Origin of the sequence: Azohydromonas caseinilytica (assembly GCF_012927045.1) — a bacterium.
Classification (GTDB): domain Bacteria; phylum Pseudomonadota; class Gammaproteobacteria; order Burkholderiales; family Burkholderiaceae_C; genus Azohydromonas; species Azohydromonas caseinilytica.
The window spans coordinates 278,212-325,402 of record NZ_JABBFW010000005.1; the positions used below are offsets into that span (position 1 = coordinate 278,212).

Below are 47,191 nucleotides of genomic sequence, written 5' to 3' on the forward strand. Positions count from 1 at the left end.
CACGGCCGCCAACCAGGGCCAGCCCATCGCCCCCAACAGCCCCGTGGTGCGCGCGCTCGACGAGCTTGCGGCGCAGCGCCTGGCACCGCCAGACGCCGCACCGCGCAAGGAAGGCTGGTTCGCGCAGTGGTTCGCACGCGCCTGAAGGAGAGTTTCGCCATGAACCTGCGCCAGCAACTCGTGACCCAGCCCGGTGCCACAGGCAACGGTGCCGGCAGCACGCCGCTTCCCGAAGCCGCAGCAGAGCGAGACCTGCAGGCCTACCAGCGCATGAAGTCACAGGTGCACCAGCGACTGCTGGAGCGCCTGGACCTGCACGCGCTGGAAGGCATGCCCCCGGAGCATCTGCGCCAGGAGCTGGGCAGCCTGGTGGAGCGGCTGCTGGCCGAAGAGAACCTGGTGCTCAACGCGGCCGAGCGCCGCACCCTGGTGCGCGACATCCAGCATGAAATGGTGGGCCTGGGCCCGCTGGAGCCGCTGCTGGCCGACCCCACCGTCTCCGACATTCTGGTCAACGGCCCACATCAGGTCTGGGTGGAGCGCCGTGGCAGGCTGAGCCTCACCGACGTGGTGTTCGCCGACGACGAGCACCTGATGAAGATCGTGGACAAGATCGTCTCGCGCGTGGGGCGGCGCGTGGACGAGTCCTGCCCGATGGCCGATGCCCGGCTGCCCGACGGCTCGCGCGTGAACGTCATCATTCCACCGCTGGCGCTGGACGGCGCACAGATGTCGATCCGGCGCTTTGCGGTGGTGCCGCTGACCATGGATGACCTGGTGGAAAACAGGTCGTTGACGCCGTCGATGGCGCAACTGCTGCAGGCGTTCACGCGGGCCGAGGTCAACCTGCTGATTTCCGGCGGCACGGGCAGCGGCAAGACCACGCTGCTCAACATCCTGTCGAGCTACGTCGACGCGGGCGAGCGCATCGTCACCATCGAGGATGCCGCCGAGCTGCAGCTGCGCCAGCCGCATGTGGTGCGGCTGGAGACGCGCCCGCCCAACATCGAGGGTCGCGGCGAAATCACGCAGCGCGACCTGCTGCGCAACGCGCTGCGCATGCGTCCGGACCGCATCATCCTGGGCGAGACGCGCGGGGCGGAGGCGCTGGACATGCTGCAGGCGATGAACACGGGCCACGAAGGCTCGATGACCACCGTCCACGCCAACACGCCGCGCGACGCGCTCTCGCGCCTGGAGAACATGCTCGCCATGGCCGGACTCAACGTGCCCCCGCGCGTGGCGCGGACGCAGATCGCCTCGGCCATCGGCGTGGTGGTGCAGGCCGGCCGCCTCAGCGACGGACGGCGCAAGGTCACCAGCATCGCCGAGGTCACGGGCATGGAAGGCGACGTGATCACGATGCAGGAGATCTTTGTCTTCAAGCAGACGGGCGTGAGCGAGGACGGCAGCGTGCGAGGCCATTTCCAGGCCACCGGCGTGCGCCCGCGCCTGATGGACCGGCTCAAGTCCCGGGGGCTGTCGTTGGCAGACAACCTGTTCGACCCCAGCGTGCGCTGGGAGTGAGGCGGCAATGGACCTGTCCTACCTGCTCTTCGGCGTGCTGCTGTTTGTCGCCGTGGTACTCGGGCTCGAAGGCCTGTACCAGGTGTGGAACTCGCGCCACAGCGCCGAAGCCAAGCGGCTGGCGGCGCGCCTGCGCTACCTGGAAGGCACCCCGGAAAGCCCGACCTCGTTGGAGGCGGACCGCAACGCCGAGCAGCGCTGGAAATGGATCGAAACCGAGCTACTGGCACCGCTGGCCCTGGGGCAGCGGCTGCTGGGCTACGTGCGCAGCGCGGACACCGATCGCAGTGCCGGCGAGCTGGTGCTGCTGAGCACGCTGCTGGGCTGCCTCGGCGTGCTGCCGGTGCTGCTGCTGCAGTGGAACGGGTTGCAAGGGGCCGCCGCGGGCGTCGCGGGTGCGGCACTGCCGTGGCTGTGGCTTTCGCGCCGGCGCACGCAGCGGCTGCGTCGCCTGGAGCAGCAGCTGCCACTGGCCCTGGACCTGATCGGCCGTGCGCTGCGCGCGGGGCACGCACTGCCCACGGCCATCAAGATGGTGGGCGAGGAGACATCGGACCCGATCGCGCGCGAGTTCCGCCAGCTTTCCGAAGAAACCAACTTCGGCATGGGCCTGCCCGAGGCGCTGACGCGGCTGGCGCAGCGGGTGCCGCTGGACGATGTGCGCTTTTTCGTGATTGCCGTGCTGATCCAGCGCGAGACCGGCGGCAACCTCGCCGAGCTGCTGGACAACATTGCCAGCATCGTGCGCGCACGGCTCAAGCTCCTCGGGCAGGTGCGCACGCTCTCGGCCGAAGGGCGGCTCTCGTCGTGGATCCTGAGCGCACTGCCCTTCGTGATGGCCGCCGCGTTGAACGTGGTCAATCCGGAGTTCATGCAGGTGCTGTGGACCGACCCCACAGGCCGCAAGCTGGTCGGCGGCGCGCTGGTCGCCATGGCGCTGGGCATGCTGTGGATGCGCAAGATCATCCGCATCCGGATTTGAGAGGCCTGAGATGAGTGCAGCCGAGCTGGGATTCGTGGTACTGGTCTTCGTCGCCTCGGCGGCGCTGGTGTTGCTGGTGGGCCAGCTCACCGGCGGCAACGCCACCAAGGAGCGCGCGCGGCGCCTGGCTGCGGGCGACACGCAGCCCCGCAAGCAGCGGCCCTGGATCGAGATGCTGGCGCGCGGTACGCGGCCGTTGGCGCGCTTTTCCGAATCCGAAACCGGCGCCCAGCTTTCGGCGCTGCGGCGGCGGCTGATGCACGCGGGCCTGCGTCATCCGCAGGCCCCCACCGCCTACTACGGCACGAAGACGCTGCTGGCCCTGGTGCTGCCGCTGCTGGCCTTCAGCGCGCAGCTGCTGCTGTCCACGCCCCTGGAAGGCAGCGCGCTGCTGCTGGTGCTGTTGTCCACGGCAGCGCTGGGCTACTACTTCCCCAACGTGGTACTGGCGCGCCTGGTGTTCCTGCGCCAGCGCGAGATCTTTGAAAGCTTCCCCGACGCGCTGGACCTCATCACCGTGTGTGTCGAGGCCGGCCTGGGCATCGAAGCCGCGCTGGCGCGCGTGTCGGAGGAGATGCAGTACCGCAGCCAGGTGCTGAGCACGGAGCTGCAGCTCGTGGGGCTGGAGCTGCGTGCGGGCGCGCCGCGCGAGCATGCGCTGCACAACCTGGCTATGCGCACCGGAGTGGATGAGGTGGACAGCTTCGTGTCCATGCTCGTTCAGGCCGAGCGCTTCGGCACCAGCATCGCGCAGGCACTGCGCGTGCATGCCGACATGCTGCGCACGCGGCGGCGCCAGCGGGCGGAAGAGGCGGCAGCCAAGATCGCGATCAAGCTGCTGCTGCCCCTGATCTTCTGCATCTTCCCGGCCTTGCTGCTGGTCCTGCTGGGGCCCGCCATGATCAACATCTACCGCGTACTGATGCCGACGCTCAGTGCGGGCTGAAAGCCATGTCGAGCCTGCAACCATCCCCGCTTCTGTCCTTGTGCGCGGCCCTGATGCTCACGTTGGGTGGCTGTGCCACGAAGTCCGACCGGCTGCCCTGGCGCATCGAGCCCGTGCAGTCGGTCACGCATGGCCTGGGCCAGGGCTCGGCCGACAGCTACTACGTGGTCGGCCGTCAGATCGAGCGTTCGCGCGACTGGCTGCGCGCCGCGGAGGCCTACCGCCAGGCGCTGCAAAGTGACCCCGGCCACATCGATGCGCGCAATGCGCTGGCGGTGGTGCTGGCCCGGCTGGGGCTGCTGCAGGAGGCCGAGGCGCAGTTGCGCCTGGCGCTGCAGGCGGCGCCGCAGCGCGCCGATCTGCACAGCAATCTCGGCTACTTGCTGGTGCTGGCACGCCGCCTGCCAGAAGCCCAGGCAACTCTGCACGCCGCGCTGGCGCTGAATCCGCAGGACCGCGTGGCACAGGCCAACCTCTTACTCGCCCAGGGACGCGCTCCGGCGTCCGCCACGCCCATGGCGTTGGCGCAGGCCGGAACGTCTGCCATGACGGCAGCGGCGACGACAACGCCAGCGGCGGCGGTCCCGGCCGCCGCGGCGCCACGTCCCGGTGCAGCGCTGCAGGTGCTCGATGCCGCCACGCTGCCGCCTCTGACACAGGCCGTCCCGGGCCACTCGCCGTCCGCACTCTCGCCTGCAGCGGCGGACGTGCCAGCCCTGGTTTCGACAGCAACGACACCGGCTGCCTCATTGCCGTCCAAAGCGGCGCCGGACGTGATGGCCGCTCCGTTCACGCTGGAAGTGACCAACGGCATGGGACGGCGCGGCGCGGCGCAGCAGTTGCGGGAGCAGCTGGAAAGCCGCGGCTTCGACGTGGAGCGCACCAGCAACCTGCCACCCTATCGGCAAGCGCGCACCATGGTGCTGTACCGGCCCGGCCATGAGGCGGCCGCACGCCAAGTGGCCCGAGCGCTGCCGTTGCCGGTGGCGCTGCGCCCCGAAGCCACCCAGGAGGCCCATGTGCGCGTGCTCCTTGGCCGGGATTGGCCCTCCGCCCTACGCGTGGCTGCCGCCCGCATGAACCGGGAATAAAGCAGCTCCGTACCGCGTACACGTCCTGTCCCGATCAATAAAGGAGAGGACGATGAGGAAGAAGCTGCTGGCCGCGCTGTCGCTGGCCGCGTTGCTGCAGGCCTGTGCCACGCCGGGAGGCGGCGCACCGGCCCAGGTATCCGATGGCGTCCTGGTGGGCGCCGGCGGCATGACGCTCTACACCTTCGACCGAGACCCTGCCGAGGGCAGCAAGAGCGCGTGCAACGGTCCCTGCGCCGTCAACTGGCCGCCGCTGGCAGCCGCGGCTGACGCCCGGGCCCAGGGCGACTGGAGCGTGCTCACGCGCGACGATGGCACGCGCCAGTGGGCCTACAAGGGCAAGCCGCTGTACTACTGGGCCAAGGACACCAGGCCCGGCGACCGCACGGGCGACGGCGTCAACCAGGTCTGGCACACGGCCAAGCCCTGACATGGCGCGGCCCGGCCGCGAGGGCGGGCCGCGCCTTTTCTCCAGTTCTCAATTTCCGCAGGACGCGGGCCGGTCCAGCTGCCAACGGCCGGCACCCACCTGGTACAGACGCACGCTGGACCAGCTGTCGTAGGCGAAGCCGATGTCGCGCTGGTCCGCGGTGGCCAGCGCCCGCAGGTTGAACAGCCCGCCCTGCACCGCGCGCGTGGCCGAGACATGGGCCGAGGGCGAGGCCGCCGTGCCGGTGCAGTCCACGTCCGGCGGCGGTGGCGGGGGATTGCCGCCATCGGCGCGGGGATGGCGGGCAAAGAAGTTCCACACGATGTCCGGGTAGCTCGGCCCCTGGCGCAGCGACCAGTTGCCATCCAGTCCCTGCTCGCCGCCGATCCAGTAGTGGCCGTGGTCGGTGTCGCCGGTACTGGGCGTGGCGATGGGACCGCTGTAGAAGATGGTTTCCACGAGCGAGCGGCTGCCCGGCTTCGCGTCGGCCGTGTAGCGGCTGTGCTTGCAGCCGTAGTCGGGGCCGAACACGGGGCTGCAGGCCTTTTCCTCGGCCAGCGCCTCGGCCGGTGTGTCGTGCGCCGCGTCGCCGAAGCTTTTCAGCTGCGCGTCGCGCAGCAGCTCGCCGGCGCGCGCCAGCACGGTGCAGTCCTGCCGGTTCTGCAACACCATGAGCGGGATCGGGTAGCTGCTGTCACGCTCGGCGCGCATGTCGCTCGCCAGACGGTCCACCGAATGGAAGGTGGCCGAGCCCGGGCAGCCGGAGAAGGACACCGAGGCCGCGTCCTCGCCGTAGCCCAGGCCCGAGGCGCTGGCCGCGGCGGCCCAATACTCGTTGTGCGCCACCGAGGCCACCACCGTCATGGCCCCGCCCGAGGACAGCCCGGTGATGTAGCGCCGCCTCGGATCGATGCTCCAGCGCCGCTCCACTTCCTGAGCGATGCGGTGCAGGTCCTCCACCTCGCCGCGGCCCTGGTGGCGGTGCTGGTCCAGCCAGAAGCCCCAGCAGTTGGCGTTGCGCAGGCCGTCGTAGCGCGTGATGAAGGGCGTCACCAGCACGAAGCCGTAGCGGTCGGCCGCCGCGCGCAACCCCCAGTCCTGCAGCACGTTCTGCTCGGTCTGCTGGCAGCCGTGCAAGGCCATGACCATGGGCGCCGGGCCGCTGAGGCCGTCAGGCAGGTACACCTGCACGCGGCGCAGCTGGGAACCGGCGTAGCTCTGCGGACCAAAGTCGAAGCTGCTGCTCGTCCCGGCCGCAGCCCAGCCGCTGGCCAGCGCCAGGACCGCAGCGGCGACGCAGCGCCGGCCATTCATGTATCGCATGGGTTTATCTCCTTGCCACCGATAAGGCGGCGCATCGTAGGAACGGCAAGCCCGGCAACGCCAGTGACACAGGTCAGGCCGCTGATGGGGCTGGACTGCAAGCCTCGGCCGCCTGCGCTAACGTAGTCGGGATGTCCGGCACGCTGCCGGGCATGGGCCGTGCCGGCCAGCGGCAGGGCGATAGGCAAAGCCAATCGGCCTCATTTGATTAACTTTTCCAACCGAGTGACCGATGGCTATAGTATTCAACCCATCCCTTCACCAACCCACAGGAAACACGCAATGTCCCTGATCAACACCGAAGTCAAGCCCTTCAAGGCCACCGCCTACCACAACGGCAAGTTCGTGCCGGTGAGCAACGAGGACCTGAAGGGCAAGTGGTCCGTGGTGGTGTTCTATCCGGCGGACTTCACCTTCGTGTGCCCCACGGAGCTGGAAGACCTGGCCGACAACTACGCCGAGTTCCAGAAGCTGGGCGTCGAGGTCTACGGCGTGTCCACCGACACCCACTTCTCGCACAAGGCCTGGCACGACACCTCGGAAGCCATCAAGAAGGTGAACTACCCGCTGGTGGGCGACCCGACGGGCACGATCACCCGCAATTTCGAGGTGATGATCGAAGAGGAAGGCTTGGCGCTGCGCGGCACCTTCGTCATCAACCCCGAAGGCCAGATCAAGCTGTGCGAGATCCACGACAACGGCATCGGCCGTGACGCCAAGGAACTGCTGCGCAAGGTGAAGGCTGCGCAGTACGTGGCCTCGCACCCGGGCGAAGTCTGCCCCGCCAAGTGGACCGAAGGCCAGCAGACGCTGAAGCCCTCGCTGGACCTGGTCGGAAAAATTTAAGTTGGAGTAGCGGGCGGCTTTTTGCCGCCCTTTCCGACGGCGCGGCGGCTGCAGCCGCCGCAAGTGCCGCCTCAGCCGCGGCACGTTCCCTGCCCGGGCCTCCCGGAAAGCGCCCGCAGCGCACGACGCCCGCCGGGCGCTTTCCATGCGGCCACGAGCCCGCATCCGAACCCCAATCAAACGTTTTTCGACCCGAAGGACACCGCCATGTTGGACGCCGACCTCAAGGCCCAGTTGAAGGGCTACCTGCAGCGCCTCACGCAGCCCATCGAGCTCATCGCTTCGCTCGACGATTCCAAGGGCTCGCAGGACATGCTGGAGCTGCTGCGCGACGTGGCCGAGCAGTCGGAGAAGGTGTCGCTGGTCGAGAGCCGCGACGACGCCGAGCGCAAGCCCTCGTTCCTGATCCGCCGCGTGGGCACGGACATCGGCGTGCGCTTCGCCGGCCTGCCCATGGGCCACGAGTTCACCTCGCTGGTGCTGGCGCTGCTGCAGGTCGGCGGCTACCCGCCCAAGGTCGAGCGCGAAGTGATCGAGCAGATCGCCGCGCTGGAGGGCGACCTCCACTTCGAGACCTACATGTCGCTGTCCTGCCACAACTGCCCGGACGTGGTGCAGGCGCTGAACCTGATGGCGGCGATCAACCCGCGCATCAAGCACACCGCCATCGACGGCGGCCTGTTCCAGAAGGAAGTGGAAGAGCGCCAGATCATGGCTGTGCCCATGGTCTTCCTCAACGGCCAGCTCTTCGGGCAGGGCCGCATGGGCATCGAGGAGATCCTGGCCAAGGTGGACACCGGCGCCGCCGCCCGCGACGCCGTCAAGTTCAACGCCAAGGCGCCCTACGACGTGCTCATCGTCGGCGGCGGCCCCGCCGGCGCGGCCGCGGCCGTGTACGCCGCGCGCAAGGGCATCCGCACCGGCGTGGTGGCCGAGCGCTTCGGCGGCCAGACGCTCGACACCCTGGGCATCGAGAACTACATCTCCATCGTCGCCACCGAGGGCCCGAAGTTCGCCCTGGCGCTGGAGGAGCACGTCAAGGACTACGACGTGGACATCATGAGCGCGCAGCGCGCCGAGGCGCTCGTCCCGGCCGACGGCTCGGGCCTGGTGCAGGTGCGGCTGGCCAACGGCGCGGTGCTCAAGGGCCGCTCGGTGATCCTGGCCACCGGCGCGCGCTGGCGCAATGTCAACGTGCCCGGCGAGCAGGAGTACCGCAACAAGGGCGTGGCCTACTGCCCGCACTGCGACGGTCCGCTGTTCAAGGGCAAGCGCGTCTCGGTGATCGGCGGCGGCAACTCCGGCGTGGAAGCGGCCATCGACCTCGCGGGCATCGTCGAGCATGTGACGCTCGTCGAGTTCGCCGACCAGCTCAAGGCCGACGCGGTGCTGGTGAACAAGGCCAGGAGCCTGCCCAACGTCACCATCATCACCAGCGCCCAGACCACCGAGATCACCGGCGACGGCAGCAAGGTCAACGGCCTGCGCTACAAGGACCGCACCACGGGCGAGGAGCACCACGTGCCGCTGGAAGGCGTGTTCGTGCAGATCGGCCTGGTGCCCAACACCGAGTGGCTCAAGGGCACGGTGGAGCTCAGCCGCTACGGCGAGATCGTGATCGACGCCAAGGGCCAGACCAACGTGCCCGGCGTGATGGCCGCCGGCGACTGCACCACGGTGCCGTACAAGCAGATCATCATCGCCGCGGGCGCCGGCGCGGCGGCGGCGCTCAGCGCCTTCGACCACCTGATCCGCTCCCCGGCGCCGGCCGCCGCAGCCACCACGGCCTGACACGCCGGCCCCGCACCCGCCACGCAAAGGCCCGCCCACGCGGGCCTTTTTTCCTAGATGGTTGCGCCGCTGACCACGCGGTCCTGCCCCAGCAGCGCGCGCAGCTTCACGAAGGCCAGCGCCGTCATCACGGCGTCGTTGGTCGCGTCGTGCGCCTCGTACAGCGGCAGCTCCAGGTCGGCCATCATGGTGGCGAAGCTCAGGTCGATGTTGCGGTTGCCCCGCTCGTGCGCGGGCAGCTGGCGGTTCTTCCAGTCGTAGTACAGGGCCGAGACCTCGATCTTGGGCTGCGGCAGCCGCAGGCCCAGCATCGGCCAGATGACGCGATTGAGCATGGCCACGTCGAACTCCAGGTAGTAGCCCACCAGCGGGCGGCTGCCGATGAAGCGCATGAGCTGCGCCATCGCCGCCTCCGGCGCGATGCCCTGCGCCACGTCCTGCTCACGCAGCCGGTGCACCTTCACCGCCTCGGCCGACAGCGCGCGCTTTTCCGGCCGCACCAGCAGTTCCAGCCGCTCGCTGGTGAGCACGCGGCTGCCGACGATGCGCACCGCGCCGACGGAGACGATCTCGTCGCGCCGCCGGTCCAGCCCCGTCGTTTCGCAGTCCAGGCACACCCACTCGTCGGGCGGCGGCGGCTCGAACATGAAGCGGTAGTTGTCGTTGGCCAGGTGGTAGAGCAGCCAGCCCTTCTTGAGCTTTGCCCAGGGCCCGGCCAGCGGCCCCAGGAGGTTGACGGTGGACCTCACTGCAGCGCGTCCAGGTGATAGCGCAAGCGCAGCGTGGCCTTGAAGCGCTTGACCACGCCCAGCGTGTCCTTGAGCAGGTCGCGGTCAAGGCTGTTGAGCTGGTTGGTGTGCACGCCGCCGCTGACGCCGCGGCCCAGCTCCAGCTCCTGCAGCCCGACCTTGAGCTTGAGGTCCATGAAGAAGTGCAGGCTCTGCACCACGTCGGAGCCGATCTCGGGCGCCATGTGGCCCGCGGCCACCAGCGCCTGCACGCGCTCGACGGTGCCGCACTCGCGGATGCGCTTGTCCATGGCCAGGCTGCGCACGCCGTGCACCAGCGGGAAGATGCCCGCCTTCTTCAGGTCCAGGCGCTCCGGGTCGTTGTCGCCCAGCGTCAGCAGCCGGTTCCACCAGCCGGTGTGCTCGTCGAAGAGCGTGATGGCCGAGGCGAAGCGCGCCTTGAACGCGTCGGAGTCGGCCGCCAGCGAGAACACCTCGTCGCGCAGCGCCTCCAGCAGCGCCGCGTCGCCGCACACGGCATGGGCATCGAGGAAGATGGCCAGCGACATCAGGCTCTCGGCGCTGGGCATGAGAATCCAGCGCCGCACGGTTTCGGCGAAGGCCGTCTGCGGCTGGCGCCAAGCCGGGTTGCTGACCATGATGCCGCCCGGGCACGGCGGGTAGCCGAAATCGACCAGCGCCTGCGAGAAGCGCGCGCAGATGTCCTCCAGGTCCGCCGGCGGCGTGTAGCCGTCGCGCAGCACCAGGCCGTTGTCCTGGTCGGTCTTGAGCAGCTGTTCGCCGCGGCCCTCGCTGCCCATCACGAACAGGCAGCTGTTCTTCAGCAGCTCCCGCGGTGCGATGAGCTGCCAGGTGCGCTCGAACAGCTTGGCGTTGAGCTCGCTCACCAGCCGGGCGATCATGCCCACGCGCGTGCCGCCGCGGTGCAGGATGGCGATGAGCCGCGTGATCTGCTGCGCCGCGTCGGCCAGGCCCTTCAGGTCCCGTGCCTGCGCGATCTGCAGTCCCACCAGGTAGGAGTGGTTGGAGAGGAAACTGAACAGCTCCAGCGCCTCCAGCACGCCGTGCACCAGCCCCTCCTCGTCGCGCACCACGACGCGGTGCAGGTTGTGGCGCAGCATCAGCGCCAGCGCCTCGCCCACCGGGTCGGAGGGCTTCACGCAGATCAGCGAGAAGGTGGCGAGCTTGCCCACCGGCAGGCGCTCCAGCGGCGTGCCGTCCAGGATCGCGCGCTGCAGCCCCGTGGTGGTGAAGATGCCCAGCCGCGGCGGCGTGGCGGCCTCGTCGCGCACCAGCACGCTGGAGACCTTGTGCTCCTGGAACACGCGCGCCACTTCCACGATGGAGGTGTCGGCGCCCACCTCCTGCGCCGGGCGCACGCCGGTCTCGGTGATGCGCGCCATGGTCAGCGACTGCATCTCGTGCTGGCTGCGCCGCTGCGACAGCGCCGAGAGCTTGTTGGAGAGGTCCGAGAACAGCAGCGCGCCGAAGGTGGCGTTGCGGGCGATGAGCTCGCTCACCGCGCGGCGCGCGAGCTGGTAGGCCAGCACCTCCTCCAGCGCCACGAAGCGGCTGGTGACGCGCCCGGCCACCAGCGCGCGGCCGTCGAAGGTGTCGTCGGGGCCGTAGGTGGCCAGCACCTGCTGGTCCTCATCGAACTGCTGCACGTGGCCCTTGATGATCACGAACAGGTAGCCGGGCTCGCTGCCGGGCTCCAGGATGGGATCGCCGGCGCGGAAGTAGGCGATGTCCACGCTGTTGCGCACGAGCTGGCGCTCCTCGGCGTCGAGGCAGTCGAAGGGAGAGGCGTCGAAGTTGAAGGCGCTGGGCATAGCCTTCCATTGTGTGCAGCGCGGGCTGACGCGAACTTGATGCAGTACGCCCTCCCAGCAAGCCGCATGCGCCCTGCCCGGCATGACGCCCCTTCGACAAGCTCAGGGCGAACGGAGAAAGGGAGTCAGCGCCGCCGTACCCCGGGCCGCGCCCGCGCCGCCTCCTGCCAGGGGCCGTCGAACCACGCGTCGCCCTGCAGCGCGGCCCTGACCATCGGCAGCGCGTCCAGGCCCCAGAACAGCTTGCCGTCGAGGGCGATGGTGGGTACGCCGAACAGGCCCAGGTCGATGGCCTCCTGCGTGTGCGCACGCAACCGGCCCTTCACCTCGTTCCTCTGCGGGTCCAGCGCCGGCCGCAGCGTCTGCGTGAGCGCCTGCAGCCGTGCCGGGTCATTGGCGTCGGCCCCGCCGCGCCACACATGGTGGAACAGCGCCTCCACCACGCGGCGGTTGGGCAGCTCCTCCACCTCGCCGCAGGCCAGCGCCAGCCGCTGCAGCGCCAGCGGGTTGAACGGGTGCTGCGCCGGCAGCGCCAGCTCGACGCCGGCCTCGCGGGCGAGCCAGTGCACCTGGCGCATGGTCCAGGCCCGCTTGGGTTCGAACTCCGCCGGCCCCAGCTGGCCCCAGTGGCTCAGCAGCGCCCCGAACAGCAGCGGGCGGTAGCGCACGCGGTACGAGCAGCCCTCCAGCGCCTGCGGCAGCCGCTCGAAGGCCAGGTAGGCGTAGGGCGAGACGACGTCGAACCAGAAATCCAGGGTCTTCATCGGCGCTCCGGCCCGGGCGGCGGCACGGATACGACGGCCTGCGCCGCCTGGAGCTGCTGCTGCCGCGGCGCCAGGAGCCGCCACACGGCCCGCTTGGCCTCGTCGTCCAGCCGCGACCAGGCGGCGATCTCGTCGATGGTGCGGGCGCAGCCCAGGCACCAGCCGGTGGCCGCGTCCATCGTGCATACGCCGGTGCAGGGCGAGCCCACGGGCGTCTGCGGCGCCGGGCCGGGGGCCTCGGCGGAGGCCGGCAAGGGCGGCGCCGTCACGGCTGCTGCACCACGTCGGCCACCGGCGCGCCGGTGAGCGCGGTGAGCTGCTGCGGGCTGAGCTTGAACACCCCGTTGGGATGGCCGGCGGCGGCCCAGATCTCGTCGAAGCGGAACAGCTCCCGGTCGATGAGCGTCAGCGGCGGGTTGGCATGCGCCACCGGCGACACGCCGCCGATGGAAAAGCCCGTCTGCGCCTTCACGAAGTCCGCGTCGGCGCGGCCCACCGGCCCCACCAGCGCAGAAACCTTCTTCTCATCGACGCGCCGGTCGCCCGAGGCCACCACCAGCACGGCGCGGCCCTCGGTGCGCGACTTGAAGATGACGCTCTTGGCGATCTGGCCCACGGTCACGCCCAGGGCGTCGGCCGCCTCCTGCGCGGTGCGCGCGGCCACCTCCAGGTAGCGCGGCGCGTGCGGATGGCCCTGCGCCGCCAGGGCCTGCGCCACGCGGATGAAGCCTTCCGGGCGCTGCTGCAATTGCTCGTCCATGTCGTCCTCGTGCCGCTGCGGATGGCGGCGAGCGGGGACTATAGCCAGCGCCGCAAAGCCTTCAGCGCCGCGGCGGCAGCGTGCCCACCGGCCCGCCGCCCTCCTTCCAGCGCTTGAAGCCGCCGTCGATGTGCGCGACCTGGTCCAGGCCCATCTCCAGCAGCGTGCGCGCGGCCAGCGCCGAGCGCCAGCCGCCGGCGCAGAACAGCACGAACTGCTTGGGCTGCGCGAACAGCGGCTTGTGGTAGGGGCTCTCCGGGTCCACCCAGAACTCCAGCATGCCGCGCGGGGCATGGAAGGCGCCGGGGATGGTGCCGTCGCGCTCGAGCTCGCGGATGTCGCGCAGGTCGATGAACTGCACCTCCTCGCGGCCGTGCAGCTCCAGTGCCTCCTGCAGCGAGCAGGTCTTCACCAGCGCCAGTGCCTCCTCAACCATCTGCTTGGCGGTCTTCTTCATGTCTTGTCCTTGTTGGATGTCAGTACGGCGCCGCCAGCCAGCGCTCGATCTGCGGCCGGCGGTCGTTGCCCCAGAACGGCTCGCCGTCCACGACGATCCAGGGCGCCCCGAAGATACCCGCGGCGATGGCCTGGTCGTTGACCTGCTTCAGATGCGCCTTCCATTGCGGATCGGCGCATGCGGCCTGCGCCTGCGCCGCATCGATGCCGCAGCGCTCGGCCAGCGCCAGCAGCGCGGGCAGCTCGTCGAGCAGCACGCCCTCGGCGAAGTAGGCCGCCAGCCCATGGCGGGCCCAGGCCGCGGCGCGGGACGGGTCCTGCGCCTGCAGCCACCAGAAGATGCGCGCGGCGTTGTGCGTGGCGATGGGAAAGCGCGGCGGCGGCCGGTAGGGCGCGCCCTCGAAGCGCGCCGAGCGCTCGAAGTCGCGCAGCATGTACGCGCCCTTGAGCGGGTAGGACGCCGGCGGACGCAGCTCCGCCGCGGCCAGCGTGGCGCCCAGCAGCATGGCGTGCCAGCGCACGGTGCGGCCATGGCGCGCAGCCAGCGGCTCGATCCAGGTCGAGGCCAGGTACGAGTAGGGCGAGGAAAAATCGAACCAGAAGTCAATGGTGCTCATGCCCACACGCTAGCGGCCCCATGCCTGTGCCGTATCGGCGCATTCCCTTGCGTCAGAAGAAAACAGCCGCGTTGAAATCTGGGCACGATGGATGCTTGACCATGAACATGCTGCTTGAACTCGTCGTCCTGCTCGCCGCCTGCGGCGCGGCCCTGTACTTCAGGCCCTGGGCGACGCTGCGCGCGGCCGATCTGCGCCACCCCTGGCTGGCCTCGCTGGTGCTGCTGCCCTGGGTGTGGTCGTTCCAGAGCGTGCTGCCCGGCGGGCCGCCGCTGCAGCTGTCCTGCGCGGCGCTGCTGGTGCTCATGTTCGGCTGGCCGCTGGCCGTACTGAGCTGCGTGCCGGTGGCAATCTGCACGGCGCTGATCGACGCCAGCGGCGCTCAAGCCGCGCTGCACCAGGCGGTGTGGAACGGCGTGCTGCCGGCCACGATGGCGCTGGGACTGGGCATCGTGACGCGGCGCTGGCTGCCGCAGCACCTGATGGTCTACATCCTGGCGCGCGGCTTCGGCGCCACGCTGCTGGCCATGGCGCTGGTTGGGGTGCTGTGGTTGCTGCGCCATCCGCTGCCGCCGGGCAGCGACGTGGCCGCCGTGCTCACCGGGCGCTGGCTGGTGGCCTGGAGCGATGCCGTGCTCAGCGGCATGCTGTGCGCCATCTTCGTGGCCTGGCGCCCGCAATGGCTGCTCACTTACTCCGACCGGCGCTACCTGCCGGTGGCGCCGCGCTGAAGGCAGCGCCGGCCACATCCTGACCGCGAAGGGCCGCCCACCGGGCGGCCCTTCGCACTTTCCTACCAGGGAATCACCCGCCCCTGCTCGTCAAAGAAACTGCCGCTCTGCTCCGGCCTCAGCCCGGCCAGCACGCGGCGCTGCGCCGCGACGCTCTCTTCCACCGACAGCGGTGCCCCCTCCCCGCCCATGGCCGTGCGCACCCAGCCCGGGTGCAGCGCCACGCAGGTGGCGCGGCCCTGCAGCACGAGGGCGGCGTCCTTGAGCACCGAGTTCAACGCCGCCTTGGAGGCGCGGTACAGCCATGACGACGGCGAGTTGCGGCCGCCAATCGAGGCCATCACCGAGGACAGCACGGCCAGTGTGCCGCCCGGCGCCAGGCCCTCGGCCATCACCGGCAGCAGCCGCATCGCGCCCAGCACGTTGACGTGCATCACGGCGTCGAAGTCGGCCTGCGTGGGCGGCTCCAGCCCGGCGCTGCGCGGCCCGATCAGCCCGGCGCAGTAGATCGCCACGTCCAGTCCCAGGCCGTCCAGGCGCCAGCTCAGGCTGGAGGCGCTGGCCGCGTCCGCCACGTCCAGCTCCCAGGCCGTGGCGCCCAGGGCCTGCACCGCCGTCAGCTGTTCTCCACGCGCCGTGGCCCACACCTGCGCGCCGGCCTCGCGGTACTGGCGCACGAACTCCAGGCCGATGCCGCGCGACGCGCCGATGACCAGAACCTTTTGCATGCTGGCTGTCTTCCTTTCCGCCGGACTTGGCGATGCGCCGGGGCTGGGATTCCACGGGGCAAGCCGCGGCCCCGGCCGCGGCGCCCTGGCGGCCTTCAGTCCTGTGCCGCGTCGGCCAGCACCGCCACGGCGGCGCGCTGGTTGACGAAGCGCTTGTGCGGGTCGTAGGGGAAGACGTCGTGCACGTCGCCGGCCTGGATGCGCTGCTTGTGCACGTTCCAGAAGTCGGCGTCGAGCAGGTCGGCGTGGTGCTTCATGAACACCTCGCGCACGCTGGCGTTGCCCAGCAGGAAGGGGCCGAAGGTCTCCGGGAACACGTCCTTGGGGCCGACGTGGTACCAGATCTCGCCCGACATCTCCTCTTCCTCATTGCGCGGCTGGGGCACCTTGCGGAAGTTGCAGTCGGTCAGGTATTCGATCTCGTCGTAGTCGTAGAACACGACCTTCCCGTTGCGCGTGACGCCGAAGTTCTTCCACAGCATGTCGCCGGGGAAGATGTTGGCCGCCACCAGGTCCTTGATGGCGTTGCCGTACTCGATCACCGCATGCTCGATCTGCTCGGGCGTGGCCTCCTGCAGGAAGATGTTCAGCGGGATCATCCGGCGCTCGATGTAGACATGCTTGAGGATCACCTCCAGCTGCCCGTCGCCGTCGCGGTCGGAGATCTCCACCAGGCTGGGGCAGTAGTGCAGCAGCTCCTCCACCAGCGCGTCCTCGAAGCGCGCGCGCGGGAAGGCCACGTTGCTGTACTCCAGCGTGTCGGCCATGCGCCCGACGCGGTCGTGCGTCTTCACCAGCTGGTACTTGCCCTGGATGATCTCGCGCGTGGTCTCCTTGGGCGGCGGGTAGAAGTCCTTGATGCACTTGAAGACGAAGGGAAAGCTCGGCAGGTCGAACACCAGCATCACCATGCCCTTGATGCCCGGCGCAATGCGGAACTTGTCGGTCGAGTGGCGCTGGTGGTAGAGGAAGTCGCGGTAGAACAGGTTCTTGCCCTGCTTCTGCAGGCCAATGGCGCTGTAGATCTCCGAGCGCGGCTTGCGCGGCATGAGGCTGCGCAGGAACTGCACGTAGGCCGCCGGAATCTCCATGTCCACCATGAAGTAGGCGCGCGCGAAGCTGAACAGCAGCAGCAGGTCCTCCTCGCCGAACAGCACCGCGTCGATGGCCAGCGTCTGGCCCTCCTGCGCGTGCAGGATCGGCAGCGCGAACGAGGTCTCGTGGAAGCCGTTGACGATCTTGCCCACGATGTAGCCGCCCTTGTTGCGGAAGAACATCGACGACAGCACCTGGATCTGGAAGTTGGTGCGCCAGCGCGTGTCGCCGAGCTGGCGGCGCATCGCCTCCAGCACGTGGTCGATGTCGCGGTCCAGGTCCTCGAAGGGCAGCTTGAGCTGGAAGTTGTGGACGATGCGCAGCAGCGTCTCGCGCAGCGTCGGCGGCGTCGGGTAGTAGGCGCGGTAGGTGGGCGCCGCGGCGGGCTCGTCGTTCTCGATGTACTCGGTGGAGACCGCCGGGCGCACGAAGATGAAGTCGTTGTGGAAGTAGTTGTGGTGCAGGATCTTGGTCGTGACCGAGTTGAAGAAGGTCTCGGCGCACTCGGGCTGGTGATGGTTGGTCAGCAGCCCGATGTAGTGCAGCTTGACTTGCTGCCAGGTGTCCATCGGCAGGCTTGACGCCCGGAATTCCGTCTGCAAGCGCTCGGCGGCCTCCTCCACCCGCTTGTCGTAGAACTCGATGCGCTCGCGCTGCGCGCGCTGCTGGCCATGCCAGTCGGCCTGCTCGAAGCGCTGCTTGGCCGCGGCACTGGTCTCGCGGAACAGCCGGTAGTGGCGGTTGAAGCCCTCCAGCAGCGCGCCGGCAATGGCGTAGGCGCGGCTGTCGTCGAGCAGCCGCGGGAACAGGCTGGGGTTGTTCATCACCGGGGGCCTCCTCCGCGCTGTCGTCGTCGTGCTCAGGCCACCGGCGGCTGGGCCTGGATTTCGGCCTCGCTCTCGGCTTCGGTGTCAGGCTCGGCTTGAGCGGCGGCCTGCGGCCGGGGCGCGGCGCCGATGGCCTCGATCTCGGTCTCGTCATCGGCCTTGGGCGGCGGCGGCGGCAGCGCCTCCACGCGCCGGTGCAGCGCCCGCAGCGCCTTCTCGTAGGCCGGCGCCACGTCGTCGGGGCCGCCCACGGTCATGCACAGGTCCTGCAGCAGCCCGTTGTGCAGCCCGTACACCCAGCCGTGCACCACCACGCTCTGGCCGCGCAGCCAGGCGTCCTTGACCACCGTGGTCTGGCACACGTTGAGCGCCTGCTCCAGCACGTTGAGCTCGCACAGGGCGTCGATGCGGTGCTCGACGGGCACGCTGTAGAGCCAGTCGCGGTGCTTGTCGCGCACGTCCTGCACGTGGCGCAGCCAGTTGTCCACCAGGCCCACGCGCAGGTCGTTGAGCGCGGCCTTCACGCCGCCGCAGTTGGAGTGGCCCACCACGATCACGTGCTGCACGCGCAGCGCATCCACGGCGTACTGCAGCACCGACAGGCAGTTGAGGTCGGAGTGGGCCACCACGTTGGCCACGTTGCGGTGCACGAACAGCTCGCCCGGCAGCAGCCCGACCAGCTCGTTGGCCGGCACGCGCGAGTCGGCGCAGCCGATCCACAGGTACTGCGGCGTCTGCTGCTTGAGCAGCCGCGAGAAGAAGCCGGGCTCGCGGGCCTCGGTCTGGTCGGCCCACTGCTGGTTGCGCTCGAAGAGGTCTTGCAGGTCGTTGGACATGGCGGGAGAAGGTTGCTTGGGGAACGGGTGGGAGGCGGGAGGGGGACGGCGCGCCGTGCGCGGCGCGCGTCGCGGCTCCGGCAGGCTGTGCCGGCGCGTCAGCCGCGCACGTCGGGGCGGCCCTGCACCGTCATCATGGTGGCGGTCATGGTGGCCACCAGCTTCTCGGGCCCGCCACTCTCGTGCTGCAGCGCGCGGGCCTCGACCACGCTGATGGTGCGCCCGGCCTTGAGCACGCGCGCGTCGCAGCGCAGCCACGGGCCCTGCGCGGGCGCCAGCAGGTTGACCTTGAACTCCACCGACAGCACCGAGGCGTCGGCCGGCATGAGCGAGAAGGCGGCGTAGCCGCAGGCCGAGTCCAGCGCCGCGGTCAGCATGCCCGCGTGCATGAAGTCATGCTGCTGCGACAGCTCAGGCTTGTGGCGCAGCACCACCACCACATGCCCCGGCGACACCGCCTCCAGCGTGGCGCCCAGGGTGCGCATCGCGCCCTGGCGGGCGAAGCTCTCGCGCACGCGCTGTGCATAGCCGGCATCTGCGGGAACGAAGCTCATCAATCCTCCGGTTACTGGGCACGGGTTCCCGGATTCTAGGGGGGCCTCGCTACACTGCCCGCGCATGACAGCTGTACCGGATCAGGCCCTGCGCTACCCGCTGGGCGACACGTTGCCCGCACCGGGCCAGGCCCTGGAGCTGGCGCCGGGCGTGCGCTGGGTGCGCATGGCGCTGCCCTTCGCGCTGGACCACGTCAACGTCTGGCTGCTGCGCGAGCGGCTCGACGGCGTTGACGGCTGGAGCGTGGTGGACACCGGCATCGCCAACGACGCCACGCGCGCGGCCTGGGAGCGCGTCTTCGCCGAGGCCCTGGACGGGCTGCCGCTGCTGCGCGTGATCGTCACGCACATGCACCCGGACCACATCGGGCTGGCGCACTGGCTCACCGAGCGCTGGAACTGCCGGCTGTGGATCAGCGCCACCGACTACCACGCCGCCTGCCACGGCAGCCGCAGCACCACCGGCCACGGCGGCGCCGCCGCGGCGGCCTTCTTCCGCAGCCACGGGCTGGCGGACGCGCAGGCGCTGGCCAAGGTGCGCGAGCGCGGCAACTACTACGCCAGCATGGTGCCGCAGGTGCCCTCGCAGTACCGGCGGCTGCTCGACGGCATGCGGCTGCCCGTGAGCGGCCACGAGTGGGAATGCATCGTGGGCTACGGCCACGCGCCCGAGCACATCAGCCTGCACTGCCCGACGCTGCGCGTGCTGATCTCGGGCGACATGCTGCTGCCGCGCATCTCCACCAACGTCAGCGTGCTGGACCTGGAGCCCGAGGCCAACCCGCTGCCGCTGTACCTGGCCTCGCTGGAGCGGCTGGCGCAGCTGCCGCCGGACACGCTGGTGCTGCCCTCGCATGGCAAACCCTTCGTCGGCATCCCGCAGCGGGTGGCGCAGCTGCGCCAGCACCACGACGCGCGGCTGCAGGAGGTGCTGCAGGCCTGCGCCCGCGAGCCGCTGCATGCCGCGGCGCTGCTGCCGGTGCTGTTCCGCCGCCCGCTGGACATGCACCAGACCACCTTCGCCATGGGCGAGGCCATCGCCCACCTGCACGCGCTGTGGCTCTCCGGCCAGCTGCGCCGCCACGCGGACGCGGATGGCGTCTGGCGCTTCGGGAAGGCCTGAAGCCGGCAAACGGGATTGTCAGTCCCCAGGCAACCGCCACCTCACTTCTCAGCCAGGAGTGAGATCAATGTCAACCGCAGGTGGACAATCCAGCCGCACGGGCCACGGGCCGCGGCGCAGCACAGGCGCCTGAAGCGGGTGCGCTGAGAAAAATGGGCCTGCCCACCCGCGTGGACAGGCCCATTGCAGTGCACCGCCCTCGCCGTCGGACGCGGCCTCCTCCCTCGGTGCACGCCGTCATGGACAGCGTGCCGCCAGTCTGGGGCCGCTCCAAATCCGAGTGACGCACCGACGCACGGGCCGACGTGAACCATGCACGCTTCCGGCCACAGGCCGCGCCCGAGCGGATCGGTGAATTTCTCCGGCCGGCGCGGGACTTTCTCACTCCAGCGCCGGCAGCACCGCGGCGCGCAGCGCGGCACGGCGCTGCTCGAAATCGGGCAGCACGGCGCGCACATGGGCCCAGAACGCGGCGCTGTGGTTCATCTCGCGCAGGTGCGCCAGCTCGTGCACCACCACGTAGTCGATGAGCGCGGGCGCCAGGTGCACCAGGCGCCAGTTGAGGCGGATCACGCCGGCGGCGCTGGCGCTGCCCCAGCGCGTGGCCGCGGCCGACAGCGCCAGCCGCGCCGGGCGCACGCCCATGCGGGGCGCGTACAGCGCGCAGCGTTCCTTGAAGACCTCCAGCGCCCGCGTCTGCAGCCAGCCGCGCAGCGCGGCGGCCCATTGCGCCGGCGGCGCCTCGTCGGGCAGCGGCACGTGCAGCAGCTCGCCATCGAGCCGCCAGGCCGGCGCCTGGGCCTGCAGCCGCAGCGTCCGGCCCAGGCAAGGCAGCGGCGCCTGCGGCCCCCACACCGGCTGCGCCTCCTGGCGGCGCAGCGCCCGCTCCTGCTGCGCGGCGAGGTGGCGCAGGATCCACGCCGCCTTGGCCTGCAGCACCTGCTCGACCTGGGCCAGCGTGGCGGCGCGCGGGGCGGCCACGCGCAAGCCCTGGGCATCGACCACCAGCCCGATGCTGCGGCGCTGGCTGCGCCGCAGCGCGTAGGCCACCTCGCCGCCGGGCAGCGTCACGGCATGCCGGGCCTCGGGATGGCGCCACAGCGAGGGGGCCGGCACCCCGGCCGGTGCCGCGGCAGGAGCAACGGGCGCCGTGCGGCGGCTCAAGTCCGGGCGGCGGCGGCCGGGTGCACGCCGTCCGCGGCGTAGGCCTCGGGGTCGAGGCGGCGCATCTCGGCCTCGATCCAGCCCTGCACCTCGCGCGTGAGCGACTCGGCGCTGCGACCCGCCACGGGGATGGGCGCGCCGATGGAGATGTCGATCACGCCCGGGCGCAGCAGCCAGCTCTTGCGCGGCCAGCAGCGCGCGGAAGTGACGGCCACGGGCACCAGCGGCACGCCGGTAGCCAGCGCCAGGCGCGCCGCGCCGCTCTGGTAGCGGCCCTGCTCGCCGCGCGGCACGCGCGTGCCCTCGGGGAACATGATCACCCAGGTGCCGTGCGACATGAACTTGCGGCCCTGCGAGGCGACCTTGTTCCAGGCCTCGGTGCGCTTGCTGCGGTCGATGTGGATCATGTCCAGCCGCGCCATGGCCCAGCCGAAGAACGGGATGTAGAGCAGCTCGCGCTTGAACACGTAGGCCAGCGGGTGCGGCATCAGCGCCGGGAAAGCGAAGGTTTCCCAGGTGGACTGGTGCTTGGCCGCCAGCAGCACGGCCTCGGTCTTTCCCTTGGGCAGGTGCTCCATGCCCTGGATGCGCCAGCGCACGCCGCAGATCCAGCGCGCGCCCAGGATGGCCGTGCGCAGCCAGCCCGCGCACATCCAGTACACCGGGTTGCCGCGCATGAAGATGGAGGCCAGCACCACCGTCAGCGACCAGGGAACGACCGTGACGGCCAGGAAGACGAGGTAGAGCGCCGAGCGCAGGATGGACAGCAGGCGACCCATCAGCGGCTGCCTTCCGGATCGGCGCCGGCCTCGGGCTGCTCGCGCTGCAGCAGGTAGTCGGCAAAGGCGGACAGGTCGGCATGCACCTGCAGCCCGGGCACCTGCGCCAGCAGCTGCTGCAGCTGCGCGTCGTCCAGCGACGCGCCGCGGCCGCTGCGCAGCAGGTGCGGCTGGCAGCCCGCGGCGCGCGCCGCGAGCATGTCGCGCGCGGTGTCGCCCACCAGCGGCACCTGCGTCAGGTCCGCGCCGTAGCGGCGGCCGATGTCGAGCATCAGCCCGGGCAGCGGCTTGCGGCAGTCGCAGTGGTCCTCGGGCGTGTGCGGGCACAGGAAGACGGCGTCGATGCGTCCGCCCTGCTGCGCCAGCAGCTTCATCATGTGCGCGTGCACGGCGTTGAGCGAGGTCATGTCGATCATCCCGCGCCCGATGCCGGCCTGGTTGGTGGCGATCACCACATGCCAGCCGGCATGGTTCAGCCGCGCCAGCGCCTCCAGCGCGCCGGGCACCGGCACCCACTCCGACGGCTCCTTGACGTGGTCCTCGCGGTACTGGTTGAGGACGCCGTCGCGGCCCAGGATGACAAGTTTCGGTATGGGGGTCATGCGGCCAGCCGCGAGAGGTCGGCCACGCGGTTCATCGCCGCGTGCAGCGTGGACAGCAGCGCCAGGCGGTTGGCGCGCAGCGCCGCGTCCTCGGCGTTGACCATCACCTGGTCGAAGAAGGCATCCACCGGCGCCTTGAGCGCGGCCAGCGCCTGCAGCGAGCCCTGGTAGTCGCCGGCCTCGAAGGCGGCGTCGGCCTTGGGCGCCACCGCCCGCAGCGCCTCGAACAGCGCGGCCTCGGCGCTCTCGCGCAGCAGCGCGGTGTCCACCGCCGGGCCGGCGCCGCCCTCGGACTTCTTGAGGATGTTGCCCACGCGCTTGTTGGCCGCCGCCAGCGAGGCCGCCTCGGGCAGGGCCGAGAAGGCGCGCACCGCGGCCAGCCGCTTGGGCACCTGGCCCAGGCGCGCCGGGCGCAGCGCCAGCACCGCGTCCACTTCCTGCGCGCTGTAGCCCTGCTCGCGCAGGCTGACCGCCAGGCGGTCGAACATGAAGTCCAGCAGCGCGGCGCCGGGGTCGGTGATCAGCTCGCCGAAGGGCGGCACGGCCTGCGCCACCAGCTCCGGCAGCGCCAGCGGCAGGTTCTTCTCGGTCAGCAGCCGGATCACGCCCAGCGCATGGCGGCGCAGCGCGAAGGGGTCCTTGTCGCCGGTGGGCAGCTGGCCGATGCCGAACAGGCCCACCAGCGTCTCCAGCTTGTCGGCCAGCGCCAGCACGGTGCCGGTGTGGTTGCGCGGCAGCACGTCGCCGGCGAAGCGCGGCTTGTAGTGGTCCTCGATGGCGATGGCCACGCCGTCGCGCAGGCCCTCGTGGCGCGCGTAGTAGCCGCCCATGATCCCCTGCAGCTCCGGGAACTCGCCCACCATGTCGGTGAGCAGGTCGGTCTTGGCCAGCAGCGCGGCCTCGCGCACCTTGCTGTCGAGCACCTCGAACTCGTCCTTGGCCTCCACGGTGTACGGCACCGTGGCCAGGCGCATCTGGTTCACGATGGCGTGGCCGATGGCCCGCACCCGCTCGGCGCGCTGCCCTTGAGTGCCGAGCTTGCCGTGGTAGACCACCTTGGCCAGGCCGGGCACGCGCGAGGCCAGCGTCTTCTTGCGGTCCTGGTCGAAGAAGAACTTGGCGTCGGCCAGGCGCGGGCGCACCACGCGCTCGTTGCCCTGCACCACGGCGCTCGCGTCCTCGGGGCGGATGTTGCTCACCACCAGGAAGCGGTTGGTCAGCCTGCCCTGGGCGTCCAGCAGCGGGAAGTACTTCTGATTGGCCTTCATCGTCAGGATCAGGCACTCCTGCGGCACTTCCAGGAACTGGCTGTCGAACTGGCAAGTGAGCACGTTGGGGCGCTCGACCAGGGCCGTGACCTCGTCGAGCAGCGCCTCGTCGTCGATGGGCTTGAGGCCTTCCCTGGCGGCGGCTTCCTGCAGCTGGCGCGCGATCTCGGCGCGGCGGGCCTCGAAACCGGCAATCACCGCCCCTTCTTGCTGCAATTGCTGCGCATAGCCGTCGGCATCGAGCAGCACCACGGGGTCGGTGGCGGCCTCGAAGCGGTGGCCGTGCGTGGCGCGGCCGGCCTGCAGGCCCAGCGCGTGGACCGGCACCACGTCGGCGCCGTGCAGCGCCACCAGCGCATGCGCCGGGCGCACGAAGTGCACGCTGCTCCAGCCGTCGGCGAGCTGGTAGCTCATGACCTTGGGGATGGGCAGCTTCGCCAGGGCCTCTTCCAGGGCCTTCTGCAGGCCGTCGGCCAAGGTGGCGCCGCGCTGCGTGGTCTGCAGGAACAGCGCCTCGGCCTTGCCGTCGGGGCGGCGCTGCAGCCGCGGCAGCACCGAGGCGTCGACGCCCAGCGCGCCCAGCTTCTTCAGCAGCGCCGGCGTGGGCTGGCCCTCGGCATTGAGCGCCACCGCCACCGGCATCAGCTTCACCAGCTGCTCGCGGTCGGCCCCCTGCGCGGCCACGCCCGTGAGGTGCGCGGCCAGGCGCCGCGGCGAGGCAAAGGGCGTGGCCACCGAATCGGCGCCGGCCAGCCCGGCGGCCTGCAGGCCCTTGAGCAGGCCCTGGGTAAAGGCATCGCCCAGGCTCTTGAGCGCCTTGGGCGGGAGTTCCTCGACGAACAGTTCGACGAGCAGGTTCTTGGTCATGTCGGAAGCCGCCATCACGCCGCCTTCTTCTTGAGTTCGAGTTGTGCCGTGACCTCGTCGGCCCAGGCCTTGGGCGCCATGGGGAAGCCCAGGCGGGCGCGGCTGTCGAGGTAGCTCGCCGCCACCGCGCGCGCGAGGTTGCGGATGCGGCCGATGTAGGCCGCGCGCTCGGTCACGCTGATGGCGCCGCGTGCGTCCAGCAAATTGAAGGTGTGGGCCGCCTTGAGCACCTGCTCGTAGGCCGGCAGCGCCAGCTGCTGCGCGATGAGGTGCTGGGCTTGCTTCTCGTGCGCGCCGAAGGCGGTGAGCAGGAACTCCACGTCGGAGTGCTCGAAGTTGTAGGTGCTCTGCTCCACCTCGTTCTGGTGGAACACGTCGCCGTACTTCAGGCCCGGGGTGAATTCGAGGTCGTAGACGTTCTCCACGCCCTGCAGGTACATCGCCAGCCGCTCCAGGCCGTAGGTGATCTCGCCGGTGGCGGGCTTGCAGTCGATGCCGCCGACCTGCTGGAAGTAGGTGAACTGCGTCACCTCCATGCCGTTGAGCCACACCTCCCAGCCCAGGCCCCAGGCGCCCAGCGTGGGGTTCTCCCAGTCGTCCTCGACGAAGCGGATGTCGTTCTTCTTGAGGTCGAAGCCCAGCGCCTGCAGCGAGCCCAGGTACAGCTCCAGGATGTTGGCCGGCGCGGGCTTGAGCACGACCTGGTACTGGTAGTAGTGCTGCAGCCGGTTGGGGTTGTCGCCGTAGCGCCCGTCCTTGGGCCGGCGGCTGGGTTGCACGTAGGCGGCCTTCCAGGGCTCGGGGCCGATTGCGCGCAGGAAGGTGGCGGTGTGGCTGGTGCCGGCGCCGACCTCCATGTCGTAAGGCTGCAGCAGCGCGCAGCCCTGGGCGCCCCAGTATTCCTGCAGGCGAAGGATGATTTGCTGGAAGCTCAGCGTGGCCATGGCGTGGGAGTTCGGACCTAAACCCTTGATTCTAGGGTGGCGCCCGGGACGCCCTCGCGCGGCCGGGGACCGTGGCCCCGCCCACGCCAATCCTGCGCGGGCGCCGGCCGGATCGCGGTGGCGGCGGCCCGGCAGCCGCCCTCAGGCGCGCCGCACCCGCGCCAGGACCAGCACGATGGTGCCCAGCGCTGCCAGCAGCAGCGGCCACAGCCCGCCGTGCGCCGCCCACCAGGCGAAGGGCGTGACGCCCTCGCGCGCCTGCACCGTGGCGTCGAGCGTGCCCCGGGTGAAGGCCGGCAGCTGCGCCGTGACGCGGCCCTGCTCGTCGATGACGGCGGTGATGCCGGTGTTGGTGGAGCGCAGCATCGGGATCTGGAACTCCAGCGCGCGCATGCGGCTGATGTTGAGATGCTGCGGCAGCGCCACCGTCGGGCCGAACCAGCCGATGTTGCTCAGGTTCACGAACACCGTGGGCGCCAGCGTCGGCTCCTGGAAACGCTGCGCCAGCTCCTCGCCGAACAGGTCCTCGTAGCAGATGTTGGGCGCCAGGCGCTGGCCCAGCGTGTTGAAGGACGGCGCGTTCAGCGGCCCGCGGTCGAAGTCGCCCAGCGGGATCTGCATCAGGTTCGTGAACCAGCGCAGCCCCGCGGGAATGAACTCGCCGAAGGGCACCAGGTGCACCTTGTCGTAGCGGTAGGGGGCGCCCGAGGCCGTGTGCGAGGACACGCCCAGCACCGAGTTGGTGTAGCCGTTCTCGAAGTCGCCCAGCGGCACGCCGATGAGCGCGGACTTGGGCGAGTGCTCGAAGTGGTCGCGCAGGCTGTCCCAGTAGCGAGGGTCGAAGTCCTTGAGCTGCGAGGGCAGCAGCGGGATGGCGGTCTCGGGCGCCACCACCAGGTCGCCGCGCGCCTGCATCAGCGCCTGGCGCAGCCAGGCCAGCGCGCCGGGCAGGTGCTCGACGGCGAACTTCTCGTCCTGCGCCACGTTGGTCTGCACCAGGCTCACGCGCAGCGTGCCGTGGCCCAGGGTGAAGGCCGCCGGCCCCGAGGCGGCGCTGAGCCCCAGCACCACCGCCACCCCGGCCAGGGCCAGCGCCAGCGCGCGCGGCCCCGCGCGCGCGGCCAGCACCGGCAGCGCCGCCAGCAGCGCCGCCGCCGCGCCGATGCCGTACACGCCCACCCAGGGCGCCAGCACCGCCAGCGGCGCGTCCACCTGCGCGTAGCCGCTGGCCAGCCAGGGGAAACCGGTGAACAGCACCCCGCGGCCGAGCTCGGCCAGCAGCCACAGCGCCGCCCACAGCAGCGCATCCGGCACCGTGCGCCCGCGCCGCCATCGGGCGAACAGCCCCATGGCAACGCCCAGGTACAGCCCCATCGCCAGCGCCAGCAGCACCACGGCGATGACGGCCAGCGGCGCAGGCAGGCCGCCGTAGCGGTGCATGCTCACGAACAGCCACCAGGTGCCCGTGCCGACCCAGGCACTGCCGAAGACCCAGCCCAGCAGCGCCGCGCGCCGCGGCGCGGCTTCCTGCACGCGCCACGCCAGCAGCGCCACGCACAACAGCTGCACCAGCCAGGCGCCGGTGTGGACAAAGACTTGAGCGTGCAGCGCTCCCAGCGCCGCCGCCAGCGGCAGCTCCAGCCGCCCGATCAGGCGCGAAACGGCATTCAAGATGCGGGCGCGTCAGCGCCGGGGATGCGCGTGACCTTGAACCAGCGCACCGCGCCGCCGCGCGCGAGCATGACCGTGAAGCGCAGCGGCCCGATGTCCACCGCCTCGCCGCGCCGGGGCACATGGCCGAGCTCGTGCGCGACCAGGCCGCCGATGGTGTCGAAGTCCTCACTGGGCAGCGCGGCGGCGAAGGCCTCGTTGACGTCGCCGATCTCGGCGTCGCCGGCGACGCGGTAGCTGCCGTCGGCCAGGGTGTAGACGGCCGACTCGGCGTCCTTGTCGTCGAACTCGTCCTCGATCTCGCCGACGATCTCCTCCAGCACGTCCTCGATGGTGATGAGCCCGGCGGTGTTGCCGAACTCGTCGATGACGATGGCCAGGTGGTTGCGGTTGCTGCGGAAGTCGCGCAGCAGCTCGTTGAGCCGCTTGCTCTCGGGCACGAACACGGCCGGGCGCAGCAGCGTGCGCAGCTTGAGCTCGGGCGCGCGCTGCAGCTTGAGCAGGTCCTTGGCCATGAGGATGCCGATGATGTTGTCGCGCCGGCCGTCGTAGACCGGAAAGCGCGAGTGGCCCGCGCCGATGACCAGCTCCAGCAGCGCCTCGTAGGGCGCCTCGATGTCGAGCAGGTCCATGCGCGGGGCGGCCACCATCACGTCGCCGGCGCTCATGTCGGCCATGCGCAGCACGCCCTCGAGCATCAGGCGCGATTCGGGTTCGATGAGCTCGCGCTGCTCGGCGTCGGCCAGCGTTTCCATCAGTTCAGCCTTGGAATCGGGCCCCGGGGAGATGAACTCCACCAGGCGTTCGAACAGGCTGCGTTTTTCGGGCGCCAGGCGCGGAGGTCGGCCGGACGCGGATTTGGCTGGTTGAGGCGGCTCTGACACGGCAGGTGTCGGAAGTGGGAAGAGGGCAAGAATACCCGATCGGCTTGACAGGGCACGGAGCTTGCATGACAGTCCGTCGCCCTTATCCGACCCCCCTGGCTCACGGGCCAGGCAGCAGCCCATGTCCAACGGACTGATCCCCGCGACCATCCTCACCGGCTTCCTCGGCAGCGGCAAGACCACGCTGCTCAAGCGCGTTCTCAGCGAGTCCCACGGCCAGAAGATCGCCGTGATCGAGAACGAGTTCGGCGAGGAGAACATCGACAACGAGATCCTGGTGGCCGACACCGAGGAGCAGATCATCCAGCTCTCCAACGGCTGTGTTTGCTGCACGATCCGCGAGGACCTGCGCTCCACCCTGTCGGTGCTGGCGGCCAAGCGACGCCGCGGCGAGCTCGATTTCGAGCGCGTCGTCATCGAGACCACCGGCCTGGCCGATCCGGGCCCCGTGGCGCAGACCTTCTTCATGGACGACGAGATCGCCGAGAGCTTCCTGCTCGACTCGATCCTGACGCTGGTGGACGCCAAGCACGCCAACCAGCAGCTCGACACCCGCCAGGAAGCGCGCCGCCAGGTGGGCTTCGCCGACCAGATCTTCATCAGCAAGTCCGACCTGGTCCCGGCCGAGGAGGTGGACGAGCTCTCGCACCGCCTCAAGCACATGAACCCGCGCGCGCCGCAGCGCCGGGTGCACTTCGGCGAGGTGCCCATCAGCGAGGTCTTCGACCTGCGCGGCTTCAACCTCAACACCAAGCTCGAGATCGACCCGGAGTTCCTTAACGACACCGCGCACGATCACCATCACCACGATCACGATCACGAGCACGATCACGAGCACGGCGAGCACTGCGACCACCCGCACCACCACCATCACGACGACGACGTCAAGTCCTTCGTCTTCCGTGCCGATAAGGCCTTCAACCCGGCCAAGCTGGAGGACTTCCTGGGCGCCATCGTGCAGGTCTACGGACCCAAGATGCTGCGCTACAAGGGCGTGCTCTACATGAAGGGCAGCGACCGCAAGGTGGTGTTCCAGGGCGTGCACCAGATGATGGGCAGCGACCTGGGCCCGAAGTGGGCGCCGGGCGAGAAGAAGCAAAGCAAGATGGTGTTCATCGGCGTGGACCTGCCGCGCGACATCCTGTTGCAGGGCCTGGAGCAATGCCTGGTGTAAGGGGTGCACAGCAGGGCCGTGGCTACAATGCCGCGCGCCGTGCGCACCCCCCCGCGCGGCGCCCCGTCGATTCGAGGAGAGCGATGTGAGCAAGACCCCGGTCCAGACTGCGGCGGCCGCCGGCCCGTCATCCCCGATCGAGACCGCCACGGCCGTGGCCTCATCCCCGGCCACCAGCCGCTTCGCCGAGCGCTTTTCGCCCTCTCCTCAACCCGCCGCCAGAACCTATCCCGATCCCGCCATGGAAACTCTCAAGCCCCCCGTCAAGGCGGACCCCAAGCTCGCCAACGCCTGGAAAACCAAGTCGGGCAGCGAGCTCACCGAAGAAGAACTGCTCGCCATGCCTGAGAGCGAGTACATGAACGACAAGCAGCTGGAGTTCTTCCGTACGCGGCTGTCCGCGCTCAAGGACGACCTGCTGTCCAACGCCGGCGAGACCACCGAGCACCTGCGCGAGGACACCTCCATCGTTCCCGATCCGGCCGACCGCGCCACGATCGAGGAGGAGCATGCGCTGGAGCTGCGCACCCGCGACCGCGAGCGCAAGCTGCTCAAGAAGATCTCGCAGTCGCTGGCACGCATCGACGCCGGCGACTACGGCTACTGCGACGAGACCGGCGAGCCCATCGGCTTGGGCCGGCTGCTGGCGCGCCCGACGGCCACGCTGTCGCTGGAAGCGCAGCAGCGCCGCGAGCTCAAGCAGAAGATGTTCGGCGACTGAGCACGCCGCGCCGCCCTCCCCCGCCCATGGCCGAGCCCAAGGACGGCACGAGCTTCCTGCGCAAGGTGGTGCGCCTGGTGGCCCCCACCGGCGCCGAGGGCGGCAGCCCCACGGACGACAGCACCCTGATGGGCCTGGAGCGCTCCGAGCTCAAGGCCATGATCGAGCGCAAGCGCCGCAACGACTTCGTGCGCAAGCGCGAGTTCGACATGCTGCGCAAGCTGCGCCGCGAGGGCATGGCCAGCGCCGCCGCGCTGGAAGTCCTGCACCTGGACACCGAGCCGCGCGCCGACACCCCCGGTGCGCAGCCTGCCGAGAACGGCGTCAAGGCCAAGATCGACGCGATCGAGCAGCAGATGGTGGGCGACGCCACGCCCGCCAGCCGCGCGCTGGCACGCAGCGCCGCACGCTCCTACACGACGTATGCCCCCGCGCCGGGCACGGGCTCGAAGGGCGGCAGCGAGGTGATGCAGGACCCGCTGCTCGACGAGGCCGTGATCGCCTTCGCCAACGGCGAGTTCGTGCGCTGCGAGCAGCTGCTGGCCGAGCTCACCGGCCCCGGTGGCCTGCGCGCCAACCATGCCGAGACCTGGCTGGTGCGGTTGGACCTCTACCGCGCCACCGGTGCGCAGGCCGCCTTCGAGACGCTGGCGGCCGAGTTCGCGCAGCGCTTCCACCGCTCGCCGCCGCAATGGTTCTCGCTGCCCCAGCGCCTGACGCAGCTGCCGCCGCCGGCCGGCGCCGCGCCGCGCCCGGGCCAGGACTGGGCCTGCCCGGCCGTGCTCGACGCCGCGGCGGTGCAGCGGCTGCAGGACTTCGTGCGCGAGGTGCCGCAACCCTGGGTGCTGGACTGGTCGGGGCTGCAGCATGTGCATGCCGACGCGCCGGCGAGCCTGGCGCCGCTGCTGCAGGCCTGGGCCGGCCAGCCGCTGCACATGCACTGGCTGGGCAGCGACATGCTGCTGCAGCGCCTGCGCGAGGCCACGCCCGCCGGCGTGCGTGACACCGACCCCGCGCTGTGGCTGCTGCGGCTGCAGGCGCTGCGGTTGCTGCACCGCGCCCAGGCCTTCGACGAGGCCGCCATCGATTACTGCATCACCTACGAGATCTCGCCCCCGCCCTGGGAGCCGCCCAGCTGCCGCGTGCGCCTGACCCGCGAGGGCCTGGCCGCGCCGTCCTCGACGCTGGGCAGCTCGACGACGGCGACCCTGGTGTCCGACTTCGAATCCTCGCTGCACGACAGCTCCACGGTGGAAGTGGAGCTGGCCGGCCAGCTCGTGGGCGACATCGGCCCCACGCTGCGACGGCTGCAGCAGCAGCTGGGCAACGCCGTGCGCGTGGACGTGCGCTGCGCGCGGCTGGTGCGCGTGGACTTCAATGCCGCGGGCGCCCTGCTCAAATGGGTGCAGGCGCGGCGCCAGGAGAACCGCAGCCTGGGCTTTTCCGACACCCACCGCCTGGTCGCGCTGCTGCTGGGCGCGATGGGCATCAACGAGCACGCCCGCGTGCGCGTGCACAACACCTGAACCCCGCCGTCCACCTGTCGGGCGGCTCTTTGACGCGGCCTTCGCGCCGCTTGAGGCTCTAGACCCATGGAACCCTTTCACGGCACCACCATCCTCAGCGTGCGCCGCGGCCCCCTCGTCGCCCTGGGCGGCGACGGCCAGGTGACGCTGGGCCAGATCGTCGTCAAGTCCAGCGCGCGCAAGGTGCGCCGGCTCTACCGTGAGCAGGTCCTGGCCGGCTTTGCCGGCGCCACGGCCGACGCCTTCACCCTCTTCGAGCGCTTCGAGGGCAAGCTGGAGAAGCACCAGGGCCACCTGGTGCGCGCCGCCGTCGAGCTGACCAAGGACTGGCGCACCGACCGCGTGCTGCGCCGCCTGGAGGCCATGCTGGCCGTGGCGGACAAGGACACCTCGCTGATCATCACCGGCAACGGCGACGTGCTGGAGCCCGAGCACGGCATCGTGGCCATTGGCTCCGGCGGCGCCTACGCGCAGGCCGCAGCGCGCGCGCTGCTGCAGCACACCGAGCTGTCGCCGCAGGAGATCGTCAAGCAGGCGCTGACCATCGCCGGCGACCTGTGCATCTACACCAACCAGAGCCACGTGATCGAGACCCTGGGCGCCGCTCCCGCGGCCGCCGCCTGAGGCTCGCGCGTTTGTTGGATCTCACTTCTTTTTCGAGTCACGCCATGAGCGCCATGACCCCCCAGGAAATCGTCTCCGAGCTCGACCGCCACATCGTCGGCCAGGCGCAGGCCAAGCGCATGGTGGCCATCGCGCTGCGCAACCGCTGGCGCCGCCAGCAGGTGGACGAGAAGCTGCGCACGGAGATCACCCCCAAGAACATCCTGATGATCGGCCCCACCGGCGTGGGCAAGACCGAGATCGCCCGCCGCCTGGCGCGGCTGGCCGACGCGCCCTTCATCAAGGTCGAGGCCACCAAGTTCACCGAGGTAGGCTACGTCGGCAAGGATGTGGACACCATCGTGCGCGACCTGGTGGACGTGGCCGTCAAGCAGGAGCGCGAGCGCCAGATGCGCACCAAGCGCGCACAGGCCGAGGACGCCGCCGAGGAGCGCGTGCTCGACATCCTGGTGCCCATGCCCCGCTCTTCGGGCTTCGGCCTCACCGAGATCGCCGCCCCGCCCGCCGACAACGCCGCGCGCCAGGGCATGCGCAAACGGCTGCGCGAGGGCGCGCTCGACGACAAGGAGATCGAGATCGAGGTGGCCGACCACCGCCCGGCGCTGGAGATCCTGGGCCCGCAGGGCATGGAGGAGATGGCCGAGCAGCTCAAGGGCCTGTTCTCGCAGTTCGGCGCCAACAAGCGCCACACCCGCAAGCTCAAGATCGCCGAGGCGCTGAAGCTGCTGGTGGAGGAAGAGGCGGCCAAGCTGGTCAACGAGGACGAGATCAAGACCGCGGCGCTGGCCCATGCCGAGGGCAACGGCATCGTCTTCATCGACGAGATCGACAAGGTCGCCGGCAGCGGCGAGTCGCGCGGCGCCGACGTCTCGCGCCAGGGCGTGCAGCGCGACCTGCTGCCGCTGGTCGAGGGCACCACCGTCAACACCAAGTACGGCATGGTGCGCACCGACCACATCCTGTTCATCGCCTCGGGCGCGTTCCACCTGTCCAAGCCCAGTGACCTCATTCCCGAGCTGCAAGGGCGCTTTCCCATCCGCGTCGAACTCGGTTCGCTGTCGGTGGACGACTTCGAAGCCATCCTCAAGTCCACGCACGCCAGCCTGGTGAAGCAGTACCAGGCGTTGCTGGCCACCGAGGGCGTGGCGCTGGAGATCACGGCCGAGGGCATCCGGCGCCTGGCGCAGATCGCCTTCGACGTCAACGAGCGCACCGAGAACATCGGCGCGCGGCGCCTGGCCACGGTGATGGAGCGGCTGCTCGACGAGGTCAGCTTCGACGCCCCCAACCTCGCGGGCACCACCGTCACGCTCGATGCCGCGGCGGTGGACGCCAAGCTCGGCGAGCTCTCGCGCAACGAGGACCTGTCGCGCTTCATCCTCTGAGCGCACAACCGTTCGGGCTGAGCCTGTCGAAGGGCTCAGGGCGAAAAGGAGATGAGTGGGCCGGCCGCTTGCCCCCAGGCGGCGGCCCGCTGCGCGCCCGCGGCGACCTCGAAAGGAGCCCGCACGATGGACCGCTCTCGCCTGCAACGCCGCCTGGAGGCGGTGCGCGCGCACAGCCTGGCGCTGGCGCAGCCGCTGTCAGCCGAGGATTGCGCGCTGCAGTCCATGCCCGACGCCAGCCCGGTCAAGTGGCACTTGGCGCACACGAGCTGGTTCTTCGAGACGCTGGTGCTGGGCCCGCACTGCGCGGGCTACCGGGTGTTCGATGAGCGCTTCGGCTTCCTCTTCAACTCCTACTACGAGGCGCTGGGGCCGCGCCATCCGCGCCCGCAGCGCGGCATGCTCTCGCGCCCCGCCCTGCAAGAGGTGCTGGACTACCGGCGCCATGTGGACGCGGCGCTGCAGGGTTTCATCGAGGCCGGCCATGAAAGGGCGCTGTCCGCAGCGGCGGGGCTGATCGAGCTGGGCCTGCAGCACGAGCAGCAGCACCAGGAGCTGATGCTCACGGATGTGAAACACCTGCTGTCGCTCAATCCGCTGCAGCCGGCCTACCTGCCGGGCGCGACGCCCCGGCCACCGGGCGAGGCGGTGCCGCTGCGCTGGCTGGATTTCGGGGGCGGGCTGGTCGAGATCGGCCATGGCGGCGCGGGCTTCGGCTTCGACAACGAGACGCCGCGCCATCGCGTCTGGCTGGAGCCCTACCAACTGGCCAGCCGCCCGGTCAGCTGCGGCGAATACCTCGCCTTCATGGCCGACGGCGGCTATCGGCGGGCCGAGTTCTGGCTCAGCGACGGCTGGGCCTGGGTGCAGGCCCACGCCGTCTCGGCGCCGCTGTACTGGAACCCCGAGGCGGGCACGCATTTCACCCTGCACGGCGCGTGCCCCCTGGACCCGGCCGAGCCGGTGTGCCATTTGAATCTCTACGAGGCCGCCGCCTACGCCCAATGGGCCGGCGCGCGGCTGCCCACGGAGGCCGAGTGGGAAGCCGCCGTGCAGCTCCAGCCCGCCGCGCCAATGGCCGCCAAGGCGCTGGAGGGGCACCTGCATCCGGCGCCGGCCGGCGACGGCCCCGGGCTGCTGCAAGTCGAAGACGCCGTGTGGCAGTGGACCCGCTCGGCCTATGAGCCTTACCCCGGCTTCCGGCCGCTGCCCGGCGCGGTGGGCGAATACAACGGCAAGTTCATGGTCGGCCAGAACGTGCTGCGCGGCGGCAGCTGCGCCAGCCCGGCCGGGCATGTGCGGGCCAGCTACCGCAACTTCTTCGCGCCGGCGGCGCGCTGGCAATTCACCGGGCTGCGGCTGGCGCGCGACGGCGCCTGAGGCCGCTGCGCTCAGGGCAAAGAGTTTTTCACTGCGGAGGCGAGCAATGAAAGCGATCTGGAACGGCGCGGTGATCGCCGAGAGCGACGACACCGTGCTGGTGGAAGGCAACCACTACTTCCCCGAAAGCGCCGTGAAGAAGGAGTACCTGCTGGCCAGCAACCACCGCACGAGCTGCCCGTGGAAAGGACAGGCGCGCTACTGGTCGCTGCTGGTCAACGGCGACGTGAATCCCGAGGCCGCTTGGTACTACCCCGAGCCCAGCGAGGCCGCGGCGCAGATCAAGGACCGCATCGCGTTCTGGAAGGGCGTACAGGTCACGGAGTGAGAGCGGACCGGGTTGCCGCAAGATTGTCACCCCGCGAGCAACAATGTCTTGCTCATTGCCCCTCTAGTGACCTGAGAGTCACCCGGCAGTCAACAATCCACTCCCCGTCGGGCTGGCGGCTACAGCGCCAGCCGATGCGCCTGCAACGCCAGCAGGCCGTCGAAGATCAGCGACTCAACCAGCTCGTGCGGGATGTCCAGGTGCGGTGACACCTTCCAGCCCGCGCCGCCGGTCATCAGCGTGATGGGGGCCCGCCCGCAGTGGCGCTGCAGCCGCCGGTGCATGTGCTCGATGGCGCCGGTGATGGCGAAGGTACCGCCGCTGGTGAGGGCGTCGGAGGTGTTGGTGGGGAAGTCGCGCACCTCGCCGGTGGGCACGTGCAGGCCGGCCGTGCCGCTTTCCAGGGCGCGCAGCATGATGCCGTGGCCCGGCAGGATGAAGCCGCCCAGAAAGCGGCCCTCGCCGTCGAGCGCGTCCACGGTCACGGCGGTGCCGATCATCACCACCAGCACCGGGCCGTCCAGGCCGCGCGCATGCGCGTGCGAGCGTGCGCCGATCAGCGCTACCCACCGGTCCGCGCCCAGGCGGCCGGGATGGTCGTAGCCGTTGCGCACGCCACCGTCGTGCGCGGTGGAGACGGCCCAGCGCGGCGAAAGATCCCACAGCTCCAGCTGCTCCTCGACGCGGCGCCGCACGGCGTCGCCGGCCACGTTGCAGCCCAGCATGCTGGTGGGCGGCGCGAGGTTCTTCCACTGCGCGTCGGCCAGCTCGTCGATGGTTTCGAGAAAGGCCGCGCCCTGCGCCAGCACCGCCGCGCCGGGCTGTGGGCTGGCGTACTGGGCCCATTTCAGTCGCGTGTTGCCGATGTCGATGGCCAGGAAACTCATGGGCGCGAGGGTATCAGGGTGAAACAGCGGGCCTCGGCACGGCGGCTCAACCGCGCAGCGCCAGGGCCACCACGGCCACGGCCAGCACCGCGGCGCCGGCCGTGAGCCAGCGCAGCTGCAGCCGCAGCGTCTGCACGGCCTCCACCAGCCGCGCGTTGTGCTCGGAGAGCGTCTCGATGAGGCCGGCGCTGGCCTGCTGCTGGGCCGTGAGCTCGTCCAGCCGGGCGGTGAGTTGCTGCACTTGCGCCTGCAGCGCGGCCGTGGGGTCGGCCGTTGGAGCGGTCGCTTCGGCCAGGGCTTCGGCGGCGGGCAGCTCCTGGCTGCGGTCGAAGATGCGGCGCGCGCCGCGCACCAGCCCGGGCGCGGCCTCGATCACTTCGGACCAGGGCACCAGCCTGAGCGCGCTGAGCCAACCCATGGTCGTGCCCCTTCAATCCGGCAATGTTGCTTCGGTACGGCTTCAGCGTGCCGCTTCGGGCAGCTCGATCTTCACTTCCAGCACTTCCAGGTTGTCCTGCCGCTCCAGGTGCACCTTGACGTCCTCCGAGCTGATGGCGACGTACTTGGTGATCACCGCCAGCAGCTCGCGTTGCAGCGCCGGCAGGTAGTCGGGGCTGCGGCTGCGGCTGGTGCGCTCGTGCGCCAGGATGATCTGCAGCCGTTCCTTGGCGACGTTGGCCGAGCGCTTCTTCTCGCCCATCAGGAAGGACAGAAAACTCATGACGCGTTACCTCCCGCCGAAGAGGCGCTTGAAGAAGCCGGGCTTGACGGCGTCGGTGAAGCGCATGGGCTTGTCATTGCCCAGGAAGCGGTCCACCACGTCCTTGTAGGCCTCGGCAACGTCCGTGCCGTTCATGTGCACCACCGGCACACCCTGGTTGGATGCCTGCAGCACCACCTCGGATTCCGGGATCACGCCGATGAGCTCGATGCGCAGGATGTCCTGGATGTCCTGCAGCGACAGCATCTGGCCGTCCTCCACGCGCAACGGGTTGTAGCGCGTGATGAGCAGGTGCTCCTTGACGGGGGTGTCGCCCTGCGCGGCGCGGCGCGTCTTGGAGCCCAGCATGCCCAGGATGCGGTCCGAGTCGCGTACCGAGGACACCTCGGGGTTGGTCACCACCAGCGCATCGTCGGCGAAGTGCATCGCCAGCATGGCGCCGCTCTCGATGCCCGCGGGCGAGTCGCAGACGATGTAGTCGAAGCCCTGCTCGGCCAGGTCGGCCAGCACACGCTCCACGCCTTCCTTGGTCAGCGCGTCCTTGTCACGCGTCTGCGAGGCGGGCAGCACGAACAGGTTGTCGCAGTGCTTGTCCTTGATCAGCGCCTGGTTGAGGTTGGCTTCGCCATTGATGACGTTGATGAGGTCGTACACCACGCGGCGTTCGCAACCCATGATCAAGTCCAGGTTGCGTAAGCCGACGTCAAAGTCGATCACCGCCGTCTTGTGGCCGCGCAGCGCGAGGCCGGAAGAGAAGCTAGCGCTGGTCGTGGTCTTGCCGACCCCGCCCTTGCCGGAAGTCACGACGACGATTCTGGCCATCTCAGGTACATCCTTTCAGCTGTCGGTTCGGTGTGTCTTGCGCACGGCTGGCGCATTCAAATCTTGATGGGCTCGATCACCAGCTTCTCGCCGTCGAGCCGCACTTGCGCCGGTTTGCCCAGCACATCGGCGGGCAGCGGGTTCTCGGCGGTACGGTAGGTCCCGGCGATGGAAATGAGCTCGGGCTCCAGGCAGGTGGTGAAGATGCGCGCGCTGGTGTCGCCGCGCGCACCGGCCACCACCTTGCCACGCAGTGGCGCGTACACATGCACGTTGCCGTCGGCGATGACCTCGGCGCCGCAGTTGACCTGCGCCAGCACCACCAGATCGCCGCCGCGGGCATAGACCTGCTGGCCCGAGCGCAGCGGCTTGTCCACCAGCAGCGTGGCCCCGGGCACCTGCACCTCGCGCACCACTTCCCGCACCACCTCGCGCACGGCCTCGGCACGGGGCGTGAGCGGCACGGCATCGGGCGAGTCGCCCAGGCCGGCGGCGGAAGCGGCTTCCATTTGCGCCGGACTGCCGCCGCGCGCGGCCACGGGCAGCATGCGGTGGCGGCGCAGCAGGGCCACCAGCGCGGCCATGTCCAGCGGCGTGGGGTCCGCATGCACCGCCGTCAGGTCCACCAGCACCGGCTCCTGGTTGAAGAGCTCGGGCGTTTCGGCCAGGCGCTGCGCCAGCTCCGCCGCCAGCAACTTCAAGTCCGTGGTCTTGAGCAGCAGCGCCAGCAGCGTCAGCGAAGCGCTCCTGAGGTCGAAGGGAGACGTCACTCCGGCGGAAACAGCGGCCATGGGGGCGGAACAAGCCTAAAAGGGGGGCAGTTTACCGGTCCGGCACGCCGGGCAGACATCAAAAGGCGCAAGCGATTGCTGCAACGCAGCAGCTCCGGCGCCGCGCCACAATGGGCCATGCCCACGCTCATCGCGACCCAATCCTTCACCAGCGCGGCGGACGCGCTGGCACATGCCCGCCACATCTACGACATCGGCATCACGCACCTGCGCCAGTCGCTGCAGGAATTCGTGGCCGGCACCGACCCGGCGCGGCGGGTGCGCGCCTGCTACCCCTTCGTGCGCATCCACACTGACACCGTGGCACGCGCCGATTCGCGCCTGTCCTTCGGCTTCGTGGCCGGCCCCGGCACCTACGAGACCACGCTGACACGCCCGGACCTGTTCGGCGACTACTACCTGGAGCAGTTCGAGCTGCTGCTGCGCAACCACGGCGTGCCGCTGGAAGTGGGCATGAGCACGCAGCCGATCCCGATCCACTTCTCCTTCTCCGAGCACGACCACATCGAAGGCACGATGAGCGCCGAGCGCCGCCAGCGCATGCGCGACCTCTTCGACCTGCCCGACCTGGCGTCCATGGACGACGGCATCGCCAACGGCACGCACGAGGTGCCCCCTGGTCAACCCATGCCGCTGGCGCTCTTCACCGGCCCGCGCGTGGACTACTCGCTGCACCGGCTGCGCCACTATACGGGCACGGCGCCGGAGCATTTCCAGAACTTCCTGCTGTTCACGAACTACCAGTTCTACATCGACGAGTTCGTGCGCCTGGGCCGCAGCCTGATGGCCGCGCCCGAGGGCGACGCGGCGGCCGACGGCTACTGCGCCTTCATCGAGCCGGGCAACGTCGTCACGCGCCGCCATGGCCATGCGCCCCAGCCCGGCGACGCGCTGGGCGCGCCGCCGCCGCGGCTGCCGCAGATGCCGGCCTACCACCTGGTGCGCCCGGACGGCGCCGGCATCACCATGGTCAACATCGGCGTGGGCCCGGCCAACGCCAAGACCATCACCGACCACGTGGCCGTGCTGCGCCCGCATGCCTGGATCATGCTCGGCCACTGCGCGGGGCTGCGCAACACGCAGCAGCTCGGCGACTACGTGCTGGCGCACGGCTACGTGCGCGAGGACCACGTGCTCGACGAGGAGCTGCCGCTGTGGGTGCCCATCCCGGCGCTGGCGGAGATCCAGGTGGCGCTGGAGCAGGCGGTGGAGGACATCACGCAGCTGCGCGGCTTCGAGCTCAAGGGCATCCTGCGCACCGGCACCGTGGCCTCCACCGACAACCGCAACTGGGAGCTGCTGCCGCATCCGGGCCCCGAGCGCCGCTTCAGCCAGAGCCGCGCCGTGGCGCTGGACATGGAGTCGGCCACCATCGCCGCCAACGGCTTCAGGTTCCGCGTCCCCTACGGCACGCTGCTCTGTGTCTCCGACAAGCCCCTGCACGGCGAGATCAAGCTCCCCGGCATGGCCAACCAGTTCTACCGCGAGCGCGTGGACCAGCACCTGCGCATCGGCATGCGCGCCATTGACATCCTGCGCCAGCAGCGCCTGGACCAGCTCCACAGCCGCAAGCTGCGCAGCTTCGCCGAGGTCGCCTTCCAGTAAGCCTCACTTCCCGCCGCGACCGCCCGGCGCCCTGCCGGCCGCGGCGCGCGGGTAGGCCGCTTCCTACGTCCGGACGCGGCGGCAGCCGCCTGACGGCCGCGCCCTCGGGCGCAACCATTGCTCCCAGTGTGTCGAGCACCCAGGAGCATGTGATGAACGAGTTTCACGACCGGCTGGACGGCATCCAGCGCTGGTTCTACGGCGGCGAGCCCAGCCTCGACGACCTGCCGCCGGACGACGAGACGGTCGCGACGCCATTGCCCGAAGAGCGGCCCGGCGCCGCCGACCTGTGCAATGCCTGCGCGCGGGCGCTGCTGCAGCACTGAGGGCCCGGCCACGATGCGACTGCCGGTCCCGCTGCGCCGCGACGACGCCCCCGCCCACCCGGCGCCCCACATCCGCGTGCTGACGCTGAACCTGCACAAGGGCTTCACGGTCATGAACCGCCGCTACGTGCTGGCCGAGATCCGGGAAGCGGTGCGCGCCACGGGCGCCGACATCGTCTTCCTGCAGGAGGTGGCGGGCGCGGCCTCGCACCGCCATGACCTGCGCCCGGTGAAGGCCCTGGCCGGCAAGGCCGCGCACCGCCTGGACGGGCGCGGTGCCGGACAGGCACTGGCGCGCATGCCGCAGTACGAGTTCCTGGCCGACACCATCTGGCACCAGCATGCCTACGGGCGCAACGCCGTCTCGCCGGGCGGACACCACGGCAACGCGCTGCTGTCCAAGTTCCCGATCCTGCGCCACCGCAACGTGGACGTGAGCCTGGACCTGGACGGGGTGGAGAAGCGTGGCCTGCTGCACTGCGAGCTGGAGCTGCCGGACTCGGAGTACCCGCTGCATGCCATCTGCGTGCACCTCGGGCTGCGCGAGTCGCAGCGCCAGCGTCAGATCGACCTGCTGGGGCAGCTGCTGCGCGACGCGGTGCCGCCGCAGGCACCGCTGGTGATCGCGGGCGATTTCAACGACTGGCGGCTGTGCGCGCACGCGCGGCTGCAGAAGGAGCTGGAGCTGCAGGAGGTGCATGCGCATGCGCATGGGCGCACGCCGCGCACCTTCCCGGCACGGCATCCCGTGCTGCGGCTGGACCGCATCTACGTGCGCAACCTGCGCCACGCCCCGATTGGACTGCCCAAGCGTCCGTGGTCCCACCTGTCGGACCACGCGCCCCTGGCTGCGGAGGTGATGTTGTGAAGCTGGACTGGACGGCGGGCAACCGCATTGAAGTGCTGGAAAACGGCGAGGAGTACTACCCGCGCGTGTTTGCCGCCATCGCGGCAGCTCGGCGCGAGGTGGTGATCGAGACCTTCATCCTGTTCGACGACCCGGTCGGCCGCCAGCTGCACGCGGTGCTGCTGGAAGTGGCGCGCCGCGGCGTGCAGGTGGACCTGACGGTGGACGGCTACGGTTCGCCCGACCTGTCGGACGAATTCATCCGCGCGCTCACCGACGCGGGCGTGCGGCTGCACGTGTACGACCCCCGGCCGCGGCTGCTGGGCTTGCGCTACAACCTCGTGCGCCGCATGCACCGCAAGATCGTGGTGATCGACGGCGAGCTGGCCTTCATCGGCGGCATCAATTTCTCCGAGGACCACCTCATCGCCAGCGGCCCGATGTCCAAGCAGGACTACGCGGTACAGGTGCAGGGGCCGGTGGTGCGGCAGATGCACGGCTTCGTGCACGAGGTGCTGGCGCCGGTGCGCCACGCGCTGTTGCAGTGGGTGCGGCACGGCTTCAGGCGCCCGGTGAAGATCCAACCGCCCGCGCCGTCGGTGCTGCCGCCCGTGGGCAGCGCGCAGGCCGTGCTGGTGACGCGCGACAACGAGCGCCACACCAACGACATCGAGCGCTGCTACCGCACGGCCATCCGAACCGCCAGGCGCGAGGTCGTGATCGCCAATGCCTACTTCTTCCCCGGCTACCGGCTGCTGCGCGAGCTGCGCCGCGCCGCGCGCCGCGGGGTGGCGGTGCACCTGATCCTGCAGGGCGAGCCCGACATGGCCATCGTGCGCATCGGCGCGCGCATGCTCTACCACTCGCTGGTCAAGGACGGCGTGCACGTGCACGAGTACTGCAAGCGCCCACTGCACGGCAAGGTGGCGGTGGTGGACGGCGAGTGGGCCACGGTGGGCTCCAGCAACCTCGACCCGCTGAGCCTGTCGCTCAACCTGGAGGCCAACCTGCTGATCCGCGACCGCGACTTCGCCGCGGACCTGCGCCAGCGGCTGCAGCGCCTCATCGACAACGAGTGCACCGAGATGAGCCGCGAGGCGCTGCCCAAGCGCACGATGTGGCGCTACCTCGGCAGCGCGCTGGCCTTCCACCTGCTGCGCCACTTCCCGAGCTGGGCCGAGGTGCTGCCGCGCAGCGGCAAGTTCGTGCGCTCCTTCATCGGGCGGCGTCAGGTGGACGTCCATCCCGAGGCGCTGCACCAGGCCGACCGCTGACATGGAGCGCGCGGTGGCCCACGGTGCGCTGCCGGCCCGGCTCCTGGCCCAGGCCTGGGTCCGCGTGCGCCGGCCGCTGCTGGCGCTGGCGCTGCTGGGGCTGCTGGGCTTCATCGCCTGGCGCGCGCGCAGCCTGGACTGGGCCGCCGCCTGGGAGGCGCTGCTGGCCTACCGCCCAGGCACGCTGCTGCTGGCGGCGCTGGCGGTGGCGGTCGCGCACGGGCTCTACATCAGCTACGACCTGCTCGGCCGCTACTACAGCGGCCACCAGCTGCCACCGGCACGCGTGGCAGCCACCGCCTTCGTCAGCTTTGCCGCGAACCTGAACCTGGGCTCGATGGTGGGCGGCGTGGCGCTGCGCCTGCGCCTGTACGCGCAGCAAGGCCTGCCGATCGCCACCATCCTGCGCGTCTGGGGGCTGAGCCTGCTGACCAACTGGATCGGCTACGCGGCGCTGGCCGGGGCGGTGTTTCTCAGCGGCTGGGTTCGGCTGCCGCCCGAGGCGCCATTGACCACGGATGCGCTGCGCTGGGTCGGCCTGGTGCTCTGGTCCGTGGTGGGCGTGTACCTGGCGGCCTGCCGCTGGTCGCCGCGGCGCTTGTGGACGCTGCGCGGCCACCGGCTGGAGCTGCCGCGCGCCGGGCTGGCGCTGCTGCAGGTGCTGCTGTCGGCGCTGCACTGGGGTTTTGTCGCCAGCGTGCTGTACGTGCTGCTGCACGGCCGCGTGGACTACCCCACGGTGCTGGGCGCGCTGATGATGACCAGCATGGCCGTGATCGCGATGCGCGTGCCGGCGGGCCTGGGCGTGCTGGAAGCCGTGTTCATGGCACTGCTGGCCGGGCTGCAGCCCGAGGCGCAGCTGCTGGCGGCGCTGCTGGCGTACCGGGCGCTGTTCTACCTGCTGCCGCTGGCGGCGGCGGCGCTGGTCTACCTCGGCCTGGAGGCGCGGCTGCGCCGCACCCGGGTCACGGCACGGATGGCCAAGCCGCAGGCTTGAGCGGCGCCGTCCCGGTCGACACCCGCCCCGACCCACGGCGCTTGAGACGCACGCACCACGACATGGCGCAAGGCGCTCGCCTTGTGCACCCCGGGGCGATCCCGTACGCTGGTTTGCCACCACCTCAACCGCGCCGTGCCGCGGAGCCGGCGCACAAGGAGACCGCCATGTCGAGCCCATCCTCTTCCGTCGCCGCGATCCGCACCCTGGCCCTCGTGGGCGCGGCGGCGTCTGGCAAGACCAGCCTGGCCGAGGCACTGCTGCACCACGCCGGCGCCATCGGCGCGCCGGGCAGCCTGGAGCGAGGCAGCATGGTCAGCGACTTCGACCCGCTGGAGCGCCGCATGCAGCACTCGCTGAACTCGGCGCTGATGCACCTGGACCACCAGGGCACGCGGATTCACTTCATCGACACGCCTGGGGCGCCCGACTTCGTCGGCCAGTCATTGCCGGCGTTGGAAGCGGTGGAAACCGCCGCGGTGGTCGTCAACGCCGCCACCGGCATCGAGCCGATGACGGTGCGCATGATGGAGTACGCGGCGCAGCGCCGGCTCGACCGGCTGATCATCGTCAACAAGATCGATGCCCAGGGCGTGGACCTGCCCGCCCTGCTGGCGCAGCTGCAGGAAACCTTCGGCCGCGAATGCCTGCCGCTGAACCTGCCGGCCGAAGGCGGCAGCCGGGTGGTGGACTGCTTCTTCAACCGTGAAGGCCAGACCGACTTCGGCGCCGTGGAGGACGCGCACCGCGCGCTGGTGGAGCAGGTGGTGGAGGTGGATGGCGACTTCGTCGAGCGTTACCTCAACGACGGCGACGTGGACGCCAGTGAGCTGCACGCGCCGCTGGAGCAGGCACTGCGCGAGGGTCATCTGATTCCGGTGTGCTTCGTCTCCGCGCGCACCGGTGCCGGCCTGGCGCAACTGCTCGACGTCATCGACAAGCTGCTGCCGCACCCGGGCGAAGGCAACCCGCCGGCGTTCCTCAAGGGCGAACGCGAAGAAGCGCAGCCGCTGCAGGCGCAGCCCGATCCGTCGCTGCACGTGCTGGCCCATGTGTTCAAGGTCACGGTGGACCCCTACGTCGGCAAGATGGGCATCTTCCGCGTGCACCAGGGCACGGTCACCAGGGACAGCCTGCTCTACATCGGCGACGGCCGGAAGCCCTTCAAGGTCAACCACCTCTTCATGCTGCAGGGCAAGGAGCATGTGGAGGTTTCGCGCGCCCTGCCGGGCGACCTGTGCGCGGTGGCCAAGATCGACGAGCTGCACTTTGACGCCGTGTTGCACGACGCGGCCGAGGACGACCACATCCACCTGCAGCCGCTGGACTTCCCGGTGCCGGTACATGGCCTGGCCATCGAACCCAAGCGCCATGGCGACGAGCAGCGGCTGTGGGAAATTCTCACCAAGCTGCTCGACGAGGACCCGTGCCTGAAGGTGGAGCATGTGCCCACCACCAACGAAACCATCGTCTACGGCCTGGGCGAATTGCACCTGCGCGTGCTGCTGGAGCGGCTGCGCGAGGTCTACAAGTTCGAAGTGCAGACGCGGCCGCCGCGCATTGCTTACCGGGAAACCGTCACTGCCGCCGCGGAAGGGCACCACCGCCACAAGAAGCAGACCGGCGGTGCCGGCCAGTTCGGCGAAGTGATGCTGCGGGTGGAGCCGCTGCCGCGTGGCGCGGGCTTCGAATTCGTGGACCAGGTCAAGGGCGGCGCCATCCCGGGCCAGTTCATTCCGGCGGTGGAGAAAGGCGTGCGCGAGGTGCTGGCCTCGGGCGCCATTGCCGGCTATCCGGTGGTGGACGTGCGTGTCGTCGTCCTGGATGGCAAGAGCCACAGCGTGGACAGCAAGGAAATCGCCTTCGTCACGGCCGGGCGCAAGGCCTTCATGGCCGCCATACGCGAGGCACGGCCCATCGTGCTGGAGCCCATCGTCAACGTGGAGATCCTGGCGCCGGACACGGCCATGGGTGACGTCACGGGCGATCTCTCCGCGCGTCGTGGGCAAGTCAATGGCACGCAAAACGGCGCCGCCGGGACGATGCTGGTGCGCGGACAGGTGCCGCTGTCGGAGCTGAGCAACTACCAGTCACGCCTGAACGCCATGACCAGCGGCCAGGGCCGCTACACGCTGGCGCTGTCGCACTACGACCCCGTGCCGCCCAACACGCAACAGCAGCTGGTCAGCCAGTACAAGGTGCGCGAAGAGGAGTGAGTCAGGGCTTCGAGGCCGTGCCGGTGCGCCAGTCGGCATGAGGTACCGGGGACGGAGCTGCCGCACATTGCAGCACCGTCTCCAGGATCTCGGGAGCGTCGAGCAGATCCACATGCGCCCAGCCGCGCAGCAAGCGGTTGTCAGCCCCCGGCAGTGTGGCCACCGAAGGTGGAAACACGACGTTGTCGCAGTCGCTGAAAAAGCAGGTGAACGGCACGCGCGGTGTCGTCTTTGCCTCGTGCCGGGCCAGTGCTTGCAGCCAGGGACTGTCCAATCGCAGCTGACGGGCGTTGGGGCTCCAGCCGAATCGGGCCAGCCAAGTGCCGCGGTGTGGAGAACCAATGGTGAAGACACGCTGCACCAGGGCAGCATCGCCGCCCTGCCGCAGCCAAGCACGCACCGCGATGCCGCCGAGGCTGTGCGCCACGATCAGGACTGGCCCGCCGGTGTGGGCATGCAGCCGGCGCACCGCTGCATCAATGGTTGGCACCCAGGTATCGATCCGACCGAAAGGCGGCTCCACGCTGGGCGCCAGCACCGGAATGCCGCGCTGGCGCAATGTACGCAGCCAGGAATTCCAGACACCGCGGTTGCAGACCAGACCGTGAATCAGCAGCACGCCGCTGCTGGTACCGGCTGGCGGCAGGAAATCAGACTCGCTGCGATATCGAAATGGCTGCCGCCAACAAAAGACCCGCACACCGGTCACGCATTCTGTCCACCAGGCACGCGATAAAGCCCGGAGCGGCGCGGGCGTCACACCGTCATGCCGGCTGACATGGCGATGTAACAGCAACTCCAGCCCCAACACCACGGCATGCAAGCTGAGTAGAAGCAGCGCGCCCAACACTGCCGTCAGCGGGCGACCACGAGAGAAAGCCCAACCGAGCCAACCCAGCACGGAGGCGAGCCAAAGGCCGGTGGTGAACTGCAGGAGGCGGGCAATCATCGCGGATGCGGCATTCAGAATGTTGTCAATGCCTGTCGCCCATTCTCCAGCCTTGAGCTGGTGCCAGAGCCTCTATCGATTTAACAGCTGACAAAGCAAAACGCCCCGACCATATTCTGGTCGGGGCGTTTGGCGGGGATATTAGCCTGACAATGTCCTACTTTCACACGGGAATCCGCACTATCATCGGCGCTGAGGTGTTTCACGGTCCTGTTCGGGATGGGAAGGGGTGGGACCACCTCGCTATGGTCATCAGGCTTGAACTGGTCGCCGGGCTGCTTTTTGGGGCAGCCCAGCCAATTCGATAGAGTCGACTTCAGCTCATTGATTGCGTCGCCTTCTTTCGGGCAACAACCTTGAATTCTCTACCTTGACCGCTGGGTCAAAGTTATAGGGTCAAGCCGCACGGGCAATTAGTACTGGTCAGCTTA

48 protein-coding genes and 1 rRNA gene (1 of these 49 cut by a window edge) are annotated in these 47,191 nt (G+C 70.0%); 23 read left to right on the top strand and 26 right to left on the bottom strand.

What is annotated here, in order from left to right:
* The 6 genes in view from HHL10_RS09965 to HHL10_RS09990 are tightly spaced (at most 53 nt apart) and all read left to right on the top strand, a layout consistent with a single transcriptional unit that may run on beyond the window.
* On the top strand, window positions 1-145 hold the end of the coding sequence (locus HHL10_RS09965; protein WP_169160200.1) for a CpaE/TadZ family protein. Its footprint begins 1,010 nt before the window's first position; 145 of the gene's 1,155 nt are visible here — the last part of the coding sequence; its start codon lies beyond the left edge, outside the window; the stop codon is at window positions 143-145.
* A gap of 14 nt (window positions 146-159) precedes the next feature.
* Entirely contained in the window at window positions 160-1,527 is a 1,368-nt protein-coding gene (locus HHL10_RS09970) for a TadA family conjugal transfer-associated ATPase (protein WP_169160201.1), read from the top strand.
* 7 nt (window positions 1,528-1,534) lie between these two features.
* Window positions 1,535-2,509, top strand: coding sequence for a type II secretion system F family protein (locus tag HHL10_RS09975; protein WP_169160202.1), 975 nt, complete (start codon window positions 1,535-1,537; stop codon window positions 2,507-2,509).
* Window positions 2,510-2,519: 10 nt separating this feature from the next.
* A complete protein-coding gene (locus HHL10_RS09980; RefSeq protein ID WP_169160203.1) occupies window positions 2,520-3,455 on the top strand; it encodes a type II secretion system F family protein in 936 nt (311 codons plus the stop codon).
* A gap of 53 nt (window positions 3,456-3,508) precedes the next feature.
* The gene (locus HHL10_RS09985; RefSeq protein WP_169160204.1) at window positions 3,509-4,546 is read left to right on the top strand and encodes a LytR C-terminal domain-containing protein; all 1,038 of its coding nucleotides are present in this window, start codon (window positions 3,509-3,511) and stop codon (window positions 4,544-4,546) included.
* A gap of 52 nt (window positions 4,547-4,598) precedes the next feature.
* On the top strand, window positions 4,599-4,976 hold the full coding sequence (locus HHL10_RS09990; RefSeq protein WP_169160205.1) for a COG4315 family predicted lipoprotein: 378 nt from the start codon (window positions 4,599-4,601) through the stop codon (window positions 4,974-4,976).
* A gap of 48 nt (window positions 4,977-5,024) precedes the next feature.
* Here HHL10_RS09990 and HHL10_RS09995 read toward each other — a convergent pair whose 3' ends face one another.
* A complete protein-coding gene (locus HHL10_RS09995; protein WP_169160206.1) occupies window positions 5,025-6,299 on the bottom strand; it encodes an extracellular catalytic domain type 1 short-chain-length polyhydroxyalkanoate depolymerase in 1,275 nt (424 codons plus the stop codon).
* A gap of 282 nt (window positions 6,300-6,581) precedes the next feature.
* Between HHL10_RS09995 and ahpC the strand changes: the two genes are divergently transcribed.
* Together ahpC and ahpF are read left to right on the top strand one after the other, a co-directional pair.
* Window positions 6,582-7,145, top strand: a complete 564-nt coding sequence (ahpC, locus tag HHL10_RS10000; RefSeq protein WP_169160207.1) for an alkyl hydroperoxide reductase subunit C — start codon at window positions 6,582-6,584, stop codon at window positions 7,143-7,145.
* 207 nt (window positions 7,146-7,352) lie between these two features.
* Window positions 7,353-8,936: an alkyl hydroperoxide reductase subunit F gene (ahpF, locus tag HHL10_RS10005; protein ID WP_169160208.1), complete on the top strand. Its 1,584-nt coding sequence runs from the start codon at window positions 7,353-7,355 to the stop codon at window positions 8,934-8,936.
* A 53-nt stretch (window positions 8,937-8,989) separates the two neighbouring features.
* Here ahpF and HHL10_RS10010 read toward each other — a convergent pair whose 3' ends face one another.
* From HHL10_RS10010 to HHL10_RS10040, 7 genes are all read right to left on the bottom strand, one after another.
* Complete coding sequence (locus HHL10_RS10010; RefSeq protein ID WP_169160209.1) at window positions 8,990-9,685, bottom strand: 3'-5' exonuclease; 696 nt, start codon at window positions 9,683-9,685, stop codon at window positions 8,990-8,992.
* Window positions 9,682-11,517 carry a DUF294 nucleotidyltransferase-like domain-containing protein gene (locus HHL10_RS10015; RefSeq protein WP_169160210.1) on the bottom strand — a complete coding sequence of 612 codons (1,836 nt, stop codon included), beginning with the start codon at window positions 11,515-11,517 and terminating at the stop codon, window positions 9,682-9,684. Before HHL10_RS10015 ends, HHL10_RS10010 begins: the two co-directional genes overlap by 4 nt.
* A 125-nt stretch (window positions 11,518-11,642) precedes the next feature.
* Window positions 11,643-12,281, bottom strand: a complete 639-nt coding sequence (locus tag HHL10_RS10020) for a 2-hydroxychromene-2-carboxylate isomerase (RefSeq protein WP_169160211.1) — start codon at window positions 12,279-12,281, stop codon at window positions 11,643-11,645.
* Complete coding sequence (locus HHL10_RS30175; protein WP_310734565.1) at window positions 12,278-12,550, bottom strand: DUF1289 domain-containing protein; 273 nt, start codon at window positions 12,548-12,550, stop codon at window positions 12,278-12,280. Before HHL10_RS30175 ends, HHL10_RS10020 begins: the two co-directional genes overlap by 4 nt.
* Window positions 12,547-13,041 (bottom strand): YbaK/EbsC family protein, encoded by a 495-nt coding sequence (locus HHL10_RS10030; protein WP_169160212.1) that lies wholly within the window; start codon window positions 13,039-13,041, stop codon window positions 12,547-12,549. The genes HHL10_RS30175 and HHL10_RS10030 overlap by 4 nt, the downstream gene beginning before the upstream one ends.
* Before the next feature lie 61 nt (window positions 13,042-13,102).
* A complete protein-coding gene (locus HHL10_RS10035) occupies window positions 13,103-13,498 on the bottom strand; it encodes a rhodanese-like domain-containing protein (RefSeq protein ID WP_169160213.1) in 396 nt (131 codons plus the stop codon).
* 19 nt (window positions 13,499-13,517) lie between these two features.
* A complete protein-coding gene (locus tag HHL10_RS10040; protein WP_169160214.1) occupies window positions 13,518-14,114 on the bottom strand; it encodes a 2-hydroxychromene-2-carboxylate isomerase in 597 nt (198 codons plus the stop codon).
* A gap of 101 nt (window positions 14,115-14,215) precedes the next feature.
* On the opposite strand from HHL10_RS10040, the gene HHL10_RS10045 reads away from it, so the two are divergent.
* Window positions 14,216-14,845: a hypothetical protein gene (locus tag HHL10_RS10045; protein ID WP_205832972.1), complete on the top strand. Its 630-nt coding sequence runs from the start codon at window positions 14,216-14,218 to the stop codon at window positions 14,843-14,845.
* 62 nt (window positions 14,846-14,907) lie between these two features.
* Here HHL10_RS10045 and HHL10_RS10050 read toward each other — a convergent pair whose 3' ends face one another.
* The 4 genes from HHL10_RS10050 to HHL10_RS10065 all read right to left on the bottom strand — a co-directional run bounded on the left by HHL10_RS10050 (window position 14,908) and on the right by HHL10_RS10065 (window position 18,885).
* Window positions 14,908-15,573: an SDR family oxidoreductase gene (locus HHL10_RS10050; protein ID WP_169160215.1), complete on the bottom strand. Its 666-nt coding sequence runs from the start codon at window positions 15,571-15,573 to the stop codon at window positions 14,908-14,910.
* Window positions 15,574-15,668: 95 nt separating this feature from the next.
* The gene (gene aceK / locus HHL10_RS10055; RefSeq protein WP_169160265.1) at window positions 15,669-17,477 is read right to left on the bottom strand and encodes a bifunctional isocitrate dehydrogenase kinase/phosphatase; all 1,809 of its coding nucleotides are present in this window, start codon (window positions 17,475-17,477) and stop codon (window positions 15,669-15,671) included.
* A gap of 50 nt (window positions 17,478-17,527) precedes the next feature.
* Window positions 17,528-18,331 (bottom strand): carbonate dehydratase, encoded by an 804-nt coding sequence (gene can, locus HHL10_RS10060; RefSeq protein WP_169160216.1) that lies wholly within the window; start codon window positions 18,329-18,331, stop codon window positions 17,528-17,530.
* A gap of 98 nt (window positions 18,332-18,429) precedes the next feature.
* Window positions 18,430-18,885 (bottom strand): PaaI family thioesterase, encoded by a 456-nt coding sequence (locus HHL10_RS10065; RefSeq protein ID WP_169160217.1) that lies wholly within the window; start codon window positions 18,883-18,885, stop codon window positions 18,430-18,432.
* 64 nt (window positions 18,886-18,949) lie between these two features.
* Between HHL10_RS10065 and HHL10_RS10070 the strand changes: the two genes are divergently transcribed.
* Window positions 18,950-20,008, top strand: coding sequence for an MBL fold metallo-hydrolase (locus tag HHL10_RS10070; RefSeq protein WP_169160218.1), 1,059 nt, complete (start codon window positions 18,950-18,952; stop codon window positions 20,006-20,008).
* A gap of 381 nt (window positions 20,009-20,389) precedes the next feature.
* Here the strand turns inward: HHL10_RS10070 and HHL10_RS10075 are convergent, their stop codons facing one another.
* From HHL10_RS10075 to HHL10_RS10105, 7 genes are all read right to left on the bottom strand, one after another.
* Entirely contained in the window at window positions 20,390-21,172 is a 783-nt protein-coding gene (locus tag HHL10_RS10075; protein WP_169160219.1) for a M48 family metallopeptidase, read from the bottom strand.
* On the bottom strand, window positions 21,169-21,951 hold the full coding sequence (locus HHL10_RS10080) for a lysophospholipid acyltransferase family protein (RefSeq protein ID WP_169160220.1): 783 nt from the start codon (window positions 21,949-21,951) through the stop codon (window positions 21,169-21,171). The genes HHL10_RS10075 and HHL10_RS10080 overlap by 4 nt, the downstream gene beginning before the upstream one ends.
* On the bottom strand, window positions 21,951-22,553 hold the full coding sequence (gmhB, locus tag HHL10_RS10085; protein ID WP_169160221.1) for a D-glycero-beta-D-manno-heptose 1,7-bisphosphate 7-phosphatase: 603 nt from the start codon (window positions 22,551-22,553) through the stop codon (window positions 21,951-21,953). Before gmhB ends, HHL10_RS10080 begins: the two co-directional genes overlap by 1 nt.
* Entirely contained in the window at window positions 22,550-24,703 is a 2,154-nt protein-coding gene (gene glyS / locus HHL10_RS10090; RefSeq protein WP_375138949.1) for a glycine--tRNA ligase subunit beta, read from the bottom strand. Before glyS ends, gmhB begins: the two co-directional genes overlap by 4 nt.
* Window positions 24,703-25,632, bottom strand: coding sequence for a glycine--tRNA ligase subunit alpha (gene glyQ / locus HHL10_RS10095; protein WP_169160222.1), 930 nt, complete (start codon window positions 25,630-25,632; stop codon window positions 24,703-24,705). The genes glyS and glyQ overlap by 1 nt, the downstream gene beginning before the upstream one ends.
* A gap of 141 nt (window positions 25,633-25,773) precedes the next feature.
* Window positions 25,774-27,303 (bottom strand): apolipoprotein N-acyltransferase, encoded by a 1,530-nt coding sequence (gene lnt, locus HHL10_RS10100; protein WP_235971259.1) that lies wholly within the window; start codon window positions 27,301-27,303, stop codon window positions 25,774-25,776.
* A complete protein-coding gene (locus tag HHL10_RS10105) occupies window positions 27,300-28,187 on the bottom strand; it encodes a CorC family transporter (protein ID WP_169160223.1) in 888 nt (295 codons plus the stop codon). Before HHL10_RS10105 ends, lnt begins: the two co-directional genes overlap by 4 nt.
* A gap of 121 nt (window positions 28,188-28,308) precedes the next feature.
* On the opposite strand from HHL10_RS10105, the gene HHL10_RS10110 reads away from it, so the two are divergent.
* From HHL10_RS10110 to HHL10_RS10140, 7 genes are all read left to right on the top strand, one after another.
* Window positions 28,309-29,361 carry a CobW family GTP-binding protein gene (locus HHL10_RS10110; protein ID WP_169160224.1) on the top strand — a complete coding sequence of 351 codons (1,053 nt, stop codon included), beginning with the start codon at window positions 28,309-28,311 and terminating at the stop codon, window positions 29,359-29,361.
* Between the two features lie 85 nt (window positions 29,362-29,446).
* Complete coding sequence (dksA, locus tag HHL10_RS10115; RefSeq protein WP_310734566.1) at window positions 29,447-30,082, top strand: RNA polymerase-binding protein DksA; 636 nt, start codon at window positions 29,447-29,449, stop codon at window positions 30,080-30,082.
* A 26-nt stretch (window positions 30,083-30,108) separates the two neighbouring features.
* Window positions 30,109-31,608 carry an STAS domain-containing protein gene (locus HHL10_RS10120; protein WP_169160225.1) on the top strand — a complete coding sequence of 500 codons (1,500 nt, stop codon included), beginning with the start codon at window positions 30,109-30,111 and terminating at the stop codon, window positions 31,606-31,608.
* A 66-nt stretch (window positions 31,609-31,674) separates the two neighbouring features.
* On the top strand, window positions 31,675-32,232 hold the full coding sequence (hslV, locus tag HHL10_RS10125) for an ATP-dependent protease subunit HslV (RefSeq protein ID WP_169160226.1): 558 nt from the start codon (window positions 31,675-31,677) through the stop codon (window positions 32,230-32,232).
* Between the two features lie 44 nt (window positions 32,233-32,276).
* Complete coding sequence (gene hslU / locus HHL10_RS10130; protein ID WP_169160227.1) at window positions 32,277-33,617, top strand: ATP-dependent protease ATPase subunit HslU; 1,341 nt, start codon at window positions 32,277-32,279, stop codon at window positions 33,615-33,617.
* 126 nt (window positions 33,618-33,743) lie between these two features.
* Window positions 33,744-34,997 carry an ergothioneine biosynthesis protein EgtB gene (gene egtB, locus HHL10_RS10135; RefSeq protein WP_169160228.1) on the top strand — a complete coding sequence of 418 codons (1,254 nt, stop codon included), beginning with the start codon at window positions 33,744-33,746 and terminating at the stop codon, window positions 34,995-34,997.
* A gap of 46 nt (window positions 34,998-35,043) precedes the next feature.
* Window positions 35,044-35,325: a DUF427 domain-containing protein gene (locus HHL10_RS10140; RefSeq protein WP_169160229.1), complete on the top strand. Its 282-nt coding sequence runs from the start codon at window positions 35,044-35,046 to the stop codon at window positions 35,323-35,325.
* Window positions 35,326-35,444: 119 nt separating this feature from the next.
* Here HHL10_RS10140 and HHL10_RS10145 read toward each other — a convergent pair whose 3' ends face one another.
* From HHL10_RS10145 to minC, 5 genes are read right to left on the bottom strand one after another with little or no spacing between them, the layout of a single operon-like run.
* Window positions 35,445-36,212, bottom strand: coding sequence for a type III pantothenate kinase (locus HHL10_RS10145; RefSeq protein ID WP_169160230.1), 768 nt, complete (start codon window positions 36,210-36,212; stop codon window positions 35,445-35,447).
* A 46-nt stretch (window positions 36,213-36,258) separates the two neighbouring features.
* Complete coding sequence (locus tag HHL10_RS10150) at window positions 36,259-36,630, bottom strand: hypothetical protein (RefSeq protein WP_169160231.1); 372 nt, start codon at window positions 36,628-36,630, stop codon at window positions 36,259-36,261.
* A gap of 42 nt (window positions 36,631-36,672) precedes the next feature.
* Entirely contained in the window at window positions 36,673-36,933 is a 261-nt protein-coding gene (minE, locus tag HHL10_RS10155; RefSeq protein ID WP_169160232.1) for a cell division topological specificity factor MinE, read from the bottom strand.
* Window positions 36,934-36,939: 6 nt separating this feature from the next.
* Window positions 36,940-37,755 (bottom strand): septum site-determining protein MinD, encoded by an 816-nt coding sequence (minD, locus tag HHL10_RS10160; RefSeq protein WP_169160233.1) that lies wholly within the window; start codon window positions 37,753-37,755, stop codon window positions 36,940-36,942.
* A gap of 56 nt (window positions 37,756-37,811) precedes the next feature.
* Window positions 37,812-38,546, bottom strand: a complete 735-nt coding sequence (gene minC / locus HHL10_RS10165) for a septum site-determining protein MinC (RefSeq protein WP_169160234.1) — start codon at window positions 38,544-38,546, stop codon at window positions 37,812-37,814.
* Window positions 38,547-38,663: 117 nt separating this feature from the next.
* On the opposite strand from minC, the gene HHL10_RS10170 reads away from it, so the two are divergent.
* The 6 genes from HHL10_RS10170 (at window position 38,664) to fusA (ending at window position 45,811) form a co-directional block, all read left to right on the top strand.
* Window positions 38,664-40,151 carry an AMP nucleosidase gene (locus tag HHL10_RS10170; RefSeq protein WP_169160235.1) on the top strand — a complete coding sequence of 496 codons (1,488 nt, stop codon included), beginning with the start codon at window positions 38,664-38,666 and terminating at the stop codon, window positions 40,149-40,151.
* 152 nt (window positions 40,152-40,303) lie between these two features.
* The gene (locus HHL10_RS10175; protein ID WP_169160236.1) at window positions 40,304-40,477 is read left to right on the top strand and encodes a hypothetical protein; all 174 of its coding nucleotides are present in this window, start codon (window positions 40,304-40,306) and stop codon (window positions 40,475-40,477) included.
* A 13-nt stretch (window positions 40,478-40,490) separates the two neighbouring features.
* Window positions 40,491-41,345, top strand: coding sequence for an endonuclease/exonuclease/phosphatase family protein (locus HHL10_RS10180; protein ID WP_169160237.1), 855 nt, complete (start codon window positions 40,491-40,493; stop codon window positions 41,343-41,345).
* Window positions 41,342-42,598 carry a cardiolipin synthase ClsB gene (gene clsB, locus HHL10_RS10185; protein ID WP_169160238.1) on the top strand — a complete coding sequence of 419 codons (1,257 nt, stop codon included), beginning with the start codon at window positions 41,342-41,344 and terminating at the stop codon, window positions 42,596-42,598. Before HHL10_RS10180 ends, clsB begins: the two co-directional genes overlap by 4 nt.
* Window position 42,599: 1 nt before the next feature.
* Window positions 42,600-43,595 (top strand): lysylphosphatidylglycerol synthase transmembrane domain-containing protein, encoded by a 996-nt coding sequence (locus HHL10_RS10190; RefSeq protein WP_169160239.1) that lies wholly within the window; start codon window positions 42,600-42,602, stop codon window positions 43,593-43,595.
* Window positions 43,596-43,762: 167 nt separating this feature from the next.
* Complete coding sequence (fusA, locus tag HHL10_RS10195; protein WP_169160240.1) at window positions 43,763-45,811, top strand: elongation factor G; 2,049 nt, start codon at window positions 43,763-43,765, stop codon at window positions 45,809-45,811.
* A gap of 1 nt (window position 45,812) precedes the next feature.
* On the opposite strand, the gene HHL10_RS10200 is transcribed toward fusA, so the two are convergent.
* Window positions 45,813-46,760, bottom strand: a complete 948-nt coding sequence (locus HHL10_RS10200) for an alpha/beta hydrolase (protein WP_169160241.1) — start codon at window positions 46,758-46,760, stop codon at window positions 45,813-45,815.
* 144 nt (window positions 46,761-46,904) lie between these two features.
* Window positions 46,905-47,017 (bottom strand): 5S ribosomal RNA (gene rrf / locus HHL10_RS10205).
* Window positions 47,018-47,191: the final 174 nt, after the last annotated feature.

Excerpts from the sequence above, each read along its gene's own strand:
- glyS (WP_375138949.1), bottom strand. The coding sequence starts at position 24,703 with ATGGCGGCTTCCGACATGACCAAGAACCTGCTCGTCGAACTGTTCGTC.
- HHL10_RS10140 (WP_169160229.1), top strand. The coding sequence starts at position 35,044 with ATGAAAGCGATCTGGAACGGCGCGGTGATCGCCGAGAGCGACGACACC.
- HHL10_RS09970 (WP_169160201.1), top strand. The coding sequence starts at position 160 with ATGAACCTGCGCCAGCAACTCGTGACCCAGCCCGGTGCCACAGGCAAC.
- HHL10_RS09995 (WP_169160206.1), bottom strand. The coding sequence starts at position 6,299 with ATGCGATACATGAATGGCCGGCGCTGCGTCGCCGCTGCGGTCCTGGCG.
- HHL10_RS10150 (WP_169160231.1), bottom strand. The coding sequence starts at position 36,630 with ATGGGTTGGCTCAGCGCGCTCAGGCTGGTGCCCTGGTCCGAAGTGATC.
- HHL10_RS10020 (WP_169160211.1), bottom strand. The coding sequence starts at position 12,281 with ATGAAGACCCTGGATTTCTGGTTCGACGTCGTCTCGCCCTACGCCTAC.
- HHL10_RS10030 (WP_169160212.1), bottom strand. The coding sequence starts at position 13,041 with ATGGACGAGCAATTGCAGCAGCGCCCGGAAGGCTTCATCCGCGTGGCG.
- HHL10_RS10065 (WP_169160217.1), bottom strand. The coding sequence starts at position 18,885 with ATGAGCTTCGTTCCCGCAGATGCCGGCTATGCACAGCGCGTGCGCGAG.
- HHL10_RS10045 (WP_205832972.1), top strand. The coding sequence starts at position 14,216 with ATGAACATGCTGCTTGAACTCGTCGTCCTGCTCGCCGCCTGCGGCGCG.
- minC (WP_169160234.1), bottom strand. The coding sequence starts at position 38,546 with ATGGCCGCTGTTTCCGCCGGAGTGACGTCTCCCTTCGACCTCAGGAGC.
- glyQ (WP_169160222.1), bottom strand. The coding sequence starts at position 25,632 with ATGGCCACGCTGAGCTTCCAGCAAATCATCCTTCGCCTGCAGGAATAC.
- HHL10_RS10110 (WP_169160224.1), top strand. The coding sequence starts at position 28,309 with ATGTCCAACGGACTGATCCCCGCGACCATCCTCACCGGCTTCCTCGGC.
- HHL10_RS10145 (WP_169160230.1), bottom strand. The coding sequence starts at position 36,212 with ATGAGTTTCCTGGCCATCGACATCGGCAACACGCGACTGAAATGGGCC.
- can (WP_169160216.1), bottom strand. The coding sequence starts at position 18,331 with ATGTCCAACGACCTGCAAGACCTCTTCGAGCGCAACCAGCAGTGGGCC.
- HHL10_RS10175 (WP_169160236.1), top strand. The coding sequence starts at position 40,304 with ATGAACGAGTTTCACGACCGGCTGGACGGCATCCAGCGCTGGTTCTAC.
- hslU (WP_169160227.1), top strand. The coding sequence starts at position 32,277 with ATGAGCGCCATGACCCCCCAGGAAATCGTCTCCGAGCTCGACCGCCAC.
- gmhB (WP_169160221.1), bottom strand. The coding sequence starts at position 22,553 with ATGACCCCCATACCGAAACTTGTCATCCTGGGCCGCGACGGCGTCCTC.
- HHL10_RS10170 (WP_169160235.1), top strand. The coding sequence starts at position 38,664 with ATGCCCACGCTCATCGCGACCCAATCCTTCACCAGCGCGGCGGACGCG.
- HHL10_RS10035 (WP_169160213.1), bottom strand. The coding sequence starts at position 13,498 with ATGAAGAAGACCGCCAAGCAGATGGTTGAGGAGGCACTGGCGCTGGTG.
- fusA (WP_169160240.1), top strand. The coding sequence starts at position 43,763 with ATGTCGAGCCCATCCTCTTCCGTCGCCGCGATCCGCACCCTGGCCCTC.
- HHL10_RS10080 (WP_169160220.1), bottom strand. The coding sequence starts at position 21,951 with ATGGGTCGCCTGCTGTCCATCCTGCGCTCGGCGCTCTACCTCGTCTTC.
- HHL10_RS10120 (WP_169160225.1), top strand. The coding sequence starts at position 30,109 with ATGGCCGAGCCCAAGGACGGCACGAGCTTCCTGCGCAAGGTGGTGCGC.
- HHL10_RS09990 (WP_169160205.1), top strand. The coding sequence starts at position 4,599 with ATGAGGAAGAAGCTGCTGGCCGCGCTGTCGCTGGCCGCGTTGCTGCAG.
- HHL10_RS09975 (WP_169160202.1), top strand. The coding sequence starts at position 1,535 with ATGGACCTGTCCTACCTGCTCTTCGGCGTGCTGCTGTTTGTCGCCGTG.
- HHL10_RS10180 (WP_169160237.1), top strand. The coding sequence starts at position 40,491 with ATGCGACTGCCGGTCCCGCTGCGCCGCGACGACGCCCCCGCCCACCCG.
- HHL10_RS09985 (WP_169160204.1), top strand. The coding sequence starts at position 3,509 with ATGCTCACGTTGGGTGGCTGTGCCACGAAGTCCGACCGGCTGCCCTGG.
- HHL10_RS10070 (WP_169160218.1), top strand. The coding sequence starts at position 18,950 with ATGACAGCTGTACCGGATCAGGCCCTGCGCTACCCGCTGGGCGACACG.
- HHL10_RS10190 (WP_169160239.1), top strand. The coding sequence starts at position 42,600 with ATGGAGCGCGCGGTGGCCCACGGTGCGCTGCCGGCCCGGCTCCTGGCC.
- minD (WP_169160233.1), bottom strand. The coding sequence starts at position 37,755 with ATGGCCAGAATCGTCGTCGTGACTTCCGGCAAGGGCGGGGTCGGCAAG.
- hslV (WP_169160226.1), top strand. The coding sequence starts at position 31,675 with ATGGAACCCTTTCACGGCACCACCATCCTCAGCGTGCGCCGCGGCCCC.
- ahpC (WP_169160207.1), top strand. The coding sequence starts at position 6,582 with ATGTCCCTGATCAACACCGAAGTCAAGCCCTTCAAGGCCACCGCCTAC.
- HHL10_RS09980 (WP_169160203.1), top strand. The coding sequence starts at position 2,520 with ATGAGTGCAGCCGAGCTGGGATTCGTGGTACTGGTCTTCGTCGCCTCG.
- HHL10_RS10200 (WP_169160241.1), bottom strand. The coding sequence starts at position 46,760 with ATGATTGCCCGCCTCCTGCAGTTCACCACCGGCCTTTGGCTCGCCTCC.
- ahpF (WP_169160208.1), top strand. The coding sequence starts at position 7,353 with ATGTTGGACGCCGACCTCAAGGCCCAGTTGAAGGGCTACCTGCAGCGC.
- HHL10_RS10015 (WP_169160210.1), bottom strand. The coding sequence starts at position 11,517 with ATGCCCAGCGCCTTCAACTTCGACGCCTCTCCCTTCGACTGCCTCGAC.
- HHL10_RS10040 (WP_169160214.1), bottom strand. The coding sequence starts at position 14,114 with ATGAGCACCATTGACTTCTGGTTCGATTTTTCCTCGCCCTACTCGTAC.
- minE (WP_169160232.1), bottom strand. The coding sequence starts at position 36,933 with ATGAGTTTTCTGTCCTTCCTGATGGGCGAGAAGAAGCGCTCGGCCAAC.
- egtB (WP_169160228.1), top strand. The coding sequence starts at position 33,744 with ATGGACCGCTCTCGCCTGCAACGCCGCCTGGAGGCGGTGCGCGCGCAC.
- HHL10_RS10050 (WP_169160215.1), bottom strand. The coding sequence starts at position 15,573 with ATGCAAAAGGTTCTGGTCATCGGCGCGTCGCGCGGCATCGGCCTGGAG.